Origin of the sequence: Halomonas sp. AOP7-E1-9, assembly GCF_052376035.1 — a bacterium.
GTDB classification, from domain to species: domain Bacteria; phylum Pseudomonadota; class Gammaproteobacteria; order Pseudomonadales; family Halomonadaceae; genus Vreelandella; species Vreelandella citrativorans.
Map to the genome: position 1 here is coordinate 1 of NZ_JBQSVC010000020.1, position 56647 is coordinate 56647.

The 56647-nt window shown below is 53.1% G+C and carries 54 protein-coding genes and 2 tRNA genes (1 of these 56 cut by a window edge); 31 read left to right on the forward strand and 25 right to left on the reverse strand.

The window, feature by feature from the left end:
- The first annotated feature begins 129 nt into the window (after positions 1-129).
- The 3 genes from ACT3R4_RS11795 to dcd all read left to right on the forward strand — a co-directional run bounded on the left by ACT3R4_RS11795 (position 130) and on the right by dcd (position 2769).
- Positions 130-1239, forward strand: coding sequence for a coiled-coil domain-containing protein (locus ACT3R4_RS11795; RefSeq protein WP_441679127.1), 1110 nt, complete (start codon positions 130-132; stop codon positions 1237-1239).
- A 151-nt stretch (positions 1240-1390) separates the two neighbouring features.
- A complete protein-coding gene (gene apbC, locus ACT3R4_RS11800; protein ID WP_441679128.1) occupies positions 1391-2191 on the forward strand; it encodes an iron-sulfur cluster carrier protein ApbC in 801 nt (266 codons plus the stop codon).
- A gap of 11 nt (positions 2192-2202) precedes the next feature.
- On the forward strand, positions 2203-2769 hold the full coding sequence (gene dcd / locus ACT3R4_RS11805) for a dCTP deaminase (RefSeq protein ID WP_172118420.1): 567 nt from the start codon (positions 2203-2205) through the stop codon (positions 2767-2769).
- 110 nt (positions 2770-2879) lie between these two features.
- On the opposite strand, the gene purN is transcribed toward dcd, so the two are convergent.
- Entirely contained in the window at positions 2880-3632 is a 753-nt protein-coding gene (gene purN, locus ACT3R4_RS11810) for a phosphoribosylglycinamide formyltransferase (protein ID WP_441679129.1), read from the reverse strand.
- Positions 3629-4696, reverse strand: a complete 1068-nt coding sequence (gene purM / locus ACT3R4_RS11815) for a phosphoribosylformylglycinamidine cyclo-ligase (protein ID WP_441679130.1) — start codon at positions 4694-4696, stop codon at positions 3629-3631. The genes purN and purM overlap by 4 nt, the downstream gene beginning before the upstream one ends.
- Before the next feature lie 199 nt (positions 4697-4895).
- On the opposite strand from purM, the gene ACT3R4_RS11820 reads away from it, so the two are divergent.
- Together ACT3R4_RS11820 and hda are read left to right on the forward strand one after the other, a co-directional pair.
- Positions 4896-6008 carry an AI-2E family transporter gene (locus ACT3R4_RS11820; RefSeq protein ID WP_441679131.1) on the forward strand — a complete coding sequence of 371 codons (1113 nt, stop codon included), beginning with the start codon at positions 4896-4898 and terminating at the stop codon, positions 6006-6008.
- On the forward strand, positions 6005-6709 hold the full coding sequence (gene hda, locus ACT3R4_RS11825) for a DnaA regulatory inactivator Hda (protein WP_172118424.1): 705 nt from the start codon (positions 6005-6007) through the stop codon (positions 6707-6709). Before ACT3R4_RS11820 ends, hda begins: the two co-directional genes overlap by 4 nt.
- 63 nt (positions 6710-6772) lie before the next feature.
- Here the strand turns inward: hda and ACT3R4_RS11830 are convergent, their stop codons facing one another.
- Entirely contained in the window at positions 6773-7147 is a 375-nt protein-coding gene (locus ACT3R4_RS11830) for a phasin family protein (protein WP_441679162.1), read from the reverse strand.
- A 239-nt stretch (positions 7148-7386) separates the two neighbouring features.
- Here ACT3R4_RS11830 and ACT3R4_RS11835 point away from each other — a divergent pair, with 239 nt between their 5' ends.
- Positions 7387-8763 carry a class II fumarate hydratase gene (locus ACT3R4_RS11835; protein ID WP_441679132.1) on the forward strand — a complete coding sequence of 459 codons (1377 nt, stop codon included), beginning with the start codon at positions 7387-7389 and terminating at the stop codon, positions 8761-8763.
- 8 nt (positions 8764-8771) lie between these two features.
- On the opposite strand, the gene ACT3R4_RS11840 is transcribed toward ACT3R4_RS11835, so the two are convergent.
- Complete coding sequence (locus tag ACT3R4_RS11840; RefSeq protein ID WP_441679133.1) at positions 8772-9857, reverse strand: endonuclease/exonuclease/phosphatase family protein; 1086 nt, start codon at positions 9855-9857, stop codon at positions 8772-8774.
- Between the two features lie 172 nt (positions 9858-10029).
- Here ACT3R4_RS11840 and ACT3R4_RS11845 point away from each other — a divergent pair.
- The 3 genes from ACT3R4_RS11845 to ACT3R4_RS11855 all read left to right on the forward strand — a co-directional run bounded on the left by ACT3R4_RS11845 (position 10030) and on the right by ACT3R4_RS11855 (position 10775).
- Positions 10030-10106: transfer RNA gene (locus tag ACT3R4_RS11845), tRNA-Val, on the forward strand.
- 21 nt (positions 10107-10127) lie between these two features.
- Positions 10128-10204 (forward strand) — tRNA-Val (locus ACT3R4_RS11850).
- Between the two features lie 295 nt (positions 10205-10499).
- Positions 10500-10775 carry a hypothetical protein gene (locus ACT3R4_RS11855; protein ID WP_441679134.1) on the forward strand — a complete coding sequence of 92 codons (276 nt, stop codon included), beginning with the start codon at positions 10500-10502 and terminating at the stop codon, positions 10773-10775.
- On the opposite strand, the gene ACT3R4_RS11860 is transcribed toward ACT3R4_RS11855, so the two are convergent.
- The 4 genes from ACT3R4_RS11860 to ACT3R4_RS11875 all read right to left on the reverse strand — a co-directional run bounded on the left by ACT3R4_RS11860 (position 10772) and on the right by ACT3R4_RS11875 (position 13881).
- On the reverse strand, positions 10772-11239 hold the full coding sequence (locus ACT3R4_RS11860; protein ID WP_441679135.1) for a GAF domain-containing protein: 468 nt from the start codon (positions 11237-11239) through the stop codon (positions 10772-10774). The genes ACT3R4_RS11855 and ACT3R4_RS11860 overlap by 4 nt on opposite strands.
- A gap of 67 nt (positions 11240-11306) precedes the next feature.
- A complete protein-coding gene (locus tag ACT3R4_RS11865) occupies positions 11307-12098 on the reverse strand; it encodes a MetQ/NlpA family ABC transporter substrate-binding protein (RefSeq protein WP_172118430.1) in 792 nt (263 codons plus the stop codon).
- A 105-nt stretch (positions 12099-12203) separates the two neighbouring features.
- Complete coding sequence (locus ACT3R4_RS11870; RefSeq protein WP_087107396.1) at positions 12204-12857, reverse strand: methionine ABC transporter permease; 654 nt, start codon at positions 12855-12857, stop codon at positions 12204-12206.
- Positions 12838-13881: a methionine ABC transporter ATP-binding protein gene (locus ACT3R4_RS11875; RefSeq protein WP_441679136.1), complete on the reverse strand. Its 1044-nt coding sequence runs from the start codon at positions 13879-13881 to the stop codon at positions 12838-12840. The genes ACT3R4_RS11870 and ACT3R4_RS11875 overlap by 20 nt, the downstream gene beginning before the upstream one ends.
- A 462-nt stretch (positions 13882-14343) precedes the next feature.
- Here ACT3R4_RS11875 and ACT3R4_RS11880 point away from each other — a divergent pair, with 462 nt between their 5' ends.
- The 10 genes from ACT3R4_RS11880 to moaE all read left to right on the forward strand — a co-directional run bounded on the left by ACT3R4_RS11880 (position 14344) and on the right by moaE (position 22147).
- On the forward strand, positions 14344-14970 hold the full coding sequence (locus ACT3R4_RS11880; RefSeq protein WP_193054652.1) for a riboflavin synthase subunit alpha: 627 nt from the start codon (positions 14344-14346) through the stop codon (positions 14968-14970).
- Positions 14971-15167: 197 nt separating this feature from the next.
- A complete protein-coding gene (locus ACT3R4_RS11885; protein WP_172118433.1) occupies positions 15168-16466 on the forward strand; it encodes an NCS2 family permease in 1299 nt (432 codons plus the stop codon).
- 38 nt (positions 16467-16504) lie between these two features.
- A complete protein-coding gene (locus tag ACT3R4_RS11890) occupies positions 16505-17050 on the forward strand; it encodes an adenine phosphoribosyltransferase (RefSeq protein WP_172118434.1) in 546 nt (181 codons plus the stop codon).
- An 8-nt stretch (positions 17051-17058) separates the two neighbouring features.
- Positions 17059-17547 (forward strand): xanthine phosphoribosyltransferase, encoded by a 489-nt coding sequence (gpt, locus tag ACT3R4_RS11895; protein WP_087107385.1) that lies wholly within the window; start codon positions 17059-17061, stop codon positions 17545-17547.
- Entirely contained in the window at positions 17540-18223 is a 684-nt protein-coding gene (gene ung, locus ACT3R4_RS11900; RefSeq protein WP_441679137.1) for a uracil-DNA glycosylase, read from the forward strand. The genes gpt and ung overlap by 8 nt, the downstream gene beginning before the upstream one ends.
- 98 nt (positions 18224-18321) lie before the next feature.
- Entirely contained in the window at positions 18322-18951 is a 630-nt protein-coding gene (gene upp / locus ACT3R4_RS11905; protein WP_441679138.1) for a uracil phosphoribosyltransferase, read from the forward strand.
- 87 nt (positions 18952-19038) lie between these two features.
- A complete protein-coding gene (locus ACT3R4_RS11910) occupies positions 19039-20271 on the forward strand; it encodes a uracil-xanthine permease family protein (protein WP_193054654.1) in 1233 nt (410 codons plus the stop codon).
- A 50-nt stretch (positions 20272-20321) separates the two neighbouring features.
- Positions 20322-20882 carry a molybdopterin-guanine dinucleotide biosynthesis protein B gene (gene mobB / locus ACT3R4_RS11915; RefSeq protein WP_172118438.1) on the forward strand — a complete coding sequence of 187 codons (561 nt, stop codon included), beginning with the start codon at positions 20322-20324 and terminating at the stop codon, positions 20880-20882.
- Between the two features lie 5 nt (positions 20883-20887).
- Positions 20888-21688 carry a cyclic pyranopterin monophosphate synthase MoaC gene (gene moaC / locus ACT3R4_RS11920; protein WP_172118439.1) on the forward strand — a complete coding sequence of 267 codons (801 nt, stop codon included), beginning with the start codon at positions 20888-20890 and terminating at the stop codon, positions 21686-21688.
- A 3-nt stretch (positions 21689-21691) separates the two neighbouring features.
- Positions 21692-22147, forward strand: a complete 456-nt coding sequence (gene moaE / locus ACT3R4_RS11925; protein WP_441679139.1) for a molybdopterin synthase catalytic subunit MoaE — start codon at positions 21692-21694, stop codon at positions 22145-22147.
- Between the two features lie 66 nt (positions 22148-22213).
- Here moaE and ACT3R4_RS11930 read toward each other — a convergent pair whose 3' ends face one another.
- Positions 22214-23791 (reverse strand): ribonuclease J, encoded by a 1578-nt coding sequence (locus ACT3R4_RS11930; RefSeq protein ID WP_441679163.1) that lies wholly within the window; start codon positions 23789-23791, stop codon positions 22214-22216.
- A gap of 320 nt (positions 23792-24111) precedes the next feature.
- Between ACT3R4_RS11930 and purU the strand changes: the two genes are divergently transcribed.
- Entirely contained in the window at positions 24112-24966 is an 855-nt protein-coding gene (purU, locus tag ACT3R4_RS11935; protein WP_441679140.1) for a formyltetrahydrofolate deformylase, read from the forward strand.
- A gap of 107 nt (positions 24967-25073) precedes the next feature.
- Here the strand turns inward: purU and lexA are convergent, their stop codons facing one another.
- Positions 25074-25751: a transcriptional repressor LexA gene (gene lexA, locus ACT3R4_RS11940; protein WP_441679141.1), complete on the reverse strand. Its 678-nt coding sequence runs from the start codon at positions 25749-25751 to the stop codon at positions 25074-25076.
- 265 nt (positions 25752-26016) lie between these two features.
- On the opposite strand from lexA, the gene ACT3R4_RS11945 reads away from it, so the two are divergent.
- From ACT3R4_RS11945 to ACT3R4_RS11960, 4 genes are all read left to right on the forward strand, one after another.
- Positions 26017-26694, forward strand: a complete 678-nt coding sequence (locus ACT3R4_RS11945; protein ID WP_172118443.1) for a TetR/AcrR family transcriptional regulator — start codon at positions 26017-26019, stop codon at positions 26692-26694.
- The gene (locus ACT3R4_RS11950; RefSeq protein ID WP_172118444.1) at positions 26672-27199 is read left to right on the forward strand and encodes a L,D-transpeptidase; all 528 of its coding nucleotides are present in this window, start codon (positions 26672-26674) and stop codon (positions 27197-27199) included. Before ACT3R4_RS11945 ends, ACT3R4_RS11950 begins: the two co-directional genes overlap by 23 nt.
- 77 nt (positions 27200-27276) lie before the next feature.
- Entirely contained in the window at positions 27277-28302 is a 1026-nt protein-coding gene (gene nagZ / locus ACT3R4_RS11955) for a beta-N-acetylhexosaminidase (RefSeq protein ID WP_441679142.1), read from the forward strand.
- A gap of 43 nt (positions 28303-28345) precedes the next feature.
- Positions 28346-28924 (forward strand): hypoxanthine-guanine phosphoribosyltransferase, encoded by a 579-nt coding sequence (locus tag ACT3R4_RS11960; RefSeq protein WP_087107361.1) that lies wholly within the window; start codon positions 28346-28348, stop codon positions 28922-28924.
- A 28-nt stretch (positions 28925-28952) separates the two neighbouring features.
- Here the strand turns inward: ACT3R4_RS11960 and ppsR are convergent, their stop codons facing one another.
- A complete protein-coding gene (ppsR, locus tag ACT3R4_RS11965) occupies positions 28953-29786 on the reverse strand; it encodes a posphoenolpyruvate synthetase regulatory kinase/phosphorylase PpsR (protein ID WP_441679143.1) in 834 nt (277 codons plus the stop codon).
- 230 nt (positions 29787-30016) lie between these two features.
- On the opposite strand from ppsR, the gene ppsA reads away from it, so the two are divergent.
- Together ppsA and ggt are read left to right on the forward strand one after the other, a co-directional pair.
- Entirely contained in the window at positions 30017-32392 is a 2376-nt protein-coding gene (gene ppsA / locus ACT3R4_RS11970; RefSeq protein ID WP_441679144.1) for a phosphoenolpyruvate synthase, read from the forward strand.
- Positions 32393-32511: 119 nt separating this feature from the next.
- On the forward strand, positions 32512-34302 hold the full coding sequence (gene ggt / locus ACT3R4_RS11975; protein ID WP_441679145.1) for a gamma-glutamyltransferase: 1791 nt from the start codon (positions 32512-32514) through the stop codon (positions 34300-34302).
- A gap of 50 nt (positions 34303-34352) precedes the next feature.
- On the opposite strand, the gene ACT3R4_RS11980 is transcribed toward ggt, so the two are convergent.
- A complete protein-coding gene (locus ACT3R4_RS11980; RefSeq protein ID WP_441679146.1) occupies positions 34353-36239 on the reverse strand; it encodes a glycerophosphodiester phosphodiesterase family protein in 1887 nt (628 codons plus the stop codon).
- Between the two features lie 184 nt (positions 36240-36423).
- Positions 36424-39027, reverse strand: a complete 2604-nt coding sequence (gene acnB, locus ACT3R4_RS11985; protein ID WP_193054662.1) for a bifunctional aconitate hydratase 2/2-methylisocitrate dehydratase — start codon at positions 39025-39027, stop codon at positions 36424-36426.
- A 518-nt stretch (positions 39028-39545) separates the two neighbouring features.
- Between acnB and ACT3R4_RS11990 the strand changes: the two genes are divergently transcribed.
- Together ACT3R4_RS11990 and ACT3R4_RS11995 are read left to right on the forward strand one after the other, a co-directional pair.
- Positions 39546-40202 carry a MiaE family protein gene (locus ACT3R4_RS11990; RefSeq protein ID WP_441679147.1) on the forward strand — a complete coding sequence of 219 codons (657 nt, stop codon included), beginning with the start codon at positions 39546-39548 and terminating at the stop codon, positions 40200-40202.
- A gap of 30 nt (positions 40203-40232) precedes the next feature.
- Entirely contained in the window at positions 40233-44132 is a 3900-nt protein-coding gene (locus ACT3R4_RS11995; RefSeq protein WP_441679148.1) for an ATP-binding protein, read from the forward strand.
- A gap of 3 nt (positions 44133-44135) precedes the next feature.
- On the opposite strand, the gene ACT3R4_RS12000 is transcribed toward ACT3R4_RS11995, so the two are convergent.
- Genes ACT3R4_RS12000 through queC form a run of 4 tightly spaced genes read right to left on the reverse strand, consistent with a single transcriptional unit; the run spans position 44136 to position 46604 of the window.
- The gene (locus tag ACT3R4_RS12000; RefSeq protein WP_441679149.1) at positions 44136-44420 is read right to left on the reverse strand and encodes a YkgJ family cysteine cluster protein; all 285 of its coding nucleotides are present in this window, start codon (positions 44418-44420) and stop codon (positions 44136-44138) included.
- Positions 44417-45250, reverse strand: a complete 834-nt coding sequence (locus tag ACT3R4_RS12005; RefSeq protein ID WP_441679150.1) for a 6-carboxytetrahydropterin synthase — start codon at positions 45248-45250, stop codon at positions 44417-44419. The genes ACT3R4_RS12000 and ACT3R4_RS12005 overlap by 4 nt, the downstream gene beginning before the upstream one ends.
- Positions 45250-45894 (reverse strand): 7-carboxy-7-deazaguanine synthase, encoded by a 645-nt coding sequence (gene queE, locus ACT3R4_RS12010; protein WP_441679151.1) that lies wholly within the window; start codon positions 45892-45894, stop codon positions 45250-45252. The genes ACT3R4_RS12005 and queE overlap by 1 nt, the downstream gene beginning before the upstream one ends.
- Complete coding sequence (queC, locus tag ACT3R4_RS12015) at positions 45894-46604, reverse strand: 7-cyano-7-deazaguanine synthase QueC (RefSeq protein WP_441679152.1); 711 nt, start codon at positions 46602-46604, stop codon at positions 45894-45896. The genes queE and queC overlap by 1 nt, the downstream gene beginning before the upstream one ends.
- A gap of 276 nt (positions 46605-46880) precedes the next feature.
- Between queC and ACT3R4_RS12020 the strand changes: the two genes are divergently transcribed.
- Together ACT3R4_RS12020 and ACT3R4_RS12025 are read left to right on the forward strand one after the other, a co-directional pair.
- Complete coding sequence (locus ACT3R4_RS12020; protein ID WP_441679153.1) at positions 46881-47297, forward strand: SRPBCC family protein; 417 nt, start codon at positions 46881-46883, stop codon at positions 47295-47297.
- The gene (locus ACT3R4_RS12025; RefSeq protein WP_441679154.1) at positions 47290-47955 is read left to right on the forward strand and encodes a VTT domain-containing protein; all 666 of its coding nucleotides are present in this window, start codon (positions 47290-47292) and stop codon (positions 47953-47955) included. Before ACT3R4_RS12020 ends, ACT3R4_RS12025 begins: the two co-directional genes overlap by 8 nt.
- Here ACT3R4_RS12025 and ACT3R4_RS12030 read toward each other — a convergent pair.
- The 8 genes from ACT3R4_RS12030 to ACT3R4_RS12065 form a co-directional block, all read right to left on the reverse strand.
- Entirely contained in the window at positions 47952-48191 is a 240-nt protein-coding gene (locus ACT3R4_RS12030) for a DUF2789 domain-containing protein (protein WP_172118460.1), read from the reverse strand. The genes ACT3R4_RS12025 and ACT3R4_RS12030 overlap by 4 nt on opposite strands.
- A 69-nt stretch (positions 48192-48260) precedes the next feature.
- A complete protein-coding gene (locus tag ACT3R4_RS12035; RefSeq protein WP_193054668.1) occupies positions 48261-49331 on the reverse strand; it encodes an asparaginase in 1071 nt (356 codons plus the stop codon).
- 66 nt (positions 49332-49397) lie between these two features.
- Positions 49398-50597 (reverse strand): MFS transporter, encoded by a 1200-nt coding sequence (locus ACT3R4_RS12040; RefSeq protein WP_172118462.1) that lies wholly within the window; start codon positions 50595-50597, stop codon positions 49398-49400.
- An 8-nt stretch (positions 50598-50605) separates the two neighbouring features.
- The gene (locus tag ACT3R4_RS12045; RefSeq protein WP_193054669.1) at positions 50606-51109 is read right to left on the reverse strand and encodes a hypothetical protein; all 504 of its coding nucleotides are present in this window, start codon (positions 51107-51109) and stop codon (positions 50606-50608) included.
- Positions 51110-51187: 78 nt separating this feature from the next.
- On the reverse strand, positions 51188-52441 hold the full coding sequence (locus ACT3R4_RS12050) for a DEAD/DEAH box helicase (RefSeq protein ID WP_441679155.1): 1254 nt from the start codon (positions 52439-52441) through the stop codon (positions 51188-51190).
- Positions 52442-52763: 322 nt separating this feature from the next.
- Complete coding sequence (locus tag ACT3R4_RS12055) at positions 52764-53354, reverse strand: PqiC family protein (RefSeq protein ID WP_441679156.1); 591 nt, start codon at positions 53352-53354, stop codon at positions 52764-52766.
- A 13-nt stretch (positions 53355-53367) separates the two neighbouring features.
- Complete coding sequence (pqiB, locus tag ACT3R4_RS12060; protein WP_441679157.1) at positions 53368-55041, reverse strand: intermembrane transport protein PqiB; 1674 nt, start codon at positions 55039-55041, stop codon at positions 53368-53370.
- A complete protein-coding gene (locus ACT3R4_RS12065) occupies positions 55041-56345 on the reverse strand; it encodes a PqiA/YebS family transporter subunit (RefSeq protein WP_441679158.1) in 1305 nt (434 codons plus the stop codon). Before ACT3R4_RS12065 ends, pqiB begins: the two co-directional genes overlap by 1 nt.
- Positions 56346-56567: 222 nt before the next feature.
- Between ACT3R4_RS12065 and ACT3R4_RS12070 the strand changes: the two genes are divergently transcribed.
- Positions 56568-56647, forward strand: the start of a protein-coding gene (locus tag ACT3R4_RS12070) for a calcium/sodium antiporter (protein WP_172118466.1). It continues 895 nt past the right edge of the window; only the first 80 of its 975 coding nucleotides appear in the window; the start codon lies at positions 56568-56570; the stop codon falls past the right edge of the window.

Below are 56647 nucleotides of genomic sequence, written 5' to 3' on the forward strand. Positions count from 1 at the left end.
CTAATGCATTGAATCTGCTAGTGGACTGGCTAGATGCCATTTGCTGTGTATGCTTGTAATGGACGATATGCGCTAAACGCATCATTAACGCTGCTGATATCGGTAGCCTGGTAGAGAGAGGGACGCAGAATGTCAGAAGAAAACCATTCGGATCATCAGACGCCTGCGAGCAGGCTGGATGCCAAAACACTATTTAAAGATAACCGAGTCAGGGCTATCGCGGGTATCGCCGCCATTGCCGTTATTTGGGCGATCATGGCGCAGTCCAACGCAGGCACTCATAAAGAGCGTGTTGAAGCGCTTGAAGGGCAACTGGCAAGTGCTGAACAGGACAACCGTCGTTATAGCCGCCGTATCCAGGAAATAGATCAGGCAGAAACCAATTTAGCGGACATGCAGGAAGAGGTGGCGCAGCTTGAAGAGCAGCGTAATGAAGCCAGTTCTGCGTTGGAAAGCGCACAGAATGACGTGGCTACTATCCAGACGCGCCTTGAAGCATTAGAAGCTCAACGAGATGAACTTCAAAATGAAGTGAATGCTTTAAACCAGGAGCTGGAAAACGCCCAGGGTGATATGCAGTCACTGCGCGATGAGCGCGATGAAATCACAACAACCCGTGATAATGCTGAAGCGACACTTCAGCAGATAGAAGAAGCCCAGCAGAGCGCTGATGAAGCGCGGCAAGAGGCTGAAACCGCACGCCAACAGGCTGAAGAGCAGCGTCAGCAAGCGGTTGAAGCACTAAGTAGCGCTGAAGATGATTTTGCTGAACTTGAAGAGCAGAGCCGTCAAGCTAGTGAAGCGCTCTCTGGCCTTGAGGAGCAGGTAGCTTCGGCACAAAGTGAACTGGATGAGTTGGAAAATACCCGTGACTCCCTCACCTCTGAGCGTGATGAGCTTCAAAACGAAGTCGATTCATTGGTCGAGCTTCGTGAAGAGGAGTCGCAGAGCCTGGAACAGGTGCGTGGCGAAATGGAAGACTTGATGGTTGCGCTTGATCTTGGTCGTAATGAAGTTGCTAACATTAATAGCGATATTGAAGCGCGTGAAGAAACCTTATCTCAACTGGAGTCTCAGCTAAGTGGTTGGCGAGACGAGCTTTCTTCCCTTGATCAGCGTTTAGGTAGCGCCGATGATGCAGCAAATGACGCTTCATCTGAGGGCGGCGCAACGGATCAGGCACCTGCAAACGAAAGCGATAACAACCAGTCACAGAGCCAACAGCAAAGCAATAATTAAGCGTATTCGTCTGAATCAACCAGACGAATTGACAGGCGGATGCTGGTAGCCCCAGCATCCGTTTTTGTTTGTTGGTTTATGAATACGTGGCCACAGAGTATCATTTGGCACAACGTGAATAGTTTTTGCCTGGATTATAGGAGCGCGACTAATGGACGGCGTTAAACATATTGTCGCAGTGGCCTCGGGAAAAGGTGGGGTTGGTAAATCGACCGTCACCGTTAACCTGGCGCTGGCACTGTCTGCTCAGGGTTATCGTGTGGGCGTACTGGATGCGGATATTTATGGTCCAAGCCAGGCGCAAATGCTTGGTGTGAAGGAGGGTGTCCGCCCCGAAGCGACTGACAACAACCAGTTTTTACCGTTGAATGCCCATGGCCTTCAAGCCATGTCGATGGCCTTTTTGGTCAATACGCGTGAAGCGATGGTCTGGCGCGGGCCAATGGTGGTGGGGGCTTTTCAGCAAATGCTCACACAAACACAGTGGGATAATCTTGATTTCCTACTGATTGACATGCCCCCAGGCACCGGCGATATACAGCTGACACTGGCGCAAAAAGTGCCAGTAACGGGGGCGGTTATTGTGACCACCCCGCAAGATATCGCGCTGTTGGATGCGCGTAAAGGTATCGAAATGTTCCGCAAGGTGAATGTTCCGGTGCTTGGTGTGGTTGAAAACATGAGCCTTTACCACTGTGAAAACTGTGGTCATGAGGCCGCAATTTTTGGTACAGGAGGAGGGGATAGCATTGCCAAAGAGTACCAGACAACCGTACTGGGACGGCTGCCATTGACGTTGTCCATTCGAGAGCTGGCAGACTCGGGTACTCCAAGCGTTATCTCAGAGCCTGATAGCTCGGTAAGCCAAGCGTTTGCAGAGATTGCCAGGCAAGTTGCCCAGTCAGTAAATGGCAGCGAAAGCGATGGGCCCACTATTTCTTTTAGCGAGTGATGAAGTAACACATGAGTATCAAATCAGATAAGTGGATTCGTCGCATGGCACAAAGTGATGCCATGATTGAACCGTTTGAAGCAGAGCAGGTTCGCTATGTTAATGATCAGCGAGTGATCTCTTACGGCACATCCAGCTATGGCTACGATGTCCGCTGTGCCGATGAATTTAAGGTGTTTACCAACATTCACTCGGCCATCGTTGATCCTAAAGCGTTTGACGAAAAAAGCTTTGTGGACGTAAAAGGTGATGTTTGCATTATTCCGCCTAACTCGTTTGCGTTAGCTAGAACGGTTGAGTATTTTCGTATTCCGCGCAGCGTGCTGACTATTTGCCTGGGCAAATCAACCTATGCGCGTTGCGGTATTATCGTGAACGTCACGCCGCTTGAGCCGGAATGGGAAGGGCACGTAACGCTTGAGTTCTCTAACACGACCAATTTGCCCGCCAAGATTTATGCTCACGAAGGTGTGGCGCAAATGCTGTTTTTAGAGTCCGACGAGGAGTGCGAAACGTCGTATAAAGATCGAGGCGGGAAATACATGGGACAGCGTGGTGTTACGTTGCCGCGCACGTAATCGATACGCCTGTTAAGTAGTCCTAAAAGTAAGGCCTTACGGTTCCCGTAAGGCCTTACTTTCTATTTACTGTGCGCGTTTCTGCGAACAGTAACCGACAGGTCGGTCAACTACACGTCGCTGTCTTCATCCAACTCTTCATCAAGTTCTTCAGCGGCATCGGCATGAGAAAGGCGCATACCATGTTCAGGCAGAAGATGGCCGTCCATTTTAGCGCCTTCCGCGCTGTACTGTAGCCGCCCCTCTAAAAACCACTGTACGGCGATTGGGTAAATCAGGTGCTCGCGGGCGTGGACCTTCTCTTTAAGCGTCTCTGCGTTATCCTCAGGAGTGACCGCTAATTCTGCTTGCAGAACTACGGGGCCGCCATCCAGCTCTTCGGTAACAAAATGCACGCTGCAACCATGGCTGGTTACTTTGTCGGCCAACGCCCGTGCATGGGTATTTAACCCTTGGTACTCGGGCAGCAGTGAGGGGTGAATATTCAGCATCCGACCCAAAAAGCGTTGTACAAAGCGCGGCGTTAAAATACGCATAAAGCCAGCCAGCACAATCACGTCGGGTTCATGACGCTCAATCACCTTAATCAGCGCGCCGTCGTAAGCCTCGCGGTTGTCATATTCACGATGAGGCAGGGCGACGGCCTCGATGCCGGCCTCGTGGGCGCGCTTCAAACCATAAGCGTCAGCCACGTTGGAGATCACCGCCACAATTTCGCCACCTAAACGATCATGCGACTGCGCATCAATCAACGCTTGAAGATTACTGCCACTGCCTGAAATCAGCACAACGACCCGCCGTGGCCCGGTAGGTTCTGGCGTCATGTCGGTAATCGTGTCGCTGGGATATTCGGTACCACTCATGCTGACAGGTTCTCCAGCACCACCTCTTCTTCCTGACGTTGGGTAATATGACCGATACGATAAACCGTTTCACCTTGAGCTTGAAGATGAGCCATGGCCTGGTCAGCTTCAGCCGCAGGAATCACCAGTACCATACCGATGCCGCAGTTAAGCACGCGGTGCATTTCGACTTCGTTAACATTGCCTTGGGCCTGAAGCCAATCGAAAACCGCGGGGCGCTGCCACGTATTAATATCAATATGCGCTGCTAACGTATCAGGTAGTACGCGCGGAATGTTTTCCAGCAGGCCGCCGCCGGTAATATGGGAAAGCGCATGAACCGGAATAGAGGTGCCACGCATTAGTGAAAGTAATGATTTGACGTAGATACGAGTTGGCGCCATTAATGCATCACCCAGTGGGGCATTATCTACCTGGGTGTCGAGAGAGGCATTGCTGACGTCAAGGATCTTACGAATCAGTGAGTAGCCATTGGAGTGAGGGCCTGAGGAGGCAAGCCCAAGAAGAACATCGCCTTCTGCCACTTTACTGCCATCAAGAATTTCGGATTTTTCCACCACACCAACGCAAAAACCGGCTAGATCATAGTCACTGCCTTCGTACATGCCCGGCATTTCGGCGGTTTCACCACCCACCAGAGCGCAGCCTGCCAGTTCACACCCCGCACCAATACCCGTGACAACATCTGCCGCGATATCCACATCCAGCTTGCCCGTGGCATAGTAGTCAAGGAATAACAGCGGCTCAGCACCTGCAACAATCAAATCGTTAACGCACATGGCTACCAGGTCGATGCCGATAGTGTCATGTTTACCAAGGTCCATGGCGAGACGTAGCTTGGTGCCTACGCCATCGGTGCCAGACACCAGTACAGGCTGCTTGTAACCTGCTGGCAGCTCGCATAGTGCGCCAAAGCCGCCTAACCCGCCCATTACTTCGGGGCGTGTGGTACGTTTGGCAACGTGTTTAATGCGGTCAACTAGGGCATTTCCGGCATCAATATCGACACCTGCATCTTTATAGCTGAGTGAAGGAGTAGCCGGAGAAGTGGAAGTCTCGGTCATGACAGTTCCTGTGAAGCCTATAGCAGTACGGGGTAGTGCTGGCGAAATGGCCAGTGCTGGGCAATAACTGCAGAAGATTGTAACACCCAGCGGCGCGGGTCGCATCGCCGGTATACATGTTGGGTCAGTGTACCTCCAACTTTTGTTATTATTAAGCGTACAAAGCGCTATTGATGGATCCAGGAAGGAGAGTCATGTAATGCGAAATTCATGGTTAGGGGTTGGCCTGCTCGCGATTTTCATTGGGCTGGTGTATGTACTTAATTCGGTGTTGATGCCCTTTATTGCCAGCATGGTATTAGCCTATTTAGCTGACCCGCTGACTAACTACTTTCAGCGGCTGGGAATGAAACGACCTTTCGCCGTGAGCCTGGTATTTCTGGTGCTGCTTATTGTATTAACGGCGAGTCTATTGATTTTTATTCCGCTGGTGATTCAACAAATCAAGCAGCTAGGGGAAGTGATGCCTGACATGTTCATGTGGATTGAGAATGTGCTGGCGCCACAGGTTCAGGAGTGGACGGGCTACGATTTGCGTGCCGAGTTAATCAATGTGCGTGAAGTATTGGTGGAAAACTGGCGTGATGCGGGAGGGTATCTGGCTCAAGCGCTAGGCCAAATTGGCCGCTCAGGTATGGCCTTTATGACATGGATTACTTATATCGCTTTGATTCCTGTCGTGACGTTTTATTTACTCCTCGACTGGAAACGGATGCTGCGCAATCTTGCAAGCCTGGTGCCAAGGCAATGGGCTGATGATACGTTTCGCTTAGCGCGGCGTTGCGATGAAGTGCTGTCCTCTTTTTTACGCGGCCAGCTTTTGGTGATGTTGTGCCTGGGTGTTATTTACGCGACCGGTCTTACCGTGATGGGGCTTAACTTTGGTTTGTTGATAGGGTTTGTGGCCGGCCTGGTAAGTTTCGTACCCTTTTTGGGGTTTATTGTTGGCATTGCCGTCGCCTTAATTGTTGCATTATTTCAATTCGGTACGTGGTGGGCGGTGCTTGGTGTGATCGTGGTATTTAGTATCGGTCAAGCTGCAGAAAGTGTCATACTGCAGCCCAAACTATTGGGCGATAAAATTGGTTTGCATCCTGTCGCCGTTATTTTTGCTGTACTGGCGGGTGGGAATTTATTTGGGTTTACCGGTGTGCTGTTAGCGTTACCCGTTGCAGCTGTTTTTATGGTGCTGCTTAGAGAGCTTAACGATCGTTATAAACACAGCACCTTTTATAATGCAGAACAAGGCTCGCTAACGCCTTTACATCACCATAATGAGCTGGGGCGTCACGACGAAAGGGAGTCACCATGAGCCGAGTGCCGGCACAGCTGCCGTTAGGAGTAGGGTTGCGCGATGATGCAACCTTCAATAACTATTACGCTTCAGGCGCGAATGCTCCACTGGTTGAACATCTGACACAACAATTTCAGCCGAATGCAGAGCCGTTTATCTATTTATGGGGTGCGCAAGGCAGCGGCAAAAGCCACCTGCTTCAGGCCGCCTGCCATGCGGCTTCCGATGCGGATATGCGGGCCTTGTATTTACCGTTAGCTGACTTGGGGCATTTTCCGCCCCTGATGCTTGAAGATATAGAGCGATTGGATTTAGTCGCGATTGATGATCTTGAGTATGTCGTTGGCCGAAAACGGTGGGAAGAAGCCCTGTTTCATGCGTTTAATCGCCTGCGCGATGCTGGCAAACAGCTTGTTATCGCCTCTAACACACCTCCGCGCCAGCTTGAGGTTGTGCTACCGGACCTTGCTTCACGCCTTACCTGGGGAGTGACGTTTCATTTACACCCTTTGGATGACGAAAGCCGTTTGGCCGCGCTTAGGCTGCGCGCCAATGTCAGGGGAATGCAGCTACCCGATGACGTAGGGCGCTATATTTTGCACCGCGGACCTCGCGAATTAGGCGATTTATGTAAGGCGATTGAAACTCTGGATCAGGCTTCCTTGTCGGCTAAGCGTAAACTGACAATCCCGTTTGTTAAGTCTGCACTTGGCTGGTAAGCAAAAGCCCGCTGAGTGGATCAGCGGGCATCTAATGATTAAGTGTTCAGAACTTAAAAAAAATCAGGTCGTTTGACGCATCTTGCCAGCAGCAGCCTGTGCTTGTTTCACGTTTTCTTCGGTTAGTTTTTGGCTTTTCTTGAAATAATCTTGCTGAAGCGAAACCACTTTATCGGCATCGCCTTTCACACGTTCCGCTAGCTGCTTAACAACCTGCTGTTGGCCTTCCATATAATTACGCAATCCTTGCGGATCTTTAACGCTGGTTAGCTGGCGCAATTGATTAATACCCGTCTCAGCATAAGCCTGGTTTGCCTCCACCTGAGCGTTCAGCATCTTTTCGGCATAATCAATCGTTAGCGCAGCATAAGCGCGTGCAGGGGCCATAAAGACGTTATCAAACTGCTGGTTCATTTCATTTGTGTTGAATGTATTCATTATGAAACTCCTGCCTGAACAATAAAATGCCATTAGTTTAGCGCTTCTGCAGTGCAGCATAGCAGTCGTTTTTGTGCGCTGCAATATAAAGAGGCAGGCTTAATGTGAGCATGATGGGACATGACGGTTTACCTGGCCGGTTGGAGCGTCTAGTTTGAATAACGGCAGCGGTTGAGAAGGGATTTGCCCACGTGATCGCTTGTAGATAAGGTTGATTACCACTCAAAGGAGAGAATCATATGGATACTCGTATCGAGCGCGATAGCATGGGTGAGCTTGAAGTGCCTTCTTCCGCGCTTTATGGCGCTCAAACGCAGCGGGCCATTAATAATTTTCCGGTGTCTCACACCCCTATGCCCCCCGCGTTTATCCATTCCGTAGCGCGGATAAAGCTGGCTGCAGCGCGGGCTAACCAGCAGTTGGGCCTGTTGGATGATGCTAGAGCCAAGGCTATTCAAAACGCAGCACAGGCTGTGATTAACGGGCAGCACGACGACCAGTTCCCGATCGACATTTTTCAAACGGGCTCGGGCACTTCTACCAATATGAACGTGAATGAAGTATTGGCTACCTTGGCAAGTCGTGAAGGTGTCGATGTGACGCCTAATGATCACGTGAATATGGGGCAATCAAGCAATGACGTTATCCCAACCGCCATACATGTGTCAGCAGCGATTGCGGTTAATGAGTCTCTCAAGCCAGCACTTGAGCATTTAAAGACCTGTATTGATCAGCGTGCCGAGGAGCTAAAAGATGTTGTCAAAACGGGACGCACCCATTTAATGGATGCGATGCCGTTACGCATGGACCAGGAACTCGGGGCCTGGTCGAGTCAATTAGGGCAGGCTATTGAGCGATTCGACAGCGCGATGAGCAGGCTATGCCGCTTGGCGCAGGGTGGGACAGCGGTTGGTACGGGTATTAATGCACCTGAGGGATTCGCTGAGCAGGTAGCCAAAGAGCTAAGCGAGCAAACCGGGCTTAATTTTGCACCCAACGATAGTTTTTTTGCCAGTCTTTCATCTCAGGATGCCGCCGTTGAACTATCCGGGCAGTTAAAAGGCCTCGCGTGCGTCATTATGAAGATTGCCAACGACTTACGCTGGATGAACTCAGGCCCCTTGGCTGGGCTCGGCGAAATTGAGCTTGAGGCGCTTCAGCCGGGTAGTTCCATCATGCCGGGCAAAGTTAATCCTGTGATTCCTGAGTCGGCAGCGCAGGCGTCAGCCCAGGTGATTGGGTTGGATGCCGCCATTACCGTGGCAGGCCAGAGCGGTAATTTTCAGTTGAACGTCATGCTGCCACTGGTGGCAACGAATTTGCTCACGGCGATTACGCTAATGAGTAATACGTCACGGTTACTGGCGGATAGAGCAATTGCAACGTTCAAGGTGCGAGAAGATAACTTGCAAGTCCCCTTGGCTCGAAATCCGATTCTGGTGACCGCGCTTAATAGCGTGATTGGCTATAATGCCGCGGCGGCAGTGGCTAAAAAAGCCTACCAGGCAGGTAGGCCTATCATTGATGTTGCTGAGGAAGAGACGGATCTGGATCGTAAAACACTGGAACGCCTTTTGGATCCAGGCGTATTGACCCAGGGAGGCGTTCCGGAGTAACCCGTCGATCAGGTTAGTTGCTTCTCGGTTTTGCCTTTTTGAATCGTTTCGCTGGCTTGTTGATGCTCTTCGCTGTCTGCTTCGGGTCGCTCCTGCTCATTTTGGCGAGAGGGCTGATAGCATAGGGTGGCGAGAATAGGAAAGTGGTCAGACCCAAAGGCATCAAGGCGCTGCATGTTGACCAGGGTGAAGTGGTTGGTTACAAAAATGTGATCAAGAGGCCAGCGTAATAAGGGGTTCTTGGCGTGGAAGGTACTAAACATGCCCCGTCCGCGCCTAGGGTCAAGCATGCCGCTAACCCTGCAAAATAGTCGAGTGGTACGTGACCAGGCGACGTCATTCAGATCGCCAGCCACCAGGGTAGGCTGGGGCGTTTGGTGCACCTCTTGGCCCACCCATAAAAGTTCGGCATCACGCCATAACGACTTTTCGCTTTCTGATGGTGCAGGTGGGCGAGGGCGGACGGCATATAGGCGAATATAATCGCCGCTTTCAAGCTGCACCTGAGTATGAATGGAAGGGATATCCTCCTGAATTAGCCATTTAACGGAGGTGTCTTTTAGTGGCAAGCGCGAATAAAGATGCATGCCGTACAAGTTATCTAAAGGCACTTTAACGTTATATTTCCAGCGTTCTGCTAGCACGGGGTCGAGCTTATCCTGCCACCACTGATCAGGCTCAATGGTTAAAATGATATCCGGCTGGTGTTGCTGGATCATCCCCAGTAATCCTTCCGTGTGCCGATTAGGCGTCAGCACATTGGCAATTAAAAGCGTAATGTGCTGTTTGCTGGAAGACTGCTTGGATGCGTTTTTAACGTCCACTGGCCATAGCCGGGTCCAAGGCAAGATATATTGGCTTTGTAAAGCGACGGTGATGAGAACGATAACCCAAATCGCGGTACGCCAATTGCCAGGCGATAGAAAGACGAGAGCGGATACCCCACAAAGCAGCGACAGAGTTGCTATTTGAACGCGAGGGAATTCAAAGCAGCGGATCCACCACCAGCGAAGAGGGATGCGTGCAATCAGTGTTGCAAGCAGTGGTATTAACGCTATGCACGCAAGGAGAGGGGCAAGGAGAGGGGCGAGCATTATTGGTTTCCTGCTTTAGAAAGAGGAGTGGGCGGTTTAAAACGCTGAAAATTTAAATACCCACTTACGTAGCGATTTTATAGCGAGATAGGGCGTGAGTGGGTTGTTCAGAAAGAAAAAATTAGCTTGCAATGCAGTGATAAATAAGTAGAATACGCATCCGTTGCACGACAGGACCATAGCTCAGTTGGTTAGAGCGCCACGTTGACATCGTGGAGGTCGGCGGTTCAAATCCGCCTGGTCCTACCATCATCGCAACCTTTTCTATTTAGGACCATAGCTCAGTTGGTTAGAGCGCCACGTTGACATCGTGGAGGTCGGCGGTTCAAATCCGCCTGGTCCTACCAAATTGTTAGCCCCGTGCTTTTTAAAGCACGGGTTTTTTTTGTTTAGCGTCGTTCTCATGCCGTGCACGTTTATTGCGCGCAGCATTGCTATTCAGACACAGCTTACCTTGTCGGGTGTAACGCCCGGAGATCAGGGGGCTTGGTACGCTGTGTCTTTTGGCGTGAGATGATGCCTGTCACGATAACGTCATGCTTCATAAAGTACAATATGTGTATAGCTATTGGCATGGCGCTATGCGGGAATTCGCGCTGTGATGAACAACTCTCTCCATGAACATGATTCAAGGATGAAGATATGTATCTTAATTTATTGCCCCGTTGGGCCTCAGTTTTTGGTGGCTTAAAGTTAGGCCATAAATCTGCAAATAAACCGCCGCTAGTGAGCGATAATAGTGAGAGTGTGGAGCTTGATGAGTATTTTCATACGGCTCAAGAGCTAGGGTTGAGCCGCTATAAGGCAGAAGAAATATTCAACCAAACGCTAAGAAAAGCGCGCCGCCGCTCTGAGCTATCCATGAGCGACGTTATTTTTCGCGCTTACTGCACCATTCATCTACATGCTTATCACTAGCGGGTCGGTAGATCTGTTTGGCGCTGAAAAGTCGCTATTAGCGCTTCGATTCCTGCCTGATCGTCTGCGGTAAAGCGCGCAGGTAGTGGGCTGTCCAGGTCTAGAACGCCCCATAGAAAGCTTTCTATCACAATAGGAATGACCAGCTCGGAGCGTGAGTCGGCATCGCAGGCAATATGGTCTGCGACGGCGTGTACATCATCGACCCGCTGTGTTTGCTGCTGGCGCGCTGCGGCTCCGCATACGCCTTTGCTAAAAGGGATGGGGTGGCAGGCGGGCTTGCCCTGAAAAGGCCCTAGCCCCAGGATCTCGGGTTGACGCTGAAGATAAAACCCTACCCAGTTTAGGTCAGGTACTTCCTGCTGAATAAACGCGCACATTTGAGCGCTGTTGGTAAGCCAGTCGCGTGTATCAAGCAGGGCTTCGAGCTGGCGGTTGAGTAGCGCGTAATTAATGGTTGGCATCATCATCTCGTCATAAACGCATCAGGCCGACACTAAGGTCGGCCTGATGAGGTGCTTGCTGAAGGGGTTATTCAGTCCAGCCCGGCACGGCAGCGCCTTTAAACAGCTCTTCAGCTTTGGCTGCTACTTCGTCGCGCTGATAGGCATCCACTAGTTGGCGAATATCTTCACGCTCTTCGTCACCGCCGCGTACGGCAATAAGGTTCACGTAGGGAGACTCAGGCCCTTCTTTGATCAGGGCATCGTCAAGCTTCAAGCCAGCTGGCTGGGCGAACGTGTTGTTGATAAATGCCATGTCGACATCGCGCAATACACGGGGCAACTGGGCAGCTTCAATTTCACGGAAGCGGAAGTTGCGCGGATTCTCGGCGATATCGATCGGCGTGGCTTCCAGATACTCCGGGTCGTTCAGTGTGATCAGGCCTTCGTTATGCATCAAAATCAACGCACGACCTTCATTGGAAGGGTCGTTGGGCAGTGCAATCTGCGCGCCGTCGGGCAGATCTTCAATGCTATCGAATTTTTCTGAATAAGCACCGATCGGATAAACAAAGGTATAGCCTGCAACGGCAAGGTCATAGCCGCGATCGCTAACCATGGCATTCAAGTAAGGAGCGTGCTGGTAGGCGTTGGCATCAAGGCTACCGTCGGCCAGTGCAACGTTGGGCGTTACGTAGTCGGTAAATTCGATAATTTCGACATTAAGGTCGTACTCTTCTTTGGCAATCCGCGCCGCCACTTCCATTACTTCAGTTTCGGGGCCGGCAACGGTACCCATTTTCAGCGTGCGGGTTTCTGCGTTTGCAACGTTAACGGCCAGTGCCAAGGCTGTCAGGCTACCAATTATTAGTTTTTGCATGATAAGTCTCCTAATACGTTGTATCGTCATTTTTTAATAGTATTGGAATAAGAAAAATAATTCTAATGTTTTTTTGTTATAAGCGAGCATGGCCAATTACGATCACTATTTACGATCACTTTTGCGCACCAGATAGTCGCCCAGGCTTTGAAAGCCTTGCACCATGACCACCAAAATAATCACGGTAATCAGCATAATAGTGGGGTTAAAACGGTTGTACCCATAACGGATGCCCAGGTCCCCCAGGCCGCCACCACCTACCGCACCCGCCATAGCGGAGTAACTGACTAGCGTTACCAGCGTAATGGTTAAGCCTGTAATGATGCCGCCCCGTGCCTCTGGTACAAGTACCTTGCGAATAATCTGCCACGGGGTTGCGCCCATGGACTGAGCAGATTCTACCAGGCCCGGCGACACCTCATTGAGTGCGCCCTCTATCAGACGCGCCACAAAAGGGATGGCCGCAATGGTTAGGGGAACTGATGCGGCGTTGATGCCTATCGAGGTGCCTACCAGCATACGTGTGAACGGGATGATGGCTACCATCAAAATAATGAAAGGAATCGAGCGGCCAATATTAGTAATAATGCTCAATACCTGATTAAGCACTGGCTGGGCTAGAATTTGCCTTGGCCGTGTCGCGTACAACAATACGCCTAATGGTAGGCCGAGCAGTGTCGAAATGACGCCAGAGATGGCCACCATATACAGCGTATCCAGCGTGGCCTGTAAAATAAGGTCAAACATTGCGCTGGACATAACCAAGTACCTCGACTTCTAACTGGTGAGACTGAAGATAATCCATTGCCTGTTGCGTCTGCTCTGTCGTGCCAAGCAGTTCTGCAATCATAAGCCCTAAGGTGCGGTCCTGAATGGACTCGACTTTGGCCTGTAAAATGCTGACATCCACATTGCACTCGCGGGCCAGGCGGGAGATAAGCGGTGTTGAGACGGCATCGCCAGAAAACGTTAGGCGTACGACGGGGTGAGAGGTCTCTCCTGGCGTATCGCTTAAGCGTTCGATCAGCTCTTTAGGGGGGCTAAGCTGGAGAAAATCGTTCAAAAATTCGCGGCCAAGCTGAGTGCTGGGGGCCGTGAAAAAGTCGCCGACTTCTGCGTCCTCCACGAGTGTGCCGTTGGAAATAAGGCTTACGCGGTGGCAAATTGACTTAACCACTTCCATTTCATGGGTAATCAACAAAATAGTGATACCCAACTGGTGATTAATATCACGCAGCAACTCAAGAATAGAGCCGGTAGTTTGTGGATCTAATGCCGATGTTGCTTCATCACACAGCAGTACATTGGGTTGGCTGGCCAGAGCGCGGGCGATAGCAACACGCTGCTTTTGGCCACCCGAGAGCTGCGCGGGATACTGTTTGGCTTTGTCCGCCAGCCCGACCATTTCCAGTAGCGGGAGTACGCGGTGTTGAATGGCGCTACGTTTTTCACCCATCAGTTCAAGCGGCAGAGCAACGTTATCAAACACGTTCCGCGTAGTAAGCAAGTTGAAGTGCTGGAAAATCATGCCAATGCGGTGACGTGCCTGGTTTAGGGCGCCGCCGTTTAAGCGAGTCATCTCTTGGCCATCCACGGTCACGCTGCCACTGGTTGGCCGCTCAAGTAAGTTAACGCAACGGATTAGCGTGGATTTCCCAGCGCCGGATAGGCCGATAACGCCGTGAATAGCGCCTCTAGGTACGTTCAAATTAACATCTTTCAAGGCGTGAACGGCGTTATTGCCGCTGCCATAAGTTTTACTGACGTTGCTAAGTTCAATCATAGCGTCTGCCTTAATAGGAGGCCAAAGACGGAGTGCAAGGGAGCAAGCGTAGGGCGAGGAATAAAAAAAAGGCCACCCTTTCGGGTGGCCATCAACGCTGGACACACCCTTTTAGCTGCACTTCACCAAACCTGTGGCTTGGTGGGCGCCCGCAATATGGGTACAAATCGGCGCCATTACATGGGCCGAAAGTCTAAGCAGCCCCTTCCTCTTTGTCAATTGAAACCGGCTGCTTTACGCGTGTAGCCGCTTGATTAGGCGCAGTCGTGCGTTTTTAAACGTTTTTAGCCGTACCGCACTTTGCTTTGCGTCCATCAAAGCATTTGATTAGCGTCACGCATGCTGCTCATCATACTTTCCCGGGTGCGGTGTGCGCATTGTTAACTTCTCACGGATAAACTTGCGCCGGGTTGATTTCGTGTTTGAATAGGCGCTTTCACAGCGACGTAGTAAGGGTGGATTATGTTTACCGGCATCGTACAGGGCACCGCAAGTATAGTAGAGGTGCATGAACTTGACGCGTTTCGAACCCATGTAGTGGCATTGCCACCCGAAATGCGTGAGGGGTTGGAAATTGGTGCGTCAGTGGCCCATAACGGCGTGTGTTTAACGGTTACTGCTATTGAAGGCGATAACGTTAGCTTTGATTTGATGCGAGAAACCCTGCGCTTGACTAATCTTGGTGCACTTGAACCGGGTGGGCGCGTCAATATAGAGCGTGCTGCACGGTTTGGCGACGAGATTGGGGGGCATTCGATGTCCGGCCATATTATCTGTATGGCCAACGTCGTCGCGATAGAAGAAGCTCCCAATAACCGTCGGCTTTGGTTTTCTCTACCCGACACGATTGGCCGCTTTGTGTTTGAAAAGGGGTATATCGGTGTTGATGGTATCAGTTTGACGGTCGGAGACGTGCGTCGCGCGGCAGATGATAGCGGCATTGAGTTCAGTGTGAATCTGATACCCGAAACGCTCTCACGCACCATGCTCAAAGAGCGTCTGCCTGGCGATAAGGTCAATATTGAAATTGATCCGCAAACACAGGTGATTGTCGAAACGGTCGAGCGCGTGCTGGCTAAACGATTATAAGAAAGCAGCGGGTGGTTGGCTGACCTGCTGGTTCGCTGATGGCCTGAAGATTGCTAGCGTTAGTGTCAGTGGAGGTGGCTCCGCTTAAACCGGCTGTGCGTTAGGTACTCGCATCGCGCGGGAGCTTTCGGTAATATGTGCGGCTTTTCTCGCTCCAAGGGGACGCATACTGCGTTTGCGCGAAGGATAAAACATACATGAAACTTCTGGATAAGTATTTCAAGCTCACTGAGCTAAATACGAATGTGAAAACAGAGGTGGTCGCTGGGATCACAACGTTCCTGACGATGGCTTATATCATTTTCGTAAATCCTAGCATCCTGTCGGAAGCGGGTATGGACTACGGTGCTGTCTTTGTCGCGACGTGCGTGGCGGCAGCGATTGGCTGCTTCGTGATGGGGATTTGGGCTAATTACCCCATTGCGCAAGCACCGGGGATGGGGCTTAACGCCTTCTTCACTTACGGCGTGGTGCTAGGTATGGGATATACCTGGGAAGCCGCGCTTGGTGCGGTCTTCTTCTCGGGTTTGATATTCTTCGTACTGAGTGTTTTTAAAGTCCGTGAGTGGATTATCAACTCGATTCCACTCTCGCTACGCTTAGGGATTGCGGCAGGGATAGGGCTTTTCCTGGCCATGATTGCGCTTAAAAACGCAGGTATTGTGGTGGCTAATCCGGCGACTCTGGTCGCGATGGGAGATCTTTCACAGCCAGCGGCTCTTTATTCATTGCTGGGCTTTTTTGTGATTACCGCGTTGGCGTACCTGCGGGTCAAGGGCGCGGTATTAATCGGTATCCTGGGCATTACTCTCATTTCGATGCTGTTGGGCCATAATGCATACAACGGTGTGATGTCGATGCCGCCCTCTATCGCGCCTACCTTTATGGCGATGGATCTGGTGGGCGCCCTTGATGTGGCGATGCTCAGCGTTATTTTTGCGTTCCTGTTTGTTGATCTGTTCGATACATCCGGCACGCTGGTAGGGGTTGCTCATCGGGGTAATCTACTCGACAAGGATGGCAAACTGCCTCGTATCGGGCGCGCCATGATGGCCGATAGCACAGCATCGATGGCAGGCGCGGCACTCGGTACCTCAACCACCACGAGCTATATCGAATCAACGGCGGGCATTGCATCGGGTGGGCGAACAGGCCTAACAGCCGTCGTGGTCGGTGTACTGTTTTTAATCAGTCTTTTCTTTGCGCCGTTAGCAGGCTCTATCCCGGCTTATGCCACTGCCGGTGCGCTGCTGTACGTTGCGGTACTCATGGCGGGCAGTTTATCCCATGCGAACTGGGAAGACCCAACCGATGCTGCTCCGGTATTAATTGCAGCATTGGCAATGCCGCTGACGTTTTCAATTGCTGACGGTATTGCCTTGGGCTTTATTAGCTTTGTAGGAATTAAAACGCTTTCAGGCCGGTTTAGCGACCTGAATCCTGCTGTCGTGATTCTGGCCTTGCTGTTTGCAGCGAAGTTTCTATTCCTGGGTTAATTACCCAGGCTATTTATTATTAATCTATGAGAGACGCGATGAGCATCTACGGTGACTACATTAAGTCGGTTATTCGCACCGTTCCTGATTGGCCTGAGCAGGGGGTGAACTTTCGTGATATCACTCCGTTATTACAAAACAGTGCGGCGTTTCGCAAACTAATTGATAGTTTCGTGCATCGCTATCAGGAAATGAACCTGGATGCCATCGCCGCGATTGATGCGCGTGGTTTCATTATCGGTGCACCGCTCGCCTATGAGCTAGGTTGTAGCTTTGTACCGGTTCGCAAAAAAGGCAAACTGCCTTTTAAAACGATCAGTGAAACCTACAAGCTGGAATACGGTCATTCGGAAGTAGAACTACATTCTGACGCTTTTCAGGAAGGTGACCGGATCCTGCTGATGGATGACCTGATTGCTACCGGTGGCACCATGTTGGCCGCCGCCAACCTTATTCAGCGTTCTGGCGGGCATGTCGTAGAAACCGCCACTATTATTGACCTACCCGAGTTGGGCGGTTCTCAGAAAATTCGCGATGCTGGCTTCAGCGTATTCGCGGTATGTTCTTTCAACGAAGACGAGTAACGCCTCTCATGAGCAGCGAACGCTATCACCAACACTTCATTATTTCCTGGGACCAGCTGCACCGAGATGTGCGTCAGCTTTGCCACCAAATGATGGAGCGGGACTTCAAGGGTATTGTGGCGATTACCCGTGGCGGGTTAATCCCGGCGGCACTTATTGCACGTGAGCTTAACGTGCGCCTGATTGATACGATCTGTATTAAAAGCTATGACCATATGGATCAGGGCGGTCTGAATATCATGAAGGGCGTTGACCATGATGGCGAAGGTTGGCTGTTGGTCGATGATCTGGTGGATACCGGTAAAACCGCGCGTGCGGTACGTGAAATGATGCCTAAAGCGCATTTTGTCACTATCTATGCCAAGCCAGAAGGGCGCCCCCTGGTTGACCAATATCTCACTGAAGTGGCTCAGCAGTGCTGGATTCAATTCCCTTGGGATATGGGAGTTGCCTATGTTGAGCCTCTCGTTGATCAAGTTAAAAGGACTTATGACTAATCCATTAACGAACGACTGGGGCCGGTGGCTCGGTGATGAATTTCAAGCCGACTATATGAAGGCGTTGAAACAGTTCTTGGCTCAGGAAAAAGCGGCTAAAAAGGTTATTTACCCTCACTCTTCTGATTGGTTTCGTGCGTTTGAACTGACGCCATTGGAAGAGGTGAAAGTCGTTATTCTAGGTCAGGACCCGTACCACGGCCCCCGTCAAGCGCATGGGTTAAGCTTTTCTGTTCAGCCGGGGGTGAAAATCCCCCCGTCGCTTGCCAATATTTATAAAGAACTGGCAAACGATGTGGGCGTTAAACCGGTGCCGCATGGCAGCCTGGTTAGCTGGGCCAAACAAGGCGTTTTGCTGTTAAACACGGCGTTAACCGTTGAGCAAGGCAATGCCGCGTCGCATCGCGGCAAAGGTTGGGAGCCGTTTACCGATCGAGCAATCGAAACGGTAAGTCAGCATGCTCCGCCGTGCGTGTTTTTGTTATGGGGTAGTCATGCGCGCCAGAAAAAAGCGTTGATTGATCAGCGGCGCCATTTAGTGCTGGAATCGCCCCATCCTTCGCCGCTGTCTGCCCATCGGGGCTTTTTTGGCAATCACCAGTTTTCTCAAGCGAACCAGTTCCTGCTGGGGCAAGGACGTTCGCCCGTTGAATGGCAACTGCCCGAAAGCGCTTAACCTGATGGACAGATGCAGGTAGAATGCGCGCAATTTTGTATGCCTGAAGATGCGGCCTGAGTCGTTATCCTGATATCACACTGCAGTGAGGAAGCCCCATGAGTGTCTACGCCATTAACCATCCGCTTGTTCAACATAAGCTGGGACTGATGCGCGAAGCTGATTTGAGCACCAAGAGCTTTCGTGAACTGGCAGGTGAAGTGGCCAAGCTCTTGACTTACGAGGCCACGAAAGGCCTGGAGCTTGAGGATCACGAAATTCAAGGTTGGAACGGCGAGCCTATCGCCACACGCCGACTTAAAGGTAAAAAAGTAACGGTTGTGCCCATTCTGCGGGCTGGTTTAGGCATGCTGGAAGGCGTTACGGATTTGATTCCCAGTGCGCGCGTCAGCGTTGTCGGCCTTTATCGCGATGAAGAAACGCTGCAGCCTGTGCCGTATTTTGCGAAATTCGCTAACGATATTGAAGAGCGCATGGCGCTGGTGATTGACCCGATGTTGGCAACCGGTGGTTCCATGATCGCCACACTGGACATGCTGCGTGAGCGGGGCTGTGAGCATATGAAGATCATTGTTCTTGTCGCTGCTCCCGAAGGCATCAAGCGTGTGCAGGATGCTTACCCAGACGTGGAAATTTATACGGCCTCGGTAGACGATCGACTCGATGAGAATAGTTATATCGTGCCGGGATTGGGAGATGCCGGCGATAAGATATTTGGAACGCGTTAAGCGTTTTGCCTAACGGTGCCCCTTACGCTTCGCGTTGGGGGCATTTTTTTGCCTTTTCGATATAAATTGATTCCTGGGAGTTGAGTGATGAGTAATGCTGGCAGCCGGTCCGAGTCTTGGCCGAAGGTACTGCTGACCGGAGCACAAATGCTGTTTGTCGCATTTGGCGCGTTGGTACTGGTTCCGCTGTTAACGGGCCTGGATCCAAGTGTTGCACTTTTTACTGCCGGTGCGGGAACGTTAATATTTCATGCGGTTACTAAGCAGTCGGTGCCGGTATTTTTGGCGTCCTCGTTTGCGTTTATCGCGCCTATTCAGGGGTCTATTGCCAGTTTCGGTGTTTCCGCGACGCTTGGCGGTTTAATGGTAGCCGGTCTTGTGTATGTCATTATTTCCCAGATCATACGCGTACGCGGTATCGGTTGGCTAAATCGTTTGTTACCGGCGGTGGTGGTTGGCCCGGTCATCATGGTGATTGGCCTGGCGTTAGCGCCAGTGGCCGTTAGCATGGCAACCGGGGAAACCAGCGACAATATCAGCTATGGTCAAGCGATCTTTTTATCCATGGCCAGCCTGCTGGTGACGCTGGTATTAGCGGTATTTGGGCGTGGCCTGCTGCGTTTGATTCCCATTATGGGGGGTATTGTTACCGGTTATGCACTCTCCCTGGTGATGGGGGTTGTCGATTTTACACCGGTACATGAAGCGGCCTGGCTTGGAATACCCAATTTTACGGCGCCTAGCTTTCATTGGGCGGCTATTTTATTCATGATTCCTGTGGCCATTGCGCCTGCGGTTGAGCATATCGGAGATATGGTGGCGATTGGTTCGGTAACGCGTAAAAATTATCTCGAAAAACCGGGCCTGCACCGTACATTGCTGGGCGATGGTTTGGCGACCATGGTGGCGGCACTGTTTGGCGGCCCACCCAACACGACGTATTCCGAAGTAACCGGTGCCGTAACACTGACGCGGGCGTTTAACCCTGTTTATATGATTGTCGCGGCGATTATCGCCATTCTGCTGGCCTTTATTTCCAAACTGGGTGCACTGTTGCAAACGATTCCAGGTCCGGTAATGGGCGGCATTATGACGCTGCTGTTTGGCTCGATTGCTGTCGTCGGAATGAATACGCTAGTACGTGCGGGTCAGTCGCTAACCGCGCCACGCAATCTGGTGGTGGTGTCGTTGATTCTAGTGTTTGGTATTGGCGGCATGCAATTTGGGGGAGGTCAATTTACCCTGCAGGGCGTAAGCTTGGCGGCTCTCGTAGGTATCGTACTGAATTGGCTATTGCCTCGTGAGCGCGAAGGGGAGTAACAGCTCCCTCGTCCTTATCAGGATTCATTACCAGGGAAGGAGACATGTATATGGTAAGTAATGTAGCCACTGCATTTCCCGTACTCGGCGTTGTCGCTTGGAGTGGAACGGGAAAAACGACGCTACTAACGCAGTTGCTGCCACGGTTGCGCCAGGCAGGGCTAAAGGTAGCTGTCATAAAGCATGCCCATCACAGTTTTGAAGTGGATAAACCCGGTAAAGATAGCTATGAGCTGCGTAGCGCCGGGGCGGCACCGATGCTGGTCGCCTCACGGGAACGCTTTGCGCTAATGCAGGAAACGCCGGGTCAGGATGAGCCAGACCTGGCAGCGTTGCTGGCGATGATGGCTTACCATGAGCCAGACCTTGTGATTGTCGAAGGATTCAAAGCATGGCCCATTCCCAAGCTCGTACTGTATCGTAAGGGAATTGGAGAGCCGTCTATTCTTCATGATGCGACGATTCAGGCGGTGGCGCTTGATGATCAACCACCGGTTGAGCTTGACCCCCGGATTACCCCGCTAAACCTTAATGATATCGATGCAATTACTCACTGGGTGCGTACGTGGGCTAGCACTCAACCCAATGGCACATTTTTAAAACATAGGTGATAAACATGCAGCTAACCCACCTCAATACGCGTGGTGAAGCTAATATGGTCGATGTGGGTGATAAGCACGAAACACGTCGTGAGGCCGTCGCCTCGGGGCGGATTTTAATGCAGCCAGAAACGCTGAAGCTGCTAAGTGATGGCGAGTTACCCAAGGGCGATGTCATTGCAACGGCCCGTATTGCCGGTATTCAGGCCGCGAAGCGTACCCATGAATTGATTCCCTTATGTCATTCGTTGGCGCTTTCCAAAGTCTCCATTGAATTTGATATCGACCCTGCGCAGGGCTGTGTCCACGTGACGGCACTGTGCCGATTAAATGGGCGCACGGGTGTTGAGATGGAGGCGCTTACCGCGGTGTCGGTCGCGTGTTTAACGCTCTACGATATGTGTAAAGCCGTCGATAAGGATATGTGTATCGACGCTGTTCAGCTTGAAAGCAAACGCGGCGGCGTACGTGGTGATTATCAGCGCAGTGCTCGCCCGCAAGCCCCCATTGTGACGGGGGAGGGGACGGCAGGCGAAGTGACATTAGGCGAACGCTGCGCCTCGCCCTGTGTTCGGGTGAAGTTTTTAGCCGAGCTGCGTGAACGTGTCGGTGTGAGTGATACGGTGCTTGATCTGGACCAGGTGCCGAGCCGTGATATTGCGGGTTTGAAGGCTGCGCTGAGCCAGCGTGATACACGATTTAGCGTGCTCACCGACCAACGGACGCTGTGTGCGATTAACCAGGTGATGGCCAACGATAGCGCACGGATTACTGACGAGGATGAAGTCGCCTTTTTTCCACCCGTGACAGGGGGCTAAACGATGAATATCCAGGTCCGAGTCCAGTCAGCGCCTTTTTCATTAGGCGATGGCTATGCGTCGACGCTCGCCCAGCGAACCGATATTGGCGCGGTTGTCAGTTTTACAGGGTTGGTTCGGGACTTTAACGAGTCGCCTGATGTCACCGGGCTTACCCTGGAACATTACCCCGGCATGACAGAGCGTACGTTGGAGCAGATAGGCGAACAGGCGTGGCAGCGCTGGGCGCTCCAAGCGGTTTATATTGTTCATCGGGTGGGTTACCTGGCGCCGGGGGATCCCATCGTTAGGGTGCTGGTGGCGAGCGCTCACCGGCGCGAAGCATTTGAAGCGTGTGACTTTATTATGGATTTTTTAAAAACCCAAGCGCCGTTCTGGAAAAAGGAGCATTCCACCAAGGGTGAGTATTGGGTGAAAGAGCGCGCTGCCGATTGGCAAGATGCCGAGCGCTGGTCATAAGGCTATTACAGTACCCGCCTGGCGAGTACGCTGCGTTCTACAGGATTCGGTTACGCCTCGTTGCGTTTATAGAGGCGCTTCCGCGGCCATTATTTGTAAGTGGACCTCGGGCATGTGCTGCATGTGGTCCGCCAACCAATGAATCAAGCGTGGCTGTAGCGCAAGGCGCAAATCAGCCAGCGTATCCGCTTTAATCTCCTCCAACTGATTGTCCAGCCATTCGCTAAAGCTATCTTCGTCGAGCGGGCTGGCGCTGTTGCTATCCAGCATCAAGCGACCGATGCGCCACCATCCGGTATCGCTGGCCGCGACAGGCAGGGCGAGAAATAAACTGCCTCGGCGCGTCGTGGTTTTGGTGGCCTCCAGGCCTGGATGCGGCACAACGCTATTTTGATTAACGATACAGGGCGGTTGAGGGTGGCGGGCTTCGCAGCGCAGTCCCAAGTGGTCCATAACGATCATGTCGCCATTAACGGGTGCTAAAGGTGCGCTGATGCCCAAGGAGTCTGCAATCGCTTGGTGGGCCTGCTGGTGGCGCGCTTCGCCGTGCACGGGGATCAAATATTTGGGCCTGATCCACTGGTAGAATGTGATGAGTTCTTCTTGCGCAGGGTGGCCTGTGGCGTGCAGCTCAGGATGATTAACCTCATCAAAGATCGTGACCCCAAGTTGGACCAAGCGTTTTTTGAGCTGCTCTATAGGGCGTTCATTGCCGGGGATAGCTTTGGCAGAGAAAATGACGTTATCGCCAGGCTCAAGGTCAATAAACGGGTGGCGCCCTTGGGCCAGTCGTTGCAGTGCTGCACGAGGCTCACCCTGGCTACCTGTGGCGATAATCACCACTTCATCGGGGGGCAAATAGCCCAAATCATGGGGGGGAACAAGCGCTGGGAAGTCATCCATGTAGCCAAGCCCACGTGCAATGCTCACCATGCGCTCCATGGATCGTCCCATCAAACTGACCCGACGGCCGCATTGATGAGCCGCCCGGCCAATGGCCAGTACGCGTGCAAGGTTGCTTGCAAAACAGGAGACCACGACGCGGCCCTTGCACTCCTTCAGGCTTTTAGCCAGCGCTTTAGCCACATCGCCTTCACTGCTGGAGTGGCCAGGCAGAGGGGCATTGGTTGAATCACCTACTACTAAATCAATCGGGGCAAGCGCTCGAAAGTGCGCCGCGTTAATGGGCGTGCCAATCAGCGGCTCTGGGTCCAGCTTCCAATCCCCTGTGTGCATTATGCGGTAATCGCCCATCACGATGACCAGCGCGCAGCTTTCAGGGATCGAATGGGTAACCGGCAAATAGCGCACCGAAAAGGGTGCCGTTTCCATTGCTTCGCCCGGCTCGATAATCTTAATCGCGGCGCTACTTAGCTGGTGTTCAGCGAATTTTGCACGTAAGAGACCTGCCGCAAGTGGGGTGGCATAGATAGGGCAGTTCCACTTGGGCCATAACCAGGCAACCGCGCCAATGTGATCTTCATGTCCATGCGTTATAAATAACGCTTGGGGCGTTATGTTCAGTGCCTCGGCGGTGCCCAGGTTAGGTACTTGAAGGGGCGAGTTAGGCAAATCCTGGCGAATCATCATGCCGCAGTCGACCGCGATCCAGTGATCGTCGTATCCATACAGCGTTAGATTCATGCCGATTTCACCACACCCACCCAGCGGCAGTAGGCGCAGAGGTGGGCGGCGGCGAGGACGAAGTTGAACGCGTGGTGGATGCATCGGTTATGAAAAGCCTAAAAAGTAATGCCTTAACTATACGGGAAGGCAGGGGCGGCTAACAATGACCCCCGACATTAGATAACGGTGCTTCGTTAATAGGGTTCCGGTACACTAGGCAGCCGTTATTTACGGCGTCGCTATTTAGCCGCTGTTTGCGGCGCCGTTGCACTATGCCAATAGACGATGCCAATAGTGGTTTGTCATTTGTATTTCGTAGGTCGTCAAGAGTACTTCACATGTCTCATTATTACCGTTTAGTCGTTTCCTGCCCCGATCAGGTGGGTATTGTTGCCCGTGTGTCTGGATTTATTGCTCAACAAGGCGGCTCTATCACCGAGGCCAGTCAGCATTCTGACTTGCAAACGGGCCGCTTTTTTATGCGTTATGAGATATTGGCCGATTCGCTTGGCATGTCCGTTGACACATTACGCAGCGCCTTTGAGCCAATTGCTCAAGAGTTTTCCATGCAGTGGGCGCTAATGGATACTCAAAAGCGTCGGCGCGTCATCCTCATGGTCTCCCGTGAGTCTCACTGCCTGGTGGATTTACTTTACCGTTGGCAGGCAGGTGAGCTGGATTGTGATATCGCCGGTGTGATTTCTAATCACGAAGATATGCGCTCAATCGCTGAGTGGTACGGTATTCCTTATCACCATGTGCCGGTGGACCCGAATAATAAGGAAGAGTCGTTTACTCAGGTGCAGGAGCTTATTGATAACGCGCGAGCGGACTGTATTGTATTGGCGCGCTATATGCAGATTCTGCCCCCGTCGTTGTGTGAGCGTTACGCTGGGCAGGTGATTAATATTCACCACAGCTTCTTGCCTTCATTTGCCGGTGCCAAGCCTTACCATCAGGCTTATGAACGCGGCGTAAAACTAATTGGCGCGACGTGCCACTACGTGACGGAGGAGTTGGATGCCGGGCCGATTATTGAGCAGGACATTCATCGTGTGAGCCATTGCCATACGCCAACTGACCTGGTTCGCTTTGGGCGCGATGTAGAAAAAGCCGTATTGGCGCGAGGCCTGCGCTGGCATCTGGAGGACCGCGTTTTGATCCACGGCAATAAGACCGTTGTCTTTAGCTAAGCGTTTTAAAAACTGTTTAAGCTGAACCAGTAACAAAACAAGGGGGTGGCCATGAAAATGGCCACCCCCTTGATGCTTTTAAAAACCGATTTTACGCAAACGGCTTATTAGCCTAACGCTTGGCCATTACCGCCACGGATGACGCCTACACCTACGCCTTCAATATCCAGGGATTGGGTTCGCAGGTCGATTTCAATCGGTGCAAAATCAGCGTTTTCCGCAATCAGCATGACCTGATGCCCTTGGCGTTGAAAGCGTTTTACGGTGACTTCATCTTCCAGCCGCGCAACGACGATTTGCCCATCACGTACACGATCAGTGCGGTGCACCGCCAGTAAATCGCCTTCCAGGATGCCCACATCCTTCATGGATAAACCGCGTACCCTCAGGAGGTAGTCGGCTTTAGGGGTGAAATATTCCGCGGGTAGCGGGCAGTAACGGTCAATATGCTCCGCTGCAAGGATCGGGTTGCCAGCGGCCACTTCACCAATAACCGGCAAGCCCATTGGCGGAAGCTCATTGCTGTTGGCTGCAACGGTGGCGGGTAATTCGCTAACGTCCTGAGCTTCCTGGTTGGGGAGGCGAATCCCCCGCGACGTATTGCGAATAATCCGGATAACGCCTTTACGCTCAAGAGCACGTAAATGCTCTTCAGCGGCATTGGGGGATTTAAAGCCCAAGGCCTTGGCAATTTCGGCGCGGGTGGGAGGGTAGCCGAATTCACCCATAGTTTTTACTATAAAATCAAAAACATGTTGCTGACGTGCTGTGAGTGGCCGCGACATACCAAACTCCATAAACAATAAAAGACAGTCGGTATCTGTCTGCTTGATCAGTATGTGTTTAAGTATACAGTATGTTGCTCTATCCAGTACATGGTTAAAAAAGCAGCTTGTTAAAACACTGTTTGTGAGCGGTAAGACGTTTGAATTAACGCTAATGCGCAGGGTAGCCAAATAAAAAAAACGGTGAATAAGGGTGATTGAGCCTGATTAAGATATGACTTACTATTCTGGCATGTTTTAAACACTCGTTTCTCCGGAGGCCATAATGGCACAATCTGACACGGTGTCACGCATTCTGGATACCGCTGAGGTGCTGTTTGCAGAGCGTGGCTTTGCTGAAACGTCACTGCGTAACATTACCAGTAAAGCACGGGTAAACCTGGCGGCTGTTAATTATCATTTTGGTTCCAAGAAAGCCCTTATCCAAGCCGTATTCTCACGCTATCTAGACCCGTTTACTCAGCGTTTTCATGGTGCGCTCGATGAGCTTGAAGCCCACTATGCCGATCGCGCCATCCCCCTGGAAGAGCTACTTGAAACAATGGCCACCACGGTGCTGGCAGTGCCTGCTGAACGGGATAGTTTGAAAGTCTTCATGCGCTTATTGGGATTAGCCTATAGCCAAGCGCAGGGGCATTTACGGCGCCATATTCAAGAGCAATATGGGGATGTGTTTACCCGCTTTACCGGGCTTGTGCGTAAGGCGACCCCTGATTTACCCGATGCCGAGCGTTTTTGGCGGCTGCACTTTATGTTGGGTACGGTCATTTTCACCTTGTCGGGGCTGGATGCGCTACGTGATATCGCCTCCAAGGATTATCAGGAGCAGGTGACTGTGCGTGATTTAGTGCGACGCTTGCGCCCTGTGGTCGTTGCCGCCATGAATGCTCCACTGCCGCAAGAGGTTGAAGGAGCGCAGCATGCGAACGCCCCTGTTAGCTGAGTTGCCACCTAAAAAAGACGGCTGGATCGAAATTGATACCGGCGCACAAATCCTGCGCTGGTGGCAGGGTCAAACACCAGACTTTGAGTGCGCTATCTCTACTGGACGCGCTGGCGTTGGCCAGCAAGAAGGAAGTGGCCAAACGCCGCATGGCTGGCACTATGTTCGCGCGGCAATTGGCCATGAACAGCCGGTCAATGCGGTATTTAGAGGCAGGCGTTTTACCGGTGAAATTTTCTCAAGTGACTTGGCCGACGCTCATCCGACACGTGACTGGATTTTGACGCGTATTTTATGGCTGTGTGGGTTAGAGCGAGGATTTAACCGTGCAGGCACGGTTGACTCTCAGCGCCGCTATATTTATGTACACGGAACGCCGCCCGATCAACCGATGGGCAAACCTGCTTCACATGGCTGTGTTCGTATGCGCAACGAGGACCTGCTTTATATCTTTGAGCGCGCCGTGCCTGGAACGCCTGTTTGGCTACATGGCAGCCATCTGTAATGGCCTTACGCAGAGGCTTTTTTGACTCTGTGCGTTGATCGTCTAAAATCATCGGCCCTTTTGTTGGATCCCTGCTAATGACTCAACCTATTGGCCCGGTCATGCTCGACCTGGAAGGGCCTGAATTATCCAATGCTGAAAAGCGCTTGCTGCTTGAACCTGCTGTCGGTGGCGTGATTTTGTTTGCCCGTAATGTGGAAGACGCCTACCAGGTGCGCAAGCTGTGTAGCGATATAAGGCGTATACGGGGCGATCTTTTATTGGCGGTTGACCAAGAGGGTGGCCGTGTACAGCGTATCAAAAAAGGGCTTACCCGCTTACCGGCCATGGCCCGGATTGGCGAGCGTTATGCTCAAGACCCTGAAGAAGGCCGCTCTCTCGCCATAGACGCAGGTTGGTTGCTTGGCATGGAAATGGCCGCCTGTGGGCTGGATTTAAGCTTTGCACCCGTGCTTGATGTGGATAGCGGAATTTCTAGCGTCATCGGCGACCGTAGTTTCAGTGGTGACCCTGAGCACGTTGCTCAATTAGGCGCCGCTTTTGTTGAGGGCTTGCATCAGGCGGGCATGACCGCTGTGGGTAAACACTTCCCTGGTCACGGCGGCGTAGCCGCGGATTCCCATGTCGCACTGCCCATTGATGAGCGTTCAATGGAGGCAATTAAACAGCGTGACCTTGTCCCCTTTGAACAGCTAGCCCCCCAGTTGGATGGCATCATGCCCGCGCATGTCATTTATCGAGCGTTTGATACACGCCCGGCGGGCTTTTCGCCCAGTTGGTTGGGTATGCTGCGTGAATCGCTGGGCTTTAAAGGCTGTATTTTTTCAGATGATTTAAGTATGGCAGGTGCTCACGAAGCGGGCTCGCCACGCGAGCGTGCCGCTGCTGCGCTCGCCGCTGGCTGCGATATGTTGCTGGTGTGTAACGACCGTGCCGCTGCGCTTGAGGTTGTTGAAGCCAGCCAAGGCATCGCCAATAAGCGCCCTGCGAAACTCCGCTATGGCCGTGCACGACCTGATTTGGATGCGCTGACCGCGCTGGGGCGTTGGCGACGTACGCATGCCAGGCTAGAAGCGCTGGCGGACTTCCCTAACCCCACCTGATTTTTCTTTTCGCAATATTGCTACATTTTTTGGGAGTTACCCCATGTCCAAATTGGATAAAGAAGCGCTTGAGTCATTGGACTCAATGCGCCAGCTAATGGAAACAGCAGACTGCCTGATCTCTCAGGAAGAAGTCGAGCGGGCGCTGGATCGCATGGCGGAGGCCATTACTGAAGACCTGGGGGACAAACTGCCGGTTTTTTATTGTGTGATGAACGGTGGCTTGATTACGACCGGGCATCTGCTGACCCGATTGGGGTTTCCGCTGGAAGTGGACTATTTGCATGCCACGCGTTATCGCAACGAGCTGCGCGGTGGCGAGCTTTTCTGGCGCGTATCCCCTGAAATTCCCATGGCCGGGCGCCACGTCGTCATTGTGGATGACATTTTGGATGAAGGGTCGACGCTCGCCGCAATTCTTGCTTACTGTAAAGAAGCTCAGGCAGCCAGCGTTACGACTGCCGTTCTGGTGGATAAGCAACATAACCGCAAAGCGGTGCCGGGCTTGAAAGCTGATTACTGCAGCCTGGAGGTCGCGGACCGCTATGTGTTCGGTTTTGGTATGGACTACAAAGGCTACTGGCGTAACGCCCCAGGTATCTTCGCCCCCAAAGGCATGTAATTTTTAGCGTTGTACATTTAGTGCTGGTTTAGCGGGGGGAGAAGCGCCTCGCTAAGCCTGTCTCGGCAATCATCCGTGTCGAAATTTCTTCTACTGAAAAGCGCGTCGCATCAATAAACGGAATATGCATAATCCGGTAAAGCGCTTCAGCCTGTTCGACTTCCTGCAGACACTGATCCATTGAGCTATAGCGGCTGTTCGGCCGACGCTCATTGCGTATGGCGGATAACCTGCGAGCATCAATAGTTAACCCAAACAACTTGCGCTGGTGCGGTGCTAACACCTTGGGCAGCTTGAGCGTGCCGTCTTCGTCAAGGTCGTCCTCGGTAAGCGGATAGTTGGCCGCTCGAATGCCAAACTGAAGCGCTAAATAAAGCGATGTGGGTGTTTTGCCACAGCGCGATACGCCCACTAAAATAATATCGGCTTTGTCGTATTGATGCGTACGGGCGCCATCGTCGTTATCGAGTGCGAAGTGTACCGAATGAATCCGGTCCATATAGACATCGTCACTGCCAATCGAGTGAGTTCTTCCCACGCTGTAAGAAGAGTGGGTGCCTAATTCCTGCTCCAAGGGTTTCAAAAAGGTAGAAAAGATATCCACCTTGAAGCCCGGCGCTTGGCGAATTACATCGCGTATCTGCTGGTCAACGATGGTATCGATAATGATCGGTTGTTGCTCATCTCGAGCGGCAGTGGATTCAATAACCCGGGCAAGCGCTTCCGCTTTATCAAGCGTATCGATATAAGGCTTGGTCAGCATGTTGATCTCAATATCGCTGAATTGAGCCAACAGGCTGCGACCCAGGCTCTCGGCCGTAATACCGGTACCATCGGAAATAAAGAAAGCTGTCCGCTTCATAATCACGCCCGTCAATTAAATAATAGATACGCTATTGTGTGCCGAGTGTTCGCTAAGCACAACGCCCCAGGCGACTACATAAACTGCCCGTATACGCCTTATGTTGTAAAAATCCTCCACTCCCTTCGCTATTAGACCAATGGCGAATAGGGTGGCACGGTGATAGGGTGACACGATCAATGATTGGCGATCTAAAAGATTGCATCAACGTCTTAAAGCGAGGGGGTTGCGTGGAAGAGTACATTCTGTGGTTCGATCAGTTAGGTATGGCCGACGTCGAACGCGTGGGTGGTAAAAACGCCTCGCTGGGCGAGATGATTTCCAATCTGTCAGGTGCCGGGGTAACCGTACCGGGTGGATTTGCCACTACGGCTCACGCATATCGTGAATTTCTCTCTCATGAAGGGCTTAACGAGCGCATTAACAGCACGCTATCGCGCCTGGACGTTGATGATGTTAAAGCACTGGCGGAAGCGGGTACTAATATTCGCCAATGGGTTATTGATACGCCGCTGCCGCCCGCTTTTGAAAGTGCGCTGCGTCAGGCCTATGAGCAACTGCAGGAGCAGCACCCTCAGCTGAAAGTAGCGGTGCGCAGCTCGGCAACCGCGGAAGATCTGCCGGATGCCTCTTTTGCGGGCCAGCAGGAAACTTTCCTGAATATCGAAGGTTTCGATAATATCAAACGCGCTGTACACGAGGTGTTTGCCTCGCTGTTTAATGATCGCGCAATTTCTTACCGCGTTCACCGTGGCTACGCTCACGAAAACGTCGCGCTGTCAGCGGGTGTTCAAAAAATGGTGCGCTCTGAGACGGGCGCTTCTGGGGTCATGTTTACCCTGGATACCGAATCAGGCTACCGCGATGCTGTCTTTGTGACGGCCTCGTGGGGGCTGGGCGAAACGGTTGTGCAAGGTGCCGTCAACCCTGACGAGTTTTACGTTCATAAGGGCACTCTGGCGGCTGGCCGCCCGGCGGTTTTACGGCGTAACCTGGGTTCCAAGCTCATCAAGATGGTTTACGGCCAGGAAACCAGTGCTGGTAAATCCGTCGACACCGTTGATGTGCCGCTTAATCAGCGTAATCGTTTCTGTATTAGCGACCAGCAGGTGATGGATCTGGCCCATCAGGCAGTGACGATTGAGCAGCACTACGAGCGCCCCATGGATATTGAGTGGGCGCTTGATGGTGACGACGGTAAGCTCTATATCGTGCAGGCACGCCCTGAAACGGTGGTCTCGCAGCAGGAAGGCGGCAAGTTAGAGCGTTTCCAGCTGCGCGAGAAGGGCCGTACCCTGATTACCGGCCGGGCGATTGGTCAGCGCATTGGCCGTGGCACGGTCAAAGTGGTCATGAGTCCGGAAGATATGGATAAGGTTCTTGACGGTGACATTCTGGTGACCGACATGACGGATCCAGACTGGGAGCCCATTATGAAGCGGGCTTCAGCCATTGTTACCAACCGTGGTGGGCGTACCTGCCATGCGGCGATTATTGCTCGTGAGCTGGGCATTCCGGCGGTGGTTGGGTGTGGTGACGCTACACAGCAGCTCAGAGAAGGCACCGATGTCACCGTTTCCTGTGCCGAAGGTGACACCGGCCACGTTTATGATGGCCTGCTGGATTTTGACTGCAAGGTTTCAAGCGTCGATGCCATGCCTGAAATCCCGTTCAAGATTATGATGAACGTGGGCAACCCTGATCGTGCATTTGGGTTTGCCAGCCTGCCTAACGCAGGCGTAGGGCTTGCCCGGCTTGAGTTCATCATCAATCGTATGATTGGCGTTCACCCTAAGGCACTGCTGGATTACGCAACGCTGCCCGCTGACTTGCAGCAGGTGATTGACCTTCGTACCGCGGGCTATACCGACCCGGTAACTTTCTACGTGGACAAGCTGGTGGAAGGTATTTCCACGTTGGCGGCGGCCTTTTACCCTCAGCGGGTTATCGTGCGTTTGTCTGACTTCAAGTCCAACGAGTACGAAAACCTGATTGGCGGTAAGCTTTACGAGCCGGGCGAAGAGAATCCCATGTTGGGCTTCCGTGGGGCTTCGCGGTATATCTCGGACGCTTTCCGGCCCTGCTTCGAGCTTGAGTGTCGCGCCTTAAAATACGTACGCGACGAGATGGGGCTTGATAACGTCGAAATCATGGTGCCCTTTGTACGCACCACTGATGAAGCCAAGCAGGTGGTTGATCTGTTGGCAGAAAACGGCTTGAAGCGCGGCGATGCAAGCGGGCTGAAAGTGATCATGATGTGCGAGCTACCTGCTAACGCATTGTTGGCTGAAGAATTTCTTGAACACTTCGACGGCTTCTCAATCGGCTCTAACGATCTTACGCAGTTAACGCTGGGGCTGGACCGTGACTCAGGCATCGTGGCGCATCTGTTTGATGAGCGTAATGCGGCGGTGAAAAAATTGTTGGCAATGGCTATTCAGGCTTGTAAAGCCCAAGGCAAATACGCAGGGATTTGTGGGCAAGGGCCCTCAGATCATCCTGAGTTGGCTAAGTGGTTGATGGAGCAGGGGATTGATTCGGTATCCCTCAACCCTGATGCAGTACTTGAGACGTGGTTTATGTTGGCAGGCGAGACAATCACCTAACGTCGACCTGTAAACCGCTATTTTGCGCCCGGCCATTGTGCCGGGCGCATGCGTTTTATAGGCTACTCTGTTGTGTGGTTACTTACTTGATATTTCCCAGGATGCGAGAGGGCAGTGTAATGTCCCCAAAAAGGATTAAATTAGCACTATCAGGATTGCTGTTAGTGCCGGTCTATAGCTTTGGGTTTAGCTATGAAACCCCCTCTATAACGCCAGAAGTTGGGTCGGGGTATGAGGAAAAACCCGGCTGGGAGGCGGAGTCGTTTGCAGTTGCGGCGGCTAACCCGTTGGCAACGGATGCAGGCTATCAAGTGTTGGCAAATGGTGGCAATGCCATTGACGCTGCTATCGCTGTGCAAATGGTATTAACACTGGTCGAGCCTCAGTCCAGCGGCATTGGCGGTGGCGCTTTTTTAATGTTCTATGATGGCTCAAACGTTCAGGCTTACGACGGCCGAGAGACAGCGCCTGGTGCGGTGACAGGGGAGCTGTTCATGGAAAATGGCGAGCCGCTGCCCTTTGCAGATGCGGTAGCCAGTGGACTTTCTGTTGGTGTGCCAGGCACGGTGCGAATGTTGGAACAGGCGCATAAAGAGCACGGCCAGTTGGCTTGGGAGGCGCTTTTTGAACCCGCTATTACGCTTGCCGAGGAAGGGTTTGCCGTTAGTCAACGGCTGCACACCAGCCTTGCCAATGATGAAGCGTTACGTAGTGACCCGCTCGCCGAGAACTTCTATTACCAGCCTAACGGCGAGCCGCTAGCGGTTGGCGACACGTTAAAAAATCCGGCGTTGGCGAACATATTGCGTCAAATTGCGACCAACGGCAGCGCGGCCTTTTATGAGGGCGACATTGCTGAGGATTTAGTAAATCGTGTACAGAACCATCCGGTGCGGCCAGGCAGCATGACCCTTGAGGATGTTGGCGGCTACCAGACAATTGAGCGGGAACCGCTGTGTACGCCATGGCAACAGTGGGAAGTGTGCGGATTCCCTCCGCCTTCGTCTGGGCATATTACCATTATGCAAATACTGGGCCTTTTAGATCAGCAGCCGTTGTTGGAAGCACCCTTGGATAACGGCGTATCCAGCAGTGGTTGGCTGCATCAGTTTTTGGAGGCTTCTCGGCTGGCCTTCGCTGATCGCGGACGTTATATCGCGGACCCTGAGTTCGTAGAGGCGCCGGGTGGGGACTGGTCATTAATGCTGGCGCCTGACTATCTTTCAGAGCGTAGTAAGTTAATTGGCGACACCAGCATGGGCGATAGTGCGGAGCCAGGGAACCCCGGTGAGCTTGATGTTAGCTTTGCCTCACAGCCGGATCAGCCGGAATATGGCACTAGCCATATCAGTATTATTGATGCTGAAGGCAATGCCGTGGCGATGACCACGTCTATTGAGCAGGCGTTTGGTTCGCGCATCCTTGCTGATGGAGGAACCGGGCTGCCGGGTGGGTACCTGCTTAATAACGAGTTGACCGACTTTTCGTTTACCCCAGAGGTGGACGGCGAGCTGGTTGCTAATCGGGTTGAGCCTGGCAAGCGCCCGCGTTCAAGCATGAGCCCAACACTCGTCTTCGATAAAGAGTCGGGCGAACTGGTGGCAAGCCTGGGATCGCCGGGTGGTGCGGCTATTATTCATTACACCGCCCGCACGTTAGTGGCGATGCGTGATTGGGGGATGAGTGCACAAGAAGCGCTCAATTTGCCTCACGCCATTACCATGGGAGGCGATGTTTATTTGGAAGAGGGAGGCTTCCCGGAAGCGACCCTGGAAGTGCTTGAGGAGTACGGTCATACCATCAGTGAAAGAGAGCTAACCAGTGGGCTTCAGGCTATCCGTAGGCTGGAGGATGGGACGCTGTTTGGCGGTGCCGACCCGCGTCGCGAAGGCGTTGTTATGGGCGATTGATCCCACTTGGCTTTACGAAATGAGCTGTCAGTGGCGTGTTTAAGTACACGTCACTGACGTAGCCAATTGCGCAGCTTCACCAACAGAAGTTCCCCATCGCTTAGCGCTCGCCGTTCTTCAATCAATTCACGTAAACGCTCGGGATAGTCGGTAATAATCGCATCAACCCCTAAGTCGATCAGTGTGGACATTCTTGCCCGGTCATTAACTGTCCAGGCATGTATCTCATAGCCATAAAGCGCTGCAAGACGCACTTCCTCTGCTGTAATACGGTTATGGCGAAGCCCCAGGGCATCGAAGCTTCGACGGTCCAGCGTGCCTGGCAGGATTAACTGTGCCAGCAGTGTGACGCGTAGTTCAGGCGCCTGGCGTTTAATGTGGGCAGTCAGGGCGGGCGTCATCGTGGCTACCCGTATCTCCAGCATTGCATTGGGAAAGCCGCATTCTCCATACGCTGTTATAGGGTGATTGCTTTTAGCCCAGCAGGCATAGCGCATATCGGTTTCAGCACGCAGCAGGGCAATGACTGCATCAGCAAGTGCTTGTTCCTCGCCGGGCAGCGCTTTCATGTCGATCATCAACCCGGCATGGCCACGCACGCGTTCGAGTACCTCATCCAGGCCTGCGATAGGCTCGTTTTGAAAAGCATCACCGAACCAACTGCCTATGTCGTACTGACTAAGCTCTTCACGCGTTAAGTCGCCGAATTCTCTGTTATCACCGGTTAATCTTGCCAGACTCCGGTCATGGTAAATCATGACCTGCCCATCGGCGGATAAGCGAACATCCAGCTCTACGGCGTCAGCCTTATCGACGATGGCCTGGTCAACCGCGGCCAGGGTGTTTTCGGGGGCGACCATTGAACTACCACGGTGCGCGAACACCTTTACATTGTCGCGTAGCTCAAAACTATTCAGAATCCACCAGGCTTGTAAGGCGGCCAGTAGCAATACGCTAAGTTCAACCGCCCAGGCAAATCGGCCCGGGAGGACGATTTTTGATGGAGGAGCAGGGCGCATCTTGTGATGCGCTAACTGAAGGTACAAACAAGCAGAAAGCAGTGCGTTAGCCGCAATGCCGATAAAGGTAACGGCGAGGGTTAGCAGCAGGTAGCCTGTTAAATAGGCAAACATGATGGGAATTAGAAACGCATTGTGTTCTGGTAACCACCAGAGAAGCGGCGTCACCAGTGCATCAAAGGCGATGGTGGTGATAACAGGTAGCGCAATAATGAGCAGTAGCAGGATGAGCACGGCCGCGCCAATGGAGCGGTGCCAGCCTTTGGTTAAATGAAAACTGCGCGTCAGGGCGCGTAACGGGCTGTAGTTATCAAGTGCCACTAACGGAAGCGCCAACAGCCAACGCAGATAAAGCCAGGCCGCTAAGCTTAGCCAGGCCACTACAAGCGGCAGCGCGCAGGCAATAAAGTACCAAAGCACAGGTGGCATGACGCGCTGTAAATAGTAAGGGTCCAGGCCGCTTAGCCAAACACTATAAAGCCATGCAAGTGCGGCCATGAAAGGGGCCAGCAGTAAAAGGTGCGTGCCCACCTGTAACACGACTAATCCTGCCAGCGCGGGGAGGCGACGAACGCTTAACCAGAGTGCATCAAAGGCTAACCGGTAATGATTGCCTCGAGGCCGAACGGCGACCTGGAGCATACCAGCCTGTTGCCAGTAAAGAATGAGAAAGGTGAAAACCAGGCCGACCAGCATGCAAGCTAGGCCCAGCGGGCTAAACAGCAGGCTGATCAGCTCGTCATTGGTAATCACTGTACGCTTTAATTGAGCGAGCAGACCTTGGGTTATCCACCCAATCACGGGTAATAACAGGGCAGAGGCAAGTAAGGTAAAAAACAAATGATAGGCGATCAAGGGGCGTAGATGATCGCGCAGTGTCTTCATTAAGGCCGAGCCAAGATGTGTCAGTGGCTGCATTGTCTTTTTAAATCATAAGGATGAACTAACAGAGTGGCAGTATCCGGAAGCCCTCGCAAGTCGACGACCTCTTGCGGTAATAAAAACGCCCCACAACGAGAGGTTGTGGGGCGTTCGGTCATCGTCTCAGAATTAACGAAACTTCATTAAGTCTGTGATGGTGCGAGCATCGGCGATAGGGTGGTTACGCTTCTTGAGCAACCGGAATCACGTTTGAGGCGATTTTCTGATACTCCTCAATTTCGTGGAAGTTCATATAACGATAGATCTCTCCTGCCATGGCGTCAAATTCACTCATGTAACGCTGATACTCTTCAACGCTTGGCAGGCGACCTTCCACCGCGGCAACCGCGGCGAGTTCCGCCGAGGCAAGGTACACGTTGGCACCATCGCCCAGACGGTTCGGGAAGTTACGTGTAGACGTAGACACAACGGTGCTTTTTGCCGCAACGCGTGCCTGGTTACCCATACACAGCGAGCATCCCGGCATTTCCATACGCGCACCGGCACGACCATAAATGCCGTAGTAACCCTCTTCGGTCAGCTGGTGCTGATCCATTTTGGTCGGCGGTGCCAGCCACAAGCGAGTTTTTAGACTGCCTGCAGGCTGCTTTTCAAGTAGTTTACCCGCTGCGCGGAAATGACCAATGTTGGTCATGCACGAGCCGATAAATACTTCATCAATCTTTTCGCCCGCAACGTCTGACAGCAAACGAGCGTCGTCAGGATCGTTAGGTGCGCAAAGCACAGGCTCTTTAATCTCGGACAGGTCAATTTCGATGACTTCGGCGTATTCGGCGTCCGCATCGGCACGCATCAGGCTCGGGTCGGCAAGCCACGCTTCCATACCCTCGATACGACGGCTGATAGTACGCTCATCGCCATAGCCGTTGGCAATCATCCACTTCAGCAGTGTGATGTTGGATTTCAAGTACTCGGTCACACTCTCATCAGACAGCGTAATAGTACAGCCAGCGGCAGAGCGCTCAGCAGAGGCGTCGGAAAGCTCAAACGCCTGCTCGACCGTTAAGTCTTCAAGGCCTTCAATTTCCAGTACGCGGCCAGAGAACGCATTCTTCTTGTTGGCCTTGTCAACGGTCAGAAGACCTTGCTTGATGCCGTAAAGCGGAATGGCGTGAACCAGGTCACGCAGGGTAACGCCAGGCTGGCGCTTGCCTTTAAAGCGTACCAGTACGGATTCCGGCATATCCAGCGGCATAACGCCGGTGGCAGCAGCGAAAGCTACCAGGCCAGAACCAGCCGGGAACGAGATGCCCAGCGGGAAGCGAGTGTGCGAGTCGCCACCGGTACCTACTGTGTCTGGCAGCAGCATGCGGTTCAGCCAGCTGTGGATGATGCCGTCGCCAGGACGCAGCGATACACCGCCGCGGTTCATAATGAAGTCAGGCAGCGTGTGGTGAGTGTCTACGTCCACCGGCTTCGGATAGGCCGCCGTGTGGCAGAATGACTGCATGACCAGGTCCGCTTGGAAGCCCAGGCATGCCAGGTCTTTCAGCTCGTCACGTGTCATCGGGCCAGTGGTATCCTGGGAGCCGACGGTGGACATTTTGGGCTCGCAGTACATCCCCGGACGAACGCCTTCCAGGCCGCACGCCTTACCGACCATTTTCTGCGCTAGGGTAAAGCCCTTGCCGGTGTCTTTGGGCTGTTCCGGGAGGCGGAATACGTCAGAAGGCTCAAGGCCAAGGGACTCACGTGCTTTGCCCGTCAGGCCGCGGCCGATGATCAGAGGAATACGGCCGCCAGCGCGTACTTCGTCAAGGATCAACTGCGTTTTCAACGCAAACGTGGTGAGTACTTCATCAGTGCCGTGCTTGCATACCTTGCCTTCGTAGGGGTAGACGTCAATGACATCGCCCATTTCCAGCTTTGATACGTCCAGTTCAATCGGGAGTGCGCCAGAATCTTCCATGGTGTTAAAGAAGATCGGAGCAATTTTGCTACCAAAACAGAAGCCACCCGCGCGCTTATTGGGAACGTAAGGGATATCGTCACCAAAGAACCACAGCACGGAGTTAGTGGCTGATTTACGTGAAGAGCCCGTACCCACAACATCACCGACATAAGCAACCGGGAAGCCTTTGGCTTTGACTTCTTCAATTTGCTTGAGCGGACCCATGGAGCCCGGTACTTCAGGCACAATGCCGTCACGCTCGTTTTTGAGCATGGCATTAGCGTGCAGCGGGATATCGGGGCGCGACCAGGCATCGGGTGCTGGTGACAGATCATCCGTGTTGGTTTCACCCGGCACCTTAAAGACGGTTAGGGTGATTTTTTCTTCTAAAGCAGGCTTGGAAAGGTACCACTCTGCTTCGGCCCAGGACTGAATAACGTCCTTGGCAACGCTGTTACCCTTTTTGGCGCGCTCTTCAACATCATGAAAGGCATCAAACATCAGCAGGGTATGCTTGAGCTGTTCGCCGGCTTCACGTGCTAACTCTTCGTTATCCAACAGCTCTACCATGGAGACGATGTTGTAACCGCCTTGCATGGTGCCCAGCAGCTTAACCGCGTGGATTTTATCGATCAGCGGAGAGGTTGCTTCGCCCTTGGCGATGGCAGTAAGAAAGCCCGCTTTCACATAAGCGGCTTCATCGACGCCCGGCGGAACCCGGTTGGTGATCAGGTCAAGAACAAATTCCTCTTCACCCGCCGGTGGGGTTTTTAGCAGCTCAATTAAGGCGGCAACTTGCTCGGCGTTTAGAGGCTTGGGTGGTACGCCTTCAGCGGCGCGTTCCTCGACATGTTGGCGATATGCTTCAAGCACGTTGGGGCCCTCTCATCTGCTTTATGGTGGCGAACACACATTTTCACGGTGTTTGAGCGTGCGCTCGGACACATGACATACGCTTGGAAACAGCGTCTGGTTGGATGGCATGGATTCTACGGCAAACTGTCGACAATGTTAAGAAGAAGGCGATAGGCAGGTGTTGTACTTTGTATTGATACACAAAAAATACCGCTTTAAAGGCCTGTATTTTGGCCGTTTGGGGCACTTTCTGGCAGGGTGTGGTGGGCCCGAGCACGCTAAAGGTGTGATTGCGGTTGCGCCGCGTTACCATGGCTTGGACGCTATAGCGTTACGGTTGCTTTCCAGGTTGAACTAACCTCACAGCGAAGCGTAGAGCGCCATTGTTGTTACTAATTAGCTATTACTATTAGCGGTGGCCAGCAATACGTACCCAAGAGACATGGCATGGCGTCGTTCTTGCGGACCAGGAACGAGGTGAACGCTATCGGCGTTTAAATATTGTACAATTATGAAAAAATGCTCGGAAGAACGTTATGTCAATGCAATTGCCGGAATTAACACCCGCAGACCATAAGCTTCAAGCAGATGACTTGTTGCCCGAAAGTTTAAATGAATTTCTTACCTGCATAACGCCCGACAGCTGGCTTAAATGGGCGCTAGATAACCCGGAAATACTGCTCGTTGACCACGCTCAGTGTGAGAAAAAGGCCGCCTCGACGGCTATGAGTTTGCTGTATCGTTATGTAGACCAACCTCTTTTATTGAGCAAAATGTCTCAGCTCGCCCGCGAAGAATTGCTGCACTTTGAGCAAGTTGTGGGTTTAATGGAGAAGCGCGGCGTTGAATACAAGCATTTAACCGCTTCCCGGTACGCTGAGGGCCTGCGACGCCATGTGCGCAGCAATGATCCAGAGCGTCTTATTGATATCCTCATTATTGGCGCCTTAATAGAAGCACGCAGTTGCGAGCGTTTTGCTCGCTTGATTCCTTACCTGGATGAAGAGTTGGCTAAATTTTATCGCACGCTGGTTAAGTCCGAAGGGCGTCATTTTGAAGACTATCTACTGCTTGCGCAGCAGCAAACTAACGCTTCCATTGATGAAAGAATTGCTTTTTTTGTGGCCCGGGAAGCAGAGCTGATAACGTCACCCGATACGGCTTTTCGTTTTCATAGTGGTGTACCCGCTTAATACACCACTAGCCCAGGCAGGATATGTATCATGCGCGATACTCGTGAGTCTGATCAGCTAATCCTCTTTGGTCATTTTTCCCTCTCTCAGGGGGATGGTGTACTAACCCACTTTAGCTATGACAAAGTCAAAGCGCTGTTAGTCTACTTACTGCTTCACCGCCAGCCGGTGAACCGCTCGGTGCTCGCCGAGCTGTTATGGCCTGACCAAGGGCTTTCATCAGGCAGAACTAACTTGCGCCATGCTCTGCACTGCCTGCGTCATTCGCTCGGGGATAACGCTGATCACGTCTTGAAAGTGTCGCGCCAAACCATCGCTTTTAACCTGCCAGCGACTTGGCGCATCGATTTACATGAACTGCAGCAACTGCTGGAAGGCCCCCGCGAACTAGCAACGCTCGAAGCGGTGCTGACCTGCTATCAAGGGGACCTCGTTGAGGAGCTCCAGCTAACCAGCTGTAGCGAATTTCAGCGGTGGCTCGTACAAGTGCGCAACGAATGGCGTCAGCGCGTCATTCGCTTTTCTGAGCAGGTCCTGGAAGCCCATGAGGATGCGCCAGATGTAATGCTTGAAGGCCTGGTAAGCCGCTTTTCTGGCTATGCACCTTTCCATGAGCGCTTGGTACGCCAGCTTGCCGAGCAGAACCAAATCGCTGCTGCTCACGAGCAATACAATGGTTATTTACAGCTATTAGCACTTTCGGGGCAGCAGCCTGAGCCCAGTTTTTTACAGCTCGCAAGTTATTGGTCGGATGGGCCGCATGATCCTCGTGCCATGTCCCCTCAGGGCGCTTTTTCGCGCGTATTGGCAGCGGACAGCAAGCCGCTGCGCGACGATGAAATCGAGCTGCGCCAGCTCTCCGTGATGGCGATTCGGCTGCGCTTGAAGGGCGACTGGCAGGAGCGTGCAGCAGTGCGTAGCTGTCTGGGCCTGCAACTGGAGTTACTGCGTTGGTTAGAGCAGCAGTGTCATCATCTGGGAGGGTTCTGGTTACCTGGGGCTACCGGAGGACTCGGGCTTGCCTGTTTTGGTACACATGGGCCCGCACACCAGCTTGCGGAGCTGGTAGCGCTTTACGAACACTGTCAACACGCGCTGCCGCAAGAGTCGGCGCGTCACTGGGAAGGGGAAGGTGAGCCGCCTTCCTTTGAGCTTGCCGCCGGGTTAAATAGCGGGCAGGTCGTCTATTTGGCAGAGCGTCAGCTAGCGGACCCACTTGGTCAGGTGACGCAAGTTGCCTTGGAGCTAATGAGTGCGGCAGAGGGCAATGAGCTGGTCATTTCTCAGGAGGCCAGCCAGCACATGCCCCCCGCGCTTGATCTACAGCCACGACTGGTGTCTCGGCTGGTGGCAAGCGATGGGCGTATTCGCCTGCGCGCGCTGGTCCTGGGGCAAAACGAGGGGGGGCGTGATGCGCTCCCGCCGAGCCTGGTGGGGCGTGAGGCCCCGTTGCGTACGCTCCGCGATGCCTTGGCGCGGGCGGGAATTGGGCTGCGCCAAAGCGTGCTTGTCCGAGGTGCTTCGGGCATGGGGAAATCTGCGCTCATGGTGGGGTTTCGTCAGCTTGAATTAAGTCGCGATGCCGCGATTTGTTGGCAGCCAACGACGCGATTATCCGTACTTGAACCTTACGGTATTGCCCGCAGCCTGGTGGCCTGGTATCTAAATGCGCCACCTGCGCTGGATACCTTGCATGCCATGCAAGCAACGCTGGGCTTGGGTCTTTTAGAAAAGAGCCGACAGCACCTGCTTGAAGAAGCGCTTGGGGTTAGGGACGTTCAAGAGGTGGCGCAGCTTGCGCAAAACGGCGAGGCGGCGGAGCTGGTCGTACAGTTGTTACATCGCTTGATTGAGCAGAAAACCAGTGAACGTACGCTGGTGCTAATGATTGATGATCTTCAATGGATTGATGAGCCCTCTTTTAAAGTGCTGGCAGGCCTTCAGGCGCGCTTGCCTATCAATACGGCGTTTATGCTGATTGCCAGTCATCATGGCCGTGAACCCTTACCGGTTAAGCTTCACTGGGACCAGCAGATCACGTTGGGTAAGTTGGACGTTCAGCAATCATCACGCCTGCTTTCCCAGCTGTCACGCCGCTACCGCATACATTTAAGCCCCCGGCTGCGTAACCAGATCATAGAGCGGTGCGATGGCGTGCCGCTTTACATGCAGGAAATTTGCCGACGTCTGGACATGGACCGTCGCGAAGGGCGTAGTATTCAATTTGATGAGCTGCCGAAAGGGCTGCTGGGCTTGCTAGCCAGCCGTATTGATCAGTTGGAGGCCGACCGCGCGATTGCCCACGTGGCGGCAGTGCTTGGCAAACGTTTCCGGCTGGATTTTTTGTTGGAGTGCAGCGGCTGGGAGCCCGCTCGACTAACGCAAGCGCTTGAGCATATGCGTCAGCTCGAGATCATTGAGCCCGTTAATAAAGAGCTCGGTGAGCAAGAGTGCCAATTTAGCCATCAGCTTCTTCAGGAAGCCGCCTATCTCTCCTGCCCGCGCGATGTACGCGTCAAACTGCATCAGCAGGTCGTTACGCTAATTGAAGAGCGTTTCCCCATGTGGATTAGCCGCCATCCTGGCGACTTTGCTGCACACTTGCGTAGAAGCGGTCATTACGCACGCGGCGCACGCTATTTTGAGCTTTCTGCTCGCGAGGCGCTAAAGGTCAGTGCTAACCGAACGGCGTTGCGGATGGCCGACGCAGGGTTGGCAAGCTTGCGCCATGTTGAGCATGAGATAGAGCGCGAGGTTAGTCTGCTTACGGTACGTGGCCAGGCCGCATTTTCCCTGGAAGGGCACGGCTCACCCATCGCTCATGAAAGTTTTGTTCGCGCCCGAGAGTTACTGCGTGAGTCCGGCAGCGATATGCTGGATGACCCTGAAGAGCTTGAGCAGGTCTTTCTGGTTAAGTGGGGGCTCTGGGTAGGGCGCAGCCAGCGCTATGCGCATGCCGATGCGTTTGCGCTTGCCTCGACGCTTGCGGATATCGCGGAGCGACTGGAAGACCCGCGCTATCGCCGTTTAGCGGATTATGCACGCGCTCAATGCGAGTACTGGGCAGGACGTATCCAGCAGGCCCACGATCATCTGGATGAAATTGATCCGCTCAATGCACAAATGATGATTGAGTGGTTGCCGTTCTCTGATCACCCGCAGGTAACGGCAGCGTGTTTTCAAGGTTGGGCGCTCTGTTTACGGGGCGACTATCAGCGTGCAGAGCGGCAAGTATCGGCGGCGCTTCGGTTGGCGGAAAAAATTGGCCACCCGGGAACGCTGGCAATGTCGCTGTTATTCGCGGCTTCCCTCTATCGTCAGTTAGGGCATGTGCACCTGGCGGCGCGCCAGGCTGAGAGGGCGGCAGCCATGACCGTCACGCCCGACTTGCAATTATGGCAAATCTCGGCCCAAGCGGTGTTGGGATGGCAGCGCGCGTTAGCAGGGGACCAAGGAGGGCTTGCACAAATACGCGAAAGCCTTGAGCGGATGACCGAGCTTAAAGGGAGCGACCGCTACCAGCGGCCCTCATTATGGTATATCGATGCCTGTATTGAGCTGGGTGAGCTTGATGCCGCAGAAGACTATTTGGATCAATGCCTTGTGATCGCCCGCGAGCGTACCACGCTGTTTTTGCCTGAGCTAGCGACGCTGCTGGCGAGCGTTCGGCATCAGCTTGGACATCCTGCGAATGAGGTTAGGGCGCTTGCCGAGATGGCCATCAGCCAATCCCGAGAAAATGGGAACCGCCACCAGGAGCTGGCGGCGCTTGAACTATGGTTGATGCACATTGAGCCGGGCGACCTTACTGCCAAAGAGTCGTTCCGACATTTGCTGAATGATGTTAGCCATAGCGATGCGCCGGTGCTGGTGCGTTGGGTGAGCCTGCTGGATCGTCGTTTGACCCAGCCTGCGGGTGTAGAAGGTTAGGGGTTATCCCGTTGCTGTTTCGAGGTGCGCAAGAGTGGCGAGTGCCTGATCACGGTGCTCGCCACAAATGTTGGCATCAAAGTTAAAGTTGGCGCATACGGCGGGGCGGCTTGCATCGCCAAAAAGCCGACATAGATTCTGCTCATCCAACTGAATGCAGCGAACCCCAGCAGGCTTGCCTTGAGGCATCCCTGGAATCGGTGAGCTGATGGACGGCGCTATACAGCAAGCTCCGCAACCCGCCCGGCAGCCAGCGCTTTGCTTAACGATGATACCTGCCTCGCTCATGGCGTAAATTCCGCAAAGGCGCCTTTGTTAATCCCCTCGAATGCTTGAACGCGTGTGGCGTGGCCGCTTTCATCGGCGATGCTACGTGCCAGCCAGATGGCGATATTCTCAACGGTAGTGGGGCCCGGCAATACCGCACAGCGGTCTGCTGGCAGGCGAATGGAAAAGTCTCCCTGGGCGGCCTGGTAACGACAGGTCAAGAACACATCGTCCTGGTGTGCAATATCCGCTTGCTCAAGTAGGTAGCGGTTATCCAGCCAGTGCGCCCAGCGAGCTTCCAGCTCAGGTTGACGCGTGCCCGATTGCCAAATAGAGAGTCTGGAGCGGTGGCCGTGGGCAATACGTTGGCAATTGCCCTGGTGTCGTTTAAGGCCATGGCTATAGCCATAGGCTGCTCCGGTCGTAGCTTCATCACTTAACGTTAGTGTGACACGGTCAACATTGACGGGGCGCTCTGCGGTCAACTCGCCACTTAAATGCGCCGCTACCTCTTCAAGCGTAATAGATACCCAGGGAAGCAGGCTAAAGGCTTCGACAGGGCCACGAATCTTCAGGGGATAAGGCGTTTCGGTGCGAACGCAGAGGCCTTCCTCGCATTCAGTAATGCTTACACCGGGTGCCTGCGTGGGCACCAGGAGCGTATGGTCGAGGCCGTTGTCCAGGGTGTGTTTGATCCAGGGCTTTACCTCGCCAAAATCAAATAGCATGCCGTCTTCACCCAAGGCGCCTTCAAGGAGCGCATCTACTTGCCAGCTGCAGCCGATGAGTCCGCGCGTCGGGCACCAAACAGAGACATCCATATGGGTTAACTGATTTACAAAGAGAGCCATTAGTCAAACCCTGCGATTTTATGAATTTGAAGCGTAAGGCGCCATTGTGGGTTAGCCATACAGTAATCCGTTGCCTGGGCGATGGTATCGGACTGTTGCCCTAACGGGCTTACATCCATGGGCTGCAAAAAGAAGTGAGTAAACGCAAGGTCCTCAAAGGCTGGGGGCAATGCGTCAGCTTGCGGATAAACAAGTTTTAATTCATTTCCCTGCATAATGGCCAAAGGGTTACTACCTTTGGGGCTAACGCATAACCAATCAATACCGGGAGGGGGCAGCAGCGTACCGTTCGTTTCAACGGCTACTTCAAAGCCCTGCTGGTGTAGCTTGTCAATTAACGGTGTATCCAGTTGGAGCAGAGGCTCACCGCCGGTAAACACCACATACGGGGTGGCATTCGCGCTACCTTTTGGCCAGAGCGCATTAATATGCGCAGCCAGCTCGGCCGCTGTTGAGAACTGTCCGCCGTTCTGTCCGTCAGTACCGATAAAATCGGTATCGCAAAAGGTGCATTTTGCATGAGCGCGATCCACTTCACGGCCTGACCACAAATTACAGCCACTAAAACGGCAAAAAACGCTGGCACGACCCGCTTGTGCGCCTTCGCCCTGTAGCGTGTAAAAGGCTTCTTTAACGTGGTACATCAGCGATTCACCTGAGCTGTCGCATCGTAAGCCAAAGGGTCGAGCACATTGTTAGCGGCAAAGGCCTCCAAGCGCTCTCGGCAGCTGCCGCACTGACCACACGCTAACGCACGTCCTTCATAACAGGTCCAGGTATGCTGGTAATCAAGCCCCATGGACAGGCCATCGCGTAAAATATCCGCTTTTGATGAGTAGAGGTAAGGGGCATGCAGCGTAACGTGCTCAAAGTTGGCAATACCCGCCACGTGATTCATGGCATCGACAAACTCGGGGCGGCAATCCGGGTATAAAACATGGTCACCGCCATGGGCGCCATAATCCACGCGCCCAGCGCCTATATTGACCGCTTTGGCAATCGCCAGGGACAGTAAAATCATATTGCGATTGGGAACGACAGTGGCGCGCAAATTATCATCTGCGTAGTCACCCGTCGGCATGGCCTGGTCGGCGTTGGTCAGTGCGGAGTTATCGATCAAACCGTGAATGGCTCGAATGTCGACTACCTGGTGAGGAATACCCAACTGACGGCACACGTGCGTAGCCACATCCAACTCGCGTGCGTGACGTTGGCCATAGTCAAAAGATAGTGCGTGAACCTCCAGACCTTCACGCAGTGCGCGGTGAAGCACCGTATAGGAGTCCATGCCGCCGGAATAGATAACCACCGTCGCTGTCGGTGACGTAGAAGGGAGAGAAAACGTACTGGACATAAATAGTGCTCGCTGTCGGAGAATTTTTCGTGCGCGATAAGGCTGCACGGAGTGCCGGGGTCCGGTCCGGGAGGGCGGCAGTTTACGCAATGAGAACGTATCTGACCAGCCGTAGTCTGAATGATCGTCTCTCCTTGTTCGCCATTCCCGATAAATTGAGCAGCATGCTACGCTCATTGTTTTGCTAAGCTTATCGTTTCCGGCGGTTACAGATGGTGTTTCGGTTTACAGGTAGCTTAGCGGTTAACAGTTAGTTTTCAGCGGTTCGAGGGGATCATGGCCACCATAGAGCACAGTGAAATTGTTAAAGCATCACCTGAGCGCGTATTTGAGCTATTGCGCCGCGTGGAAGATTTTGCTGATTATTCTGATTTAATACGTTCCATTGATGTATTGGGGGGCGACCGCTATCGTTGGCATGTCCGTGCAGTAGGTATGGACTGGGCATTTGACGTGGAAGTGACAGAGATTCAGGCGCCCCATACGCTGGCTTGGGAGTCGCTTGATGGGGTGAAAAATCAGGGGCGCTACCGGCTGCGTGAAGTGCCAGAAGGAACGGAAGTATCGCTTACGCTTGGTTATGAAATTCATAATCGCTTTATGGAAAAAGCCGTTAATAAAGCAGCGAAGCCGCTCGTAGGTAAAGTGAGCCGACAAATTCTTGAGCGTGTTGAGGCCAGGCTGAATGCGTAATGCCTTTCGTCTTGTGTGGCGTTTGGCGATAGCCGTTGGCATGATAGCCATACTGGCGTGTATGTGGTTTTGGCACTCGCCGGATTTAATGGCGGTCAGGCATACCGTTGACGAATGGACACATCATCCCGCAGTAGTGGTTGGGGTGGTTGTCCTTATGGCCGTTACCCTGGCTGCCGGGTTGCCCGGGAGTATTGGCTTTTGGCTAATTGCGCCCTTTTACCCACCTGTCGTTGCCACCATTATGCTGACACTTGGAAGTGTGGCGGGCGCATTCGGTGGCCATCAGTTAGCAGCACGTACCCGTAGCGCATGGCAACCTAAAGGGCTAACCCTAAAAGTCATGCAAACGCTTCAGGACAGGGGAGATCTATTAACCCAGTGCGCACTTCGTGTCTTGCCGGGTTTTCCTCACGCGGTGATCAACTTTGCAGCTGGGCTATGCCGTGTGCCACTGTCGATTTTTCTTCTTGCGGCAACGCTAGGCCTATCGATTAAGTGGGGCGTATACAGCAGCGCTATTCATGGGGCGCTTGAAGCGATAGAGGAAGAAAATGCACTTCAGTTTGAGGTGCTGCTACCGCTTGTTGCTCTTACGGTACTATTGCTTGTTGGTGCTTGGGTCAAGCGCCGCTCGAAAGCGGCGCCAGCGCGTTAACTCCCTTGGTGCATGGCAACGTCCAACTCGTCGACTAGCTCGGCCCAGTCAGCGTCGTCTTCAATGGCTTCACGAAGAAATTCCGCTTGGCCTTCATTCCAACAGGGCGCATCGGAAAGCACCATCTCTTTGGGCAAAGGGCGATGGCGCTTGATGAAAACTTCAATCGACTCAGCGTCTGATGGCAGGCCCAGTTGTTCGAAAAGATCACTAAAAAGATGTACCGGTTTTTCCATAATTACGGGCTCCGTCAACTGGTTAGCATTGATTAAACATAGCGTAAATTACGGATATCACCACGCTTATTAGCGTTCGCCGACTAATGAAGCGAGAAAGCGTTGCCGCTGTGTCTCTACATCAAGCGGTTGAGCTAAAAGATGGACCAGTTTGGTAAAGGTGGCTTCTGGTGTCATGGCATCGCCTGAGAGCACGCCTGCATCTGTTAACCCCTCGCCCGCAGCGTATGCTCCCATATGAACGCTGCCTTCAGGGCAAAGGCTTATCGCCGCTAGCAATTTCCCCTCACCGGCCGCGCTAGCCAGTACATTCAATAGGGCTGGATCGTTAGGCAGATTGCCCGCTCCCCACAACTGGATAACAGCGCCTTTAACGCGTGAATCTCCAAGCCAGGCTTCCAGTTGCCAAGCGGCCAAACCGGGCCAGAGCGCGATACGAACCACTTCGCCTTTATCCAACCCTTGGTAGCTGGGGAGTTCAAAGCGTGGCGCGCCACGCTGTTGAGAGGCAAGCCCACGGCTTGGGTAGTAAACAAAGTCATTGCCTACTCGCTCACCAAGTAGCGGGTAACCTGGAGAGGTGAAGGCTGTTAGTGCGTCACTGTGCAGCTTTATAGCTCGTACGCCACGCAATAACCGGTTTGCAAAATAAATAGCGACTTCCTGAAGCTCGGCGTTTGCCGCAAACCGCAGCGCGCCATGAATATTATCAAGAGCATCACTGTTGGGTGCTTCCAGGGGGCGCATTGCGCCGGTTACAACGACGGGGCGCTCTAGGCCTTGCAATTGATAGGCAAGGCTAGCGGCCGTCCAGCTAAGCGTATCGGTACCATGAATCACGACAAAACCCCGGTAATCCGTTAACCGGGTGGCGATGTCACTGGCTAACTGCTGCCACTGAAGTGGGGTCGCCGCGCTGGAATCAATCAGCGTGGTATAACTAATAACATCATAAGCAGGAAGCGATTGCTGTTGGGCAATGGGGAGCTTGCCAAGCGCGGTCGCCATGCGTTGGGCAAAGTTCGCGCCGGGAGTCAGCCCATTGGCACTTTGCTGCATGCCGATGGTGCCGCCCGTATAAATAACCAAAATGCGTTCGTGGGTGGGAGCCGTTGCGGTTAAAGGTGAGAAGCTACTCATCACGGATTTCCTGGCGTAAATATTTGAAGGCCAAGCACTAAAACTCCTGTTTGATTCCAGTGCAGGTTAGTAACGGTGAACCAGAAGCGTGCCGCTTTGATCGTCCAGCTGGCGCGTGCGGCCAGCCAATAGGGCGAATCCACAGCAAACACCTACCAACGAGATCAAAAGCCAGGCAATTTGGTCTGCATGAACGCCGGATTGGAGCAGCAAGCCGACACTAAAAGGCCCAATAGCGGCAATGGTATATCCTCCGCCTTGTACCAGGCCGGAAAGTTGTCCTGCAAGGCGTGATGTCGCTGTTCTTAATACCAGCAGGCTGAGGGCCAGGCTAAAACTGCCGCCTTGGCCAAGGCCTAACAAGATGGCGCCAGGCCATTTCCAGGCTAAGGGCGCTATAAGTAGCAGCCAAAGCCCTAGGGCCGTACTAAACAGTACAAGCAAGAGCGCCGGGCGCTGGTCTGACCCCATGCGGGCAAGCCAGGGTGCCCCCAAGGCTGAAACGAGTTGACACATGATCGAAATAGCCATTGTCCAACCCGCGCTGGCCTCATCATAGCCACGATCGACAAGCAGCGTTGGCAGCCATCCAAAAACGATATATGCCATGGATGATTGAATGCCCATGAACAGCATTACTTGCCACGTGAGCGGTTTGCGTAACAGTTTAAGAAGTCCCGAAGATGGCGGCTGAGGCATACCATGAGAGGAAGTCGAGGGCATTTGGCATTGCCAGAGAATCAGAGCAAATAGCGCCAGTAACGACCAGCTCATCAAACTTGCCTGCCAACTGCCCAGCCACACTGTCAGCGGCACGCTAAATCCCGCTCCCAACGCGCCTCCCAAGCAGAGTGCCATCGTGTAGAGGCCCGTCAAAAGATCAGCACTTTCGGGTAGCTCGCGTTTCACCAGTGCGGGCAGTAGAGTGCCGCTAATGCCTATGGCGGCGCCCGCCATTGCGGAGCCTATAAACAGGACGCCGGGCAACGGTAAACCGCGCAGAATCAAACCTGCAGCCAACAGTAGTAGCGCAGCACTAAGCGCCCGCTCGCTACCTAGCCGTTTTGCTAAAAGCGGCGCAATAGGAGCAGCCAGGCCTAAAAACAGCACGGGGAGTGTTGTCAGTACGCCCGCTGCCGCGGGTGAGAGCCCGGCAGCTTCCTGAAGACGCGTCAGCAAGGGGGCCACTGAGGAAAGGGCAGGGCGTAAATTTAGCCCCACCACAACCATCAGTAAAATAAAGGTAACGGAACGTCGAGACAACATTGTGCGGCCTACTTGAGGTAAGGGCGTAAATCGCCGCGGACTGCATCCAGTAGCGTGATGAAGTGATAATCCTGTGGTGTTTCAATGGAGTCCACACGGACACTAGTGCGCATACCTTGATTGATATCCAGCTTATCGAAAATCTCAAGTGTCACTTTCTGAGCAGGTTTGTCACCTGGCGCCAGAATGCCATCTTCAAGGGTAAAGGTTTCGATTAACGTGGCGCGCACGCGGGTGCTGTTGTCTTCGCTGAGTACACGGCGAATAAACAGCCAGCCTTCGCAAGGTAGCGCTACATTATCGTCACGCTCGCGTAGGAACAGCGTCCGGTAGCAAGCGCCTTCGTTAGCGGCTTTCTCCGCCATGCTGCGGTAGGCTTGTATGACCTGCTTTGAAGAGGCGCGTGCATCTTCCAGGCGTTGCACGATTCCCTGGTGTTCACGACTAAGCTGTTCTTGGCGTTGAAAACTGAGCCACTGCCGATATTCATTAATAAGTTGAGAAGATGACATGATCGCTCCCTGATAATGTAGTAGCCAACGTAGTGGAATATGCGAGGGCATAACCTTCGCATATTCCTTGTTAGCAGGCTAGCGGCGTGCGCGCCGACGGCGCTCGCCGTTGGCATTTCCATTATCGCTAGTTGGTTTGCGTCGTGCTTGAGGTTGGCGCTGGCGACGACCATTCTCAATGGGCTCTGGTTTGATCGTGGGATCTGGCTCAAACCCGGGCTCTATATGTTTGGGTAGGTTTTGCTTGATCAGCCGCTCGATATTGCCCAGCAAACCGTGCTCGTCCACACACACCAGTGATACTGCTTCACCATTGCTACCCGCTCGGCCTGTCCGGCCAATGCGGTGGACATAGTCTTCCGCCACATTGGGCAGGTCGAAGTTAACCACGTGGGGAAGCTCGCTAATATCCAGCCCACGTGCGGCGATATCCGTCGCGACTAATACTTGCAAGTCACCACTTTTAAAAGCCCCCAGCGCACGGGTACGAGCGCCCTGACTTTTGTTGCCATGAATAGCCATGGCAGGAATATTCTGTTTTGAAAGCTGTTCGGCAAGCCGGTTGGCGCCATGTTTGGTACGGGTGAAAACCAGCACCTGGAACCAGCCGTGGCGCTGAATCAAATGCGCCAACAGCTCGCGCTTTTTTTCGCGGTCTACGCGATAAACCGCTTGGAGAATTTTCTCGGCGGTTGTGTTGCGTGGAGCCACTTCAATAAGGGCGGGGTTATTGAGCAACTGCTGCGCCAGCGTCTGAATTTCATTTGAAAACGTGGCGGAAAATAGCAGGTTTTGGCGCTGTTTGGGCACTAGGCGTAGTACACGTTTAATATCGTGAATAAAGCCCATATCCAACATGCGGTCGGCTTCATCAAGCACTAGAATTTCGATGGCTGAAAGGTCAACGTGGCCCTGCTGCTGAAGGTCCAGCAGGCGGCCGGGGGTGGCAATCAGTACGTCCAGACCTGCTTTAAGTGCATCGACCTGGGGCTGTTGGCCTACACCACCAAAAATAGTGTGCGAGCGTAAAGAGAGATGCTTCCCATAGGTGGATACACTTTCACCTACCTGTGCAGCAAGCTCCCGAGTAGGCGTCAATACCAGCGCACGCACCTGACGTTTGCCTGGCCGTTTTCCACCGGAAAGACGCTGTAGCATGGGTAGGGTAAAGCCGGCCGTTTTACCCGTGCCCGTTTGGGCGCTTGCGAGCAAGTCGCGACCTTCTAATACGACAGGAATAGCCTTTAATTGGATCGGAGTAGGCTGGGTGTAGCCTTGCGCCGTAACGGCGTGTAATAAATCTTCTTGCAGACCAAGTTCAGAAAAGCTCATGCGTTCTCCGCAGCCACCTAACAAGGCAACAGCTGCTTAAAAGCGTTGTTGCTAGGCGTAATTTTTCAAAAGACGAGAATGGTTATCCTCGCGACAGCAAAGCTTGCCAAGCCGCGATGATCGTTGATTACCCACGTATGACCATAACGAAAAAAAGTGGTCAGTATGGAAGAGACGGGCATTTGACTGTGGGTGTTACGCTATCGCAACACTCAAAATATACCCGTCAGTGTAACATGAAGATTACCTCAGACGGGCATACTTGTGGTGATTGGTTGGCGGGCTCTCAAGCGCTTTGGTTATTTCATCCCGCTTAAACCGGCTAATGGAAATAGCTACCCTGACGTATTTGATCGGCAATTTGTCTCGCAACATCCTCCCAGCTAGCGCTTAGGGCACGTACCAGGGCGGGGTAGCCGTCCTCATCCAGTATTGTTTGCGCAGAAAAACTCTTCATGGCCAACAATTCATCACTTGGGCTGCGTAGCTGCCACTGCCCGGCCACCACCGCTAAACCATCGTAGCGGCCTTGAAATTGATCAACATCAAGCCGCAGGGTGAGCGCTTCAGGTTGGCTGCTGTCATCACGGACTACGCGAATAAGCGGTAGCTCTTGCGACAACTGTGTCCGTAAGCTGCGTGCAAGCTGTCGGTCAATGCTTTCGGCCCATTGATGCTCTCGCGCCTGGTTAAGCGTAATGTCATCCAGTTGCATGACGATGCCATCGACATCGAGATAGTGAGCAAGGCGTGGCGAGCGCAGCTGTAGCGTGCCTTGGGGGCTACTTGGTATATTGGCCAGCCCGTTACTGGGTAGCATATAACGCGCCGGGGGCGTCACACTGCTTGCGCAAGCAGCCAGCATGAGCGATAGGGACATTAGCAATAAGGATTTTAAAACGAGTATACGCATAATATTCCCCTGTTTAGCGCGGTGCACGCGGTATAGGATCTTGAGTATCCAGATTATCAAACAGCAGCGCCCGCGGATTATCGTTCAGTGTGCGGGTTAGTGGTTGAAGATCGCGCATTAATCGATCCAGGCGCTCGATGGCCGACGTCAGGTCCTGGTAAGCCGGTGAGGAAGGCGACACGCCCTGGAGGGTGCTTTGAAGCTCGTTAAGCGTAGCATTGAGGTTGCCGCCTACTGCACGAGTTTCAGGGTCGCTTAGCAGCTGGTTGAGCGACTCGCTGACACCGCGGACCTCATTAAGCATGCTTTCAGAGGCTTGTAAGCTACTGTCCATGCCCGCCAGTAAGGGCTCCACTTCAAGCGCGTTCAGCTTGTCGAGTAGATCGGTAATTTGGGATTGGATTTGGGAAAAACCACCCGACACCGTGGGGAAAACCGTGCGGCCAGAGAAAGTCGACGCAATGTAGTCCTCGTCGGTGTCTCGCTGAAAGTTCAGATCCACAAATAAAGCGCCGGTTAGCAGGTTACCGTTTTTAAGCGACGCACGAAGGCCAAGTGTAAACATGCGGTTAAAGCGCTCTTCCCACTCTTCCAAATCAATATCCGAATTCTCGATGCCAAGCCGCTGGGGCTCAAGGCGAATGAGTACGGGGATGGCGAAGCTTGCGCGTGAGCTTGGCTGTGGTGATGTAAAGTTCCAGGGGACAGCGGCCACGGTGCCTATACGAACACCTCGAAACTCGACGGGCGCACCGCGTGAAAGGCCGCGAACGGTGTCATCCACTAACAGAACGTATTCCAGGTACTGATTGAAGGTACCCTCGCGAGCATCATCCTCATCCCCGTACAGATTAAAGCGGGCGCCCGCTTCTACAGGGCGTCCCATTGGTAAGTCTTCGGGCACCCCAAACGTGACACCTCCTCCTAACAGGGTTTCAAGTGATTCAACGTTAACCCGAAAGCCATTTGAATCAAGGCGTAGGTCAATGCCGCTCGAGGACCAGAAGCGGGTGCTGTCGGTCACCAGCAGTGCATAGGGCTCTTCGATAAATACCTGGTGATGCATGGTGCGTGATTCGGGGTCGAAACTTGCTTCTTCAACGCGGCCCACCGTATAGCCCTGGTAGGAAACCGGGTCGCCGACACGCAACGAATTGCCGAGTTGACTAATGAGATTGATATTGATGCCGGCCATTCCGGCCGTGGCGACAGGGGGGACGTCGCTTACCGGAAAGTTACGCCGCTGTTCTTCAGAGCTTCCGGGCTCAAGCTGTATATAAGCGCCAGAGAGGACAGTACTCAGGCCGCTAATCCCTTCACGCCCGATACGAGGCTTTACCACCCAAAAGCGGCTATCTTCACGCAACAAGGCTTCAGCCTGAGGCTGAATGCGTGCTGTAATCACAGCACTGCTTAGGTCTTCAGAGAGCTGGACATTTTGCACGAGGCCGATTTCAACGTTGCGGCTGCGGATGGAGGTATTTCCCGCTTCGATACCTTCGGCGTTGTTCATGGTTAATGTGATAAGTGTGCCGCGGCTGGTGTAATTATCGTACACCAGCCATAGCCCAATAATGATAGCCACAAAAGGCACAATCCAAATAGGGGAGATGCGTGATTGCGGCGAAGGCCTGGCTTTGTTCATGTCAGGCTCTTGCTTGTTAGCTATGGGGGTGTCGTTACCCATTAATGGCTCCCAGAGTGGCTATTATTTGATGTGGACGCTGCCTTGGTAGGAGCATCCCATATTAAGCGGGGGTCAAACGTCATGGCGGCTAGCATTGTCAATACCACGACCGAGCCAAACGCCAGCGCGGCAGGACCTGGCGTGAACGACATAAGTGAGCCAGCGCGTATCAAGGCAACCAGAATAGCCACTACAAAAACATCGACCATCGACCATCGTCCGATAAACTCGGTAATGCGATAAAGCCGCGTACGGCTGATGGTATTGGGTTGGCTGTTGCCTCGGACGACAATACATAGCCATGAAAGCGCCAGCAGTTTACCGACAGGCACAATAATGCTGGCAACGAAAATAACGGTGGCGACTGGCCATGAGCCCATCTGAATCAGTTCAACGACGCCTCCTATGATGGTCGAAGAACCGCTATGCCCCAGACTCGTCGTGGTCATAATAGGGTAAACATTCGCAGGGATATACATGACAGTCGCTGCGCCTAGCAGTGCCCAGGTGCGTTGTAAGCTATAGGGGAGTCGGGAGTGAAGTTTCTCATGACATCGAATGCAGCGAGATTTATGTCCTGGGGTGAGTGAATTGACAAGCCCACAGGTTGGACAGCCTGTTAGGCGCTGACTAGCGGCGGTTGCTCCTGTTTGGGTGCCCTCTGGCGCCAAGGGTTCTCCTTCGAGGGAAAACCACATCCAATCGGCATCAATGGACTGGATGGTCATTAATAAAAGTACCGCAAAGATGCAAAAACCCCAGAAGGAGATACCCAACTCAATTTGCGCCATACCGGCTATTTTAATCAGGCTTACCAGCGCCCCTATAATAAAGACATCCGCCATCATCCAGGGCGTCAAGTGGGCAAGTGAGCGGGCAATGTCGCGACTATAGGCGAGTGGCTTGCCGTGTAAAAGCCCCAGCTGCAGCCAAATCACGCTAAGCAGATAAAGGGTCGGCAGCACAACGATGGTCATGATGACGATAATGGCCACGACCGGTTGGTGAAAGGCAATTAACGTGGTGGCCGTTTGTGACAGCTCTATGCGATTGCCGACGCCACTAACGCTGAAGCTTACAAACGGAAACGAAATAGCCACGATTAATGCAATTAATGCCGCAATGGCAAGTGCCATACTGCGCTGAGCGGGGTAGCGGTGGCGTTTTACGAGTACATGTGAGCAGCGCGGGCAGCTGGCCTTTTCGCCCGAGCATAAGGGGGGCAGCGCGGATACCCAGTCGCACTCATGGCAGGCGCGTAAACGTCGACGCTGAACGCGAGACTCAGGTGGTTGCCGATCCACTAGAGGCGCATTAACGGAAAGTGGGGAACGCTTTAATAAACGGAAGTGGGGCAAAGGGGACACTCTCACTGCGAATGCGATGTAAACCGAATGAACACCGGGCCTTTTTTATATCAAACCCAAATAGATCCATGCTGGCATAACCCGATGCTTGACCCGACTGAAGGGTTAGTCAAGGATGCAGCCGCGATAGTGCCTAATATTCTGCCATAAGGAAATAAAATGTTGCTTCCACTTGTAGCTGTAGTGATGGGACTGGTGTTGCTCATCTGGAGTGCTGAGAAATTTATTGATGGCGCAGC

Bases quoted from the DNA above. Each gene is read 5' to 3' on its own strand.
- ung (WP_441679137.1), top strand. From the start codon at position 17,540: ATGACTAATCCATTAACGAACGACTGGGGCCGGTGGCTCGGTGATGAA.
- ACT3R4_RS11890 (WP_172118434.1), top strand. From the start codon at position 16,505: ATGAGCATCTACGGTGACTACATTAAGTCGGTTATTCGCACCGTTCCT.
- gpt (WP_087107385.1), top strand. From the start codon at position 17,059: ATGAGCAGCGAACGCTATCACCAACACTTCATTATTTCCTGGGACCAG.
- ACT3R4_RS12045 (WP_193054669.1), bottom strand. From the start codon at position 51,109: ATGTCATCTTCTCAACTTATTAATGAATATCGGCAGTGGCTCAGTTTT.
- queE (WP_441679151.1), bottom strand. From the start codon at position 45,894: ATGTACCACGTTAAAGAAGCCTTTTACACGCTACAGGGCGAAGGCGCA.
- ACT3R4_RS11870 (WP_087107396.1), bottom strand. From the start codon at position 12,857: ATGTCCAGCGCAATGTTTGACCTTATTTTACAGGCCACGCTGGATACG.
- ACT3R4_RS12030 (WP_172118460.1), bottom strand. From the start codon at position 48,191: ATGGAAAAACCGGTACATCTTTTTAGTGATCTTTTCGAACAACTGGGC.
- ACT3R4_RS12035 (WP_193054668.1), bottom strand. From the start codon at position 49,331: ATGAGTAGCTTCTCACCTTTAACCGCAACGGCTCCCACCCACGAACGC.
- ACT3R4_RS11840 (WP_441679133.1), bottom strand. From the start codon at position 9,857: ATGCTCGCCCCTCTCCTTGCCCCTCTCCTTGCGTGCATAGCGTTAATA.
- moaE (WP_441679139.1), top strand. From the start codon at position 21,692: ATGAATATCCAGGTCCGAGTCCAGTCAGCGCCTTTTTCATTAGGCGAT.
- ACT3R4_RS11855 (WP_441679134.1), top strand. From the start codon at position 10,500: ATGTATCTTAATTTATTGCCCCGTTGGGCCTCAGTTTTTGGTGGCTTA.
- ACT3R4_RS11990 (WP_441679147.1), top strand. From the start codon at position 39,546: ATGTCAATGCAATTGCCGGAATTAACACCCGCAGACCATAAGCTTCAA.
- ACT3R4_RS12050 (WP_441679155.1), bottom strand. From the start codon at position 52,441: ATGAGCTTTTCTGAACTTGGTCTGCAAGAAGATTTATTACACGCCGTT.
- ACT3R4_RS11995 (WP_441679148.1), top strand. From the start codon at position 40,233: ATGCGCGATACTCGTGAGTCTGATCAGCTAATCCTCTTTGGTCATTTT.
- apbC (WP_441679128.1), top strand. From the start codon at position 1,391: ATGGACGGCGTTAAACATATTGTCGCAGTGGCCTCGGGAAAAGGTGGG.
- purU (WP_441679140.1), top strand. From the start codon at position 24,112: ATGTCTCATTATTACCGTTTAGTCGTTTCCTGCCCCGATCAGGTGGGT.
- ACT3R4_RS11820 (WP_441679131.1), top strand. From the start codon at position 4,896: ATGCGAAATTCATGGTTAGGGGTTGGCCTGCTCGCGATTTTCATTGGG.
- ACT3R4_RS11865 (WP_172118430.1), bottom strand. From the start codon at position 12,098: ATGCAAAAACTAATAATTGGTAGCCTGACAGCCTTGGCACTGGCCGTT.
- moaC (WP_172118439.1), top strand. From the start codon at position 20,888: ATGCAGCTAACCCACCTCAATACGCGTGGTGAAGCTAATATGGTCGAT.
- ACT3R4_RS11835 (WP_441679132.1), top strand. From the start codon at position 7,387: ATGGATACTCGTATCGAGCGCGATAGCATGGGTGAGCTTGAAGTGCCT.
- ACT3R4_RS12000 (WP_441679149.1), bottom strand. From the start codon at position 44,420: ATGAGCGAGGCAGGTATCATCGTTAAGCAAAGCGCTGGCTGCCGGGCG.
- ACT3R4_RS11950 (WP_172118444.1), top strand. From the start codon at position 26,672: ATGCGAACGCCCCTGTTAGCTGAGTTGCCACCTAAAAAAGACGGCTGG.
- ACT3R4_RS11795 (WP_441679127.1), top strand. From the start codon at position 130: ATGTCAGAAGAAAACCATTCGGATCATCAGACGCCTGCGAGCAGGCTG.
- lexA (WP_441679141.1), bottom strand. From the start codon at position 25,751: ATGTCGCGGCCACTCACAGCACGTCAGCAACATGTTTTTGATTTTATA.
- ACT3R4_RS12005 (WP_441679150.1), bottom strand. From the start codon at position 45,250: ATGGCTCTCTTTGTAAATCAGTTAACCCATATGGATGTCTCTGTTTGG.
- ACT3R4_RS11885 (WP_172118433.1), top strand. From the start codon at position 15,168: ATGAAACTTCTGGATAAGTATTTCAAGCTCACTGAGCTAAATACGAAT.
- mobB (WP_172118438.1), top strand. From the start codon at position 20,322: ATGGTAAGTAATGTAGCCACTGCATTTCCCGTACTCGGCGTTGTCGCT.
- ACT3R4_RS12040 (WP_172118462.1), bottom strand. From the start codon at position 50,597: ATGTTGTCTCGACGTTCCGTTACCTTTATTTTACTGATGGTTGTGGTG.
- purM (WP_441679130.1), bottom strand. From the start codon at position 4,696: ATGACCGAGACTTCCACTTCTCCGGCTACTCCTTCACTCAGCTATAAA.
- ACT3R4_RS12055 (WP_441679156.1), bottom strand. From the start codon at position 53,354: ATGCGTATACTCGTTTTAAAATCCTTATTGCTAATGTCCCTATCGCTC.
- purN (WP_441679129.1), bottom strand. From the start codon at position 3,632: ATGAGTGGTACCGAATATCCCAGCGACACGATTACCGACATGACGCCA.
- ACT3R4_RS11875 (WP_441679136.1), bottom strand. From the start codon at position 13,881: ATGATTGAACTTAGCAACGTCAGTAAAACTTATGGCAGCGGCAATAAC.
- queC (WP_441679152.1), bottom strand. From the start codon at position 46,604: ATGTCCAGTACGTTTTCTCTCCCTTCTACGTCACCGACAGCGACGGTG.
- upp (WP_441679138.1), top strand. From the start codon at position 18,322: ATGAGTGTCTACGCCATTAACCATCCGCTTGTTCAACATAAGCTGGGA.
- ACT3R4_RS11830 (WP_441679162.1), bottom strand. From the start codon at position 7,147: ATGAATACATTCAACACAAATGAAATGAACCAGCAGTTTGATAACGTC.
- ACT3R4_RS12025 (WP_441679154.1), top strand. From the start codon at position 47,290: ATGCGTAATGCCTTTCGTCTTGTGTGGCGTTTGGCGATAGCCGTTGGC.
- nagZ (WP_441679142.1), top strand. From the start codon at position 27,277: ATGACTCAACCTATTGGCCCGGTCATGCTCGACCTGGAAGGGCCTGAA.
- ACT3R4_RS11880 (WP_193054652.1), top strand. From the start codon at position 14,344: ATGTTTACCGGCATCGTACAGGGCACCGCAAGTATAGTAGAGGTGCAT.
- ACT3R4_RS11930 (WP_441679163.1), bottom strand. From the start codon at position 23,791: ATGAATCTAACGCTGTATGGATACGACGATCACTGGATCGCGGTCGAC.
- ACT3R4_RS11945 (WP_172118443.1), top strand. From the start codon at position 26,017: ATGGCACAATCTGACACGGTGTCACGCATTCTGGATACCGCTGAGGTG.
- ACT3R4_RS11960 (WP_087107361.1), top strand. From the start codon at position 28,346: ATGTCCAAATTGGATAAAGAAGCGCTTGAGTCATTGGACTCAATGCGC.
- ggt (WP_441679145.1), top strand. From the start codon at position 32,512: ATGTCCCCAAAAAGGATTAAATTAGCACTATCAGGATTGCTGTTAGTG.
- ACT3R4_RS12020 (WP_441679153.1), top strand. From the start codon at position 46,881: ATGGCCACCATAGAGCACAGTGAAATTGTTAAAGCATCACCTGAGCGC.
- hda (WP_172118424.1), top strand. From the start codon at position 6,005: ATGAGCCGAGTGCCGGCACAGCTGCCGTTAGGAGTAGGGTTGCGCGAT.
- ACT3R4_RS11980 (WP_441679146.1), bottom strand. From the start codon at position 36,239: ATGCAGCCACTGACACATCTTGGCTCGGCCTTAATGAAGACACTGCGC.
- dcd (WP_172118420.1), top strand. From the start codon at position 2,203: ATGAGTATCAAATCAGATAAGTGGATTCGTCGCATGGCACAAAGTGAT.
- pqiB (WP_441679157.1), bottom strand. From the start codon at position 55,041: ATGGGTAACGACACCCCCATAGCTAACAAGCAAGAGCCTGACATGAAC.
- ppsR (WP_441679143.1), bottom strand. From the start codon at position 29,786: ATGAAGCGGACAGCTTTCTTTATTTCCGATGGTACCGGTATTACGGCC.
- ACT3R4_RS11910 (WP_193054654.1), top strand. From the start codon at position 19,039: ATGAGTAATGCTGGCAGCCGGTCCGAGTCTTGGCCGAAGGTACTGCTG.
- ACT3R4_RS11860 (WP_441679135.1), bottom strand. From the start codon at position 11,239: ATGCCAACCATTAATTACGCGCTACTCAACCGCCAGCTCGAAGCCCTG.